At 70.0% G+C, this 57671-nt stretch carries 45 protein-coding genes and 1 tRNA gene (1 of these 46 running past the window's edge); 34 read left to right on the top strand and 12 right to left on the bottom strand.

Translation table 11 applies throughout. From position 1 onward, the window contains the following. Window positions 1-39: 39 nt before the first annotated feature. The 3 genes from ACFVKT_RS39520 to ACFVKT_RS39530 all read right to left on the bottom strand — a co-directional run bounded on the left by ACFVKT_RS39520 (window position 40) and on the right by ACFVKT_RS39530 (window position 1715). Window positions 40-267 carry a DUF3107 domain-containing protein gene (locus ACFVKT_RS39520; protein ID WP_028801993.1) on the bottom strand — a complete coding sequence of 76 codons (228 nt, stop codon included), beginning with the start codon at window positions 265-267 and terminating at the stop codon, window positions 40-42. Window positions 268-557: 290 nt separating this feature from the next. Then, complete coding sequence (locus ACFVKT_RS39525) at window positions 558-1199, bottom strand: TetR/AcrR family transcriptional regulator (RefSeq protein WP_385741631.1); 642 nt, start codon at window positions 1197-1199, stop codon at window positions 558-560. 297 nt (window positions 1200-1496) lie between these two features. Next, window positions 1497-1715, bottom strand: a complete 219-nt coding sequence (locus tag ACFVKT_RS39530; RefSeq protein ID WP_385741634.1) for a hypothetical protein — start codon at window positions 1713-1715, stop codon at window positions 1497-1499. Between the two features lie 310 nt (window positions 1716-2025). On the opposite strand from ACFVKT_RS39530, the gene ACFVKT_RS39535 reads away from it, so the two are divergent. The 12 genes from ACFVKT_RS39535 to moeZ all read left to right on the top strand — a co-directional run bounded on the left by ACFVKT_RS39535 (window position 2026) and on the right by moeZ (window position 17414). Beyond that, entirely contained in the window at window positions 2026-3066 is a 1041-nt protein-coding gene (locus tag ACFVKT_RS39535; protein ID WP_385741637.1) for an alpha/beta fold hydrolase, read from the top strand. Between the two features lie 6 nt (window positions 3067-3072). Next, window positions 3073-4470, top strand: coding sequence for a DUF3152 domain-containing protein (locus tag ACFVKT_RS39540; RefSeq protein WP_385741640.1), 1398 nt, complete (start codon window positions 3073-3075; stop codon window positions 4468-4470). Window positions 4471-4526: 56 nt separating this feature from the next. Next, complete coding sequence (locus tag ACFVKT_RS39545) at window positions 4527-4619, top strand: Ms4533A family Cys-rich leader peptide (protein WP_385741643.1); 93 nt, start codon at window positions 4527-4529, stop codon at window positions 4617-4619. 283 nt (window positions 4620-4902) lie between these two features. Beyond that, complete coding sequence (locus ACFVKT_RS39550) at window positions 4903-6624, top strand: ABC transporter substrate-binding protein (RefSeq protein WP_385741646.1); 1722 nt, start codon at window positions 4903-4905, stop codon at window positions 6622-6624. Window positions 6625-6628: 4 nt separating this feature from the next. Then, window positions 6629-7621 (top strand): ABC transporter permease, encoded by a 993-nt coding sequence (locus ACFVKT_RS39555; protein ID WP_385741649.1) that lies wholly within the window; start codon window positions 6629-6631, stop codon window positions 7619-7621. 59 nt (window positions 7622-7680) lie between these two features. Next, a complete protein-coding gene (locus ACFVKT_RS39560) occupies window positions 7681-8685 on the top strand; it encodes an ABC transporter permease (protein WP_385741744.1) in 1005 nt (334 codons plus the stop codon). Window positions 8686-8762: 77 nt separating this feature from the next. Continuing rightward, window positions 8763-10358 (top strand): dipeptide ABC transporter ATP-binding protein, encoded by a 1596-nt coding sequence (locus ACFVKT_RS39565; protein WP_385741652.1) that lies wholly within the window; start codon window positions 8763-8765, stop codon window positions 10356-10358. Window positions 10359-10548: 190 nt separating this feature from the next. Further along, window positions 10549-12405, top strand: a complete 1857-nt coding sequence (locus ACFVKT_RS39570; RefSeq protein WP_385741655.1) for a DUF3492 domain-containing protein — start codon at window positions 10549-10551, stop codon at window positions 12403-12405. Window positions 12406-12503: 98 nt separating this feature from the next. Next, a complete protein-coding gene (locus ACFVKT_RS39575; RefSeq protein WP_385741747.1) occupies window positions 12504-13898 on the top strand; it encodes a hypothetical protein in 1395 nt (464 codons plus the stop codon). Window positions 13899-14475: 577 nt separating this feature from the next. Next, entirely contained in the window at window positions 14476-15435 is a 960-nt protein-coding gene (locus ACFVKT_RS39580) for an NAD-dependent epimerase/dehydratase family protein (RefSeq protein WP_385741658.1), read from the top strand. Continuing rightward, window positions 15423-16172 carry a spherulation-specific family 4 protein gene (locus ACFVKT_RS39585; protein ID WP_385741661.1) on the top strand — a complete coding sequence of 250 codons (750 nt, stop codon included), beginning with the start codon at window positions 15423-15425 and terminating at the stop codon, window positions 16170-16172. Before ACFVKT_RS39580 ends, ACFVKT_RS39585 begins: the two co-directional genes overlap by 13 nt. A gap of 63 nt (window positions 16173-16235) precedes the next feature. Further along, window positions 16236-17414 carry an adenylyltransferase/sulfurtransferase MoeZ gene (gene moeZ, locus ACFVKT_RS39590; RefSeq protein ID WP_385741664.1) on the top strand — a complete coding sequence of 393 codons (1179 nt, stop codon included), beginning with the start codon at window positions 16236-16238 and terminating at the stop codon, window positions 17412-17414. 98 nt (window positions 17415-17512) lie between these two features. Here the strand turns inward: moeZ and ACFVKT_RS39595 are convergent, their stop codons facing one another. From ACFVKT_RS39595 to ACFVKT_RS39605, 3 genes are all read right to left on the bottom strand, one after another. Beyond that, window positions 17513-19069, bottom strand: coding sequence for an alpha/beta hydrolase (locus tag ACFVKT_RS39595; protein WP_385741667.1), 1557 nt, complete (start codon window positions 19067-19069; stop codon window positions 17513-17515). Between the two features lie 114 nt (window positions 19070-19183). Continuing rightward, complete coding sequence (locus ACFVKT_RS39600) at window positions 19184-20728, bottom strand: alpha/beta hydrolase (RefSeq protein WP_385741670.1); 1545 nt, start codon at window positions 20726-20728, stop codon at window positions 19184-19186. A gap of 134 nt (window positions 20729-20862) precedes the next feature. After that, window positions 20863-23727 (bottom strand): lysylphosphatidylglycerol synthase domain-containing protein, encoded by a 2865-nt coding sequence (locus ACFVKT_RS39605; RefSeq protein ID WP_385741672.1) that lies wholly within the window; start codon window positions 23725-23727, stop codon window positions 20863-20865. Between the two features lie 186 nt (window positions 23728-23913). On the opposite strand from ACFVKT_RS39605, the gene ACFVKT_RS39610 reads away from it, so the two are divergent. The 6 genes from ACFVKT_RS39610 to ACFVKT_RS39635 all read left to right on the top strand — a co-directional run bounded on the left by ACFVKT_RS39610 (window position 23914) and on the right by ACFVKT_RS39635 (window position 35256). Further along, window positions 23914-24279, top strand: a complete 366-nt coding sequence (locus ACFVKT_RS39610) for an MGMT family protein (protein ID WP_385741675.1) — start codon at window positions 23914-23916, stop codon at window positions 24277-24279. Between the two features lie 306 nt (window positions 24280-24585). Next, entirely contained in the window at window positions 24586-28182 is a 3597-nt protein-coding gene (locus ACFVKT_RS39615) for an ATP-dependent helicase (RefSeq protein WP_385741677.1), read from the top strand. A 160-nt stretch (window positions 28183-28342) separates the two neighbouring features. Then, a complete protein-coding gene (locus ACFVKT_RS39620; RefSeq protein ID WP_385741680.1) occupies window positions 28343-31825 on the top strand; it encodes a UvrD-helicase domain-containing protein in 3483 nt (1160 codons plus the stop codon). A 10-nt stretch (window positions 31826-31835) separates the two neighbouring features. Next, entirely contained in the window at window positions 31836-33248 is a 1413-nt protein-coding gene (locus ACFVKT_RS39625) for a dipeptidase (RefSeq protein WP_385741683.1), read from the top strand. Window positions 33249-33357: 109 nt separating this feature from the next. Then, window positions 33358-34305, top strand: coding sequence for an NAD(+) diphosphatase (nudC, locus tag ACFVKT_RS39630; protein ID WP_385741686.1), 948 nt, complete (start codon window positions 33358-33360; stop codon window positions 34303-34305). Window positions 34306-34419: 114 nt separating this feature from the next. Then, window positions 34420-35256 carry a M55 family metallopeptidase gene (locus ACFVKT_RS39635; RefSeq protein ID WP_385741689.1) on the top strand — a complete coding sequence of 279 codons (837 nt, stop codon included), beginning with the start codon at window positions 34420-34422 and terminating at the stop codon, window positions 35254-35256. Window positions 35257-35322: 66 nt separating this feature from the next. Here the strand turns inward: ACFVKT_RS39635 and ACFVKT_RS39640 are convergent, their stop codons facing one another. Next, window positions 35323-35580 carry a glutaredoxin domain-containing protein gene (locus ACFVKT_RS39640; RefSeq protein ID WP_385741692.1) on the bottom strand — a complete coding sequence of 86 codons (258 nt, stop codon included), beginning with the start codon at window positions 35578-35580 and terminating at the stop codon, window positions 35323-35325. Window positions 35581-35772: 192 nt separating this feature from the next. Here ACFVKT_RS39640 and ACFVKT_RS39645 point away from each other — a divergent pair, with 192 nt between their 5' ends. The 5 genes from ACFVKT_RS39645 to ACFVKT_RS39665 all read left to right on the top strand — a co-directional run bounded on the left by ACFVKT_RS39645 (window position 35773) and on the right by ACFVKT_RS39665 (window position 39679). Then, on the top strand, window positions 35773-37968 hold the full coding sequence (locus ACFVKT_RS39645) for an ATP-dependent DNA helicase UvrD2 (RefSeq protein ID WP_385741695.1): 2196 nt from the start codon (window positions 35773-35775) through the stop codon (window positions 37966-37968). Between the two features lie 164 nt (window positions 37969-38132). Next, window positions 38133-38456: a hypothetical protein gene (locus tag ACFVKT_RS39650; RefSeq protein WP_385741698.1), complete on the top strand. Its 324-nt coding sequence runs from the start codon at window positions 38133-38135 to the stop codon at window positions 38454-38456. Window positions 38457-38629: 173 nt separating this feature from the next. Then, window positions 38630-38995, top strand: coding sequence for a WhiB family transcriptional regulator (locus ACFVKT_RS39655; RefSeq protein ID WP_385741701.1), 366 nt, complete (start codon window positions 38630-38632; stop codon window positions 38993-38995). Beyond that, window positions 38992-39315, top strand: a complete 324-nt coding sequence (locus ACFVKT_RS39660) for a hypothetical protein (RefSeq protein WP_385741704.1) — start codon at window positions 38992-38994, stop codon at window positions 39313-39315. The genes ACFVKT_RS39655 and ACFVKT_RS39660 overlap by 4 nt, the downstream gene beginning before the upstream one ends. A gap of 139 nt (window positions 39316-39454) precedes the next feature. Continuing rightward, complete coding sequence (locus tag ACFVKT_RS39665; RefSeq protein ID WP_385741707.1) at window positions 39455-39679, top strand: hypothetical protein; 225 nt, start codon at window positions 39455-39457, stop codon at window positions 39677-39679. Window positions 39680-39690: 11 nt separating this feature from the next. Here ACFVKT_RS39665 and ACFVKT_RS39670 read toward each other — a convergent pair whose 3' ends face one another. Together ACFVKT_RS39670 and ACFVKT_RS39675 are read right to left on the bottom strand one after the other, a co-directional pair. Beyond that, a complete protein-coding gene (locus ACFVKT_RS39670; RefSeq protein WP_385741710.1) occupies window positions 39691-41052 on the bottom strand; it encodes an ABC1 kinase family protein in 1362 nt (453 codons plus the stop codon). Next, a complete protein-coding gene (locus ACFVKT_RS39675) occupies window positions 41045-42226 on the bottom strand; it encodes a TOMM precursor leader peptide-binding protein (RefSeq protein WP_385741712.1) in 1182 nt (393 codons plus the stop codon). The genes ACFVKT_RS39670 and ACFVKT_RS39675 overlap by 8 nt, the downstream gene beginning before the upstream one ends. A gap of 218 nt (window positions 42227-42444) precedes the next feature. Here ACFVKT_RS39675 and ACFVKT_RS39680 point away from each other — a divergent pair, with 218 nt between their 5' ends. The 4 genes from ACFVKT_RS39680 (at window position 42445) to ACFVKT_RS39695 (ending at window position 46371) form a co-directional block, all read left to right on the top strand. Further along, window positions 42445-43041 (top strand): M48 family metallopeptidase, encoded by a 597-nt coding sequence (locus tag ACFVKT_RS39680; protein WP_385741715.1) that lies wholly within the window; start codon window positions 42445-42447, stop codon window positions 43039-43041. Between the two features lie 147 nt (window positions 43042-43188). Then, window positions 43189-44907 (top strand): TerD family protein, encoded by a 1719-nt coding sequence (locus tag ACFVKT_RS39685; protein ID WP_385741718.1) that lies wholly within the window; start codon window positions 43189-43191, stop codon window positions 44905-44907. An 11-nt stretch (window positions 44908-44918) separates the two neighbouring features. After that, window positions 44919-45599: an AIM24 family protein gene (locus tag ACFVKT_RS39690; RefSeq protein WP_266832316.1), complete on the top strand. Its 681-nt coding sequence runs from the start codon at window positions 44919-44921 to the stop codon at window positions 45597-45599. Between the two features lie 16 nt (window positions 45600-45615). Beyond that, a complete protein-coding gene (locus tag ACFVKT_RS39695; RefSeq protein ID WP_385741721.1) occupies window positions 45616-46371 on the top strand; it encodes an AIM24 family protein in 756 nt (251 codons plus the stop codon). A 58-nt stretch (window positions 46372-46429) separates the two neighbouring features. Here the strand turns inward: ACFVKT_RS39695 and ACFVKT_RS39700 are convergent, their stop codons facing one another. Next, the gene (locus ACFVKT_RS39700) at window positions 46430-46951 is read right to left on the bottom strand and encodes an NUDIX hydrolase (RefSeq protein WP_385741724.1); all 522 of its coding nucleotides are present in this window, start codon (window positions 46949-46951) and stop codon (window positions 46430-46432) included. Beyond that, window positions 46948-48411: a zinc-dependent metalloprotease gene (locus ACFVKT_RS39705; RefSeq protein ID WP_385741727.1), complete on the bottom strand. Its 1464-nt coding sequence runs from the start codon at window positions 48409-48411 to the stop codon at window positions 46948-46950. Before ACFVKT_RS39705 ends, ACFVKT_RS39700 begins: the two co-directional genes overlap by 4 nt. 194 nt (window positions 48412-48605) lie before the next feature. Between ACFVKT_RS39705 and ACFVKT_RS39710 the strand changes: the two genes are divergently transcribed. The 4 genes from ACFVKT_RS39710 (at window position 48606) to ACFVKT_RS39725 (ending at window position 52265) form a co-directional block, all read left to right on the top strand. Further along, window positions 48606-49718, top strand: coding sequence for an SDR family oxidoreductase (locus ACFVKT_RS39710; RefSeq protein ID WP_385741730.1), 1113 nt, complete (start codon window positions 48606-48608; stop codon window positions 49716-49718). Between the two features lie 333 nt (window positions 49719-50051). Then, window positions 50052-50513: a molybdenum cofactor biosynthesis protein MoaE gene (locus ACFVKT_RS39715; RefSeq protein ID WP_385741732.1), complete on the top strand. Its 462-nt coding sequence runs from the start codon at window positions 50052-50054 to the stop codon at window positions 50511-50513. Window positions 50514-50678: 165 nt separating this feature from the next. Next, entirely contained in the window at window positions 50679-51065 is a 387-nt protein-coding gene (locus tag ACFVKT_RS39720; protein WP_385741753.1) for a hypothetical protein, read from the top strand. A gap of 105 nt (window positions 51066-51170) precedes the next feature. Then, on the top strand, window positions 51171-52265 hold the full coding sequence (locus tag ACFVKT_RS39725) for a PDZ domain-containing protein (RefSeq protein WP_385741735.1): 1095 nt from the start codon (window positions 51171-51173) through the stop codon (window positions 52263-52265). 9 nt (window positions 52266-52274) lie between these two features. Here the strand turns inward: ACFVKT_RS39725 and ACFVKT_RS39730 are convergent, their stop codons facing one another. Beyond that, on the bottom strand, window positions 52275-52817 hold the full coding sequence (locus ACFVKT_RS39730) for a PPA1309 family protein (RefSeq protein WP_385741738.1): 543 nt from the start codon (window positions 52815-52817) through the stop codon (window positions 52275-52277). Window positions 52818-52981: 164 nt separating this feature from the next. Here ACFVKT_RS39730 and ACFVKT_RS39735 point away from each other — a divergent pair, with 164 nt between their 5' ends. The 3 genes from ACFVKT_RS39735 to ACFVKT_RS39745 all read left to right on the top strand — a co-directional run. Then, complete coding sequence (locus ACFVKT_RS39735) at window positions 52982-55918, top strand: UPF0182 family protein (protein WP_385741750.1); 2937 nt, start codon at window positions 52982-52984, stop codon at window positions 55916-55918. 43 nt (window positions 55919-55961) lie between these two features. Beyond that, a tRNA-Met gene (locus ACFVKT_RS39740) sits at window positions 55962-56035 on the top strand. A 241-nt stretch (window positions 56036-56276) separates the two neighbouring features. Further along, window positions 56277-57671, top strand: the 5' portion of a protein-coding gene (locus tag ACFVKT_RS39745; RefSeq protein WP_385741741.1) for a tetratricopeptide repeat protein. 420 nt of this gene lie beyond the right edge of the window; the window shows 1395 of its 1815 coding nt (coding positions 1-1395); the start codon lies at window positions 56277-56279; its stop codon lies beyond the right edge, outside the window.

Genomic DNA, 57671 nt, shown 5'->3' on the forward strand with positions numbered 1-57671 from the left:
GGCACTGCCACCGGGCCCCTCCTCGTCCGCTCGCCAGTACTACAGCGCGCTGAATCCCACCTTGCGCTGGGTGGGCTCGCCGAGCTCCACGTACGCGAGGCGGTCGGCCGGAACCAGGACCTTGCGGCCGTGGTCGTCCACGAGGCTCAGCAGCTGTGACTTGCCGGCCAGCGCTTCGGACACCGCGCGCTCGACCTCTTCCGGGGTCTGACCGCTCTCCAGAACGATCTCGCGGGGCGCGTGCTGCACGCCGATCTTGACCTCCACGGCTTTGTCCCTCCGACGGTCAGTGATGTGCGCGTGTGTCCGCGCCGTACGCAGCACACATTAGCCCGGTGAGGGGATGCGCATGCTCCGCCCAAGAACGCCAGGAGCGAACAGTGGGCGGGAACAAATGAACTGCCGGCACCGACCGGCGCGAACGGGCCGGTGGCCGACCGTTCGCACGCGTCAGCCGTCCGGTGGCTGATCCGTTCGCACGCATCAGTCGGTTGGTGGTCGGCCCGTTCGCACGCGTCAGCCGGTCAGTGGCCGATCCACTGCCACGCGTCAGCCGGTCAGTGGTGGTCCGTGCCGTGCAGTGGGAATCCGGCGATGCCCCGCCAGGCCAGTGAGGCCAGCAGCTGGACCGCGTGCTCGCGCGGGACGCTGCGGTCGCTGTGCAGCCAGGACCTGGCCACCACCTGCGCCAGGCCGCCGAGGCCCGAGGCGAGGAGCATCGACTCGTCACGCGACAGGCCGGTGTCCTCCGCGATGACCTCGCAGATCGCCTCGGCGCACTGGTGCGTGACCTTGTCCACGCGCTCGCGGACCGCGGGCTCGTTCGTCAGGTCGGACTCGAAGACCAGCCGGAAGGCGCCGCCGTCGTCCTCGACGTACGCGAAGTAGGCGTCCATCGTCGCGTGTACACGCAGCTTGTTGTCCGTGGTGGACGCGAGTGCGGTCCGTACGGACTGGAGCAGGGACTCGCAGTGCTGGTCCAGCAGGGCGAGGTACAGGTCGAGCTTGCCCGGGAAGTGCTGGTACAGGACCGGCTTGCTGACGCCCGCGCGCTCGGCGATGTCGTCCATGGCGGCCGAGTGGTACCCCTGCGCAACGAATACTTCCTGGGCGGCGCCGAGGAGCTGGTTGCGTCGGGCACGGCGCGGCAGGCGAGTGCCCCGCGGGCGTGCCGCCTCTGTCTGCTCGATGGCTGTCACGCCGCCTCCCAAAATTGTCCACATGCGGTGAGCGCCGCGCCGCCATCGTACTTTTCGGTAACCGTGGTGTGCGCGGTGCGAGCGCACAATTTCACGTACCGGACGCCGGGCAACAACGGCACATACGGTGCCGAACGGGTGTGAGGCGGGCGCATCGAGTTCTCGGTGCCCTGATGGACGGGCTGATCAGCGGCTCGTTTCCGGGACGGCCGTGTCAAGGACGGCCATGTCGAGGACGGCCGTGCCAAGGACAGACGTCGCGACAGCTCCCGCGGCGGCCGGGTCACCGGTGGGCCGTCACCGGTAGTCGTCCTCGTCGAGGCTTACGACTCTGGCCTGCTCGGCGAGATCCCCTTCGTCCGCGTTGGCCGGGTCCCCGACCGGCGCCACACCGTCCTGCTGCTGTTCCAGGTCGGTGCGCTGTTCGGCCGCGTCGGCCTCGGGGGCTTCCGGGTCGAGCTCCTCGGGCTCGTCCTCGTTCGCGAATGTCTCGGGGTCTGTGGGGTCGACTGTCATGATTCCTCTTCCCGAGCGGTGCGCCTGTTTCCTGAGCGGTGCGCGGGTTCCCGGGCAGTGCGCGTGATTCCCGGGCGGTGCGCGTGCGCTCCTGTACGAGATTCGCTCCTGTACGAGATACGAGTGCCCTCGTCTGAGCCTAGGAGACACTCGATCGGGGCGCGATGCGATCCGATCGCCATGCGCCCGCGGTCTGTGAAGGGTGAATGATGGTGATCCGTGACGCCGAATGCGGGTGACTTGTGACGCCGCACGGATCTGTGACGGCGAACACACGAACCACTGCGTGATCGTCTCGTAACATTGCCGCATGTCTTCGACCGAGCTGCCCTCCGTGCTGGCCACCACTGTCACACCGAAGGTCGGTGCCGTCAGGGTCGCGGAGGGTGAGCGGCTGAGGTCGGTCGGCCTGCCCGGGATCACGCTGACGGTGCGGTCGAGGCCGCCTGCGCGTGCGGGGCTGCCGCCCGCGTTGTACGTCCATGGCCTCGGCGGTTCCTCGCAGAACTGGTCGGGGCTGATGCCGTTGCTCGACGACCTCGTGGACAGCGAGGCCCTCGATCTGCCGGGCTTCGGGGACTCGCCGCCGCCGGACGACGGGAACTACTCGGTCACCGGGCACGCGCGCGCGGTCATCCGCTACCTCGACTCCTCAGGGCGCGGACCCGTGCACCTCTTCGGGAACTCACTCGGCGGCGCGATCACCACCCGCGTCGCGGCCGTCCGCCCCGATCTCGTCCGCACCCTGACGCTGGTCGCGCCCGCGCTGCCGGAGCTCCGGGCGCAGCGCACCGCGTGGCCGACCGTGATGATCGCGCTGCCCGGGGTGGCGGGGCTGTTCACCAAGCTCACCAAGGACTGGAGTGCCGAGCAGCGCGTACGCGGGGTGCTGGCGCTCTGTTACGGGGATCCCGGCATGGTGACGCCCGAGGGGTTCCGCGAGGCGGTCGAGGAGATGGAGCGGCGGCTCGCGCTCCCCTACTTCTGGGACGCCATGGCGCGGTCGGCGCGCGGCATCGTGAACGCGTACACGCTGGGGGGCCAGCACGGGCTGTGGCGCCAGGCCGAGCGGGTCCTCGCGCCGACGCTCCTCGTCTACGGCGGCCGTGACCAGCTCGTCTCCTACCGCATGGCCCAGCGAGCGGCCCGCGCCTTCCGGGACTCCCGGCTGCTGACGCTGCCGGACGCGGGGCACGTCCCGATGATGGAGTACCCGGAGACGGTGGCCACCGCCTTCCGTGAACTCCTCACGGACACCGGCGAGTTGACTCCTCCTCCCGGTCCACCGGGGTCGTCGGCTTCGTCGGGGCCATCGGGTCCGTCGTCGTCCGCCGCCGGTGCGGGGAGCTGAGGGGCCGTGGGACGTCATAGCCGTCGTGGGCGCTCCGACGAGAGGGCCGACAAGGCCGGCAACGCCGAAAGAGCCGACCGCGCCGACAGTGTGGGCAGGGCGTCCGTGGAGGACGCGCACGGCGTGCTTCGCTTCCCGGACGGGACTCCGGCGCACGGTGTGCCCCGTTTTCCGGATGGGACGCCCGCGCACGGTACGCCCCGCTTCCCCGACGGGACGCCCGCGAACGGTTTCCCCCAGGTGCGCGGAGGTCATCCCGAGGCGCGTGAACCGGGCGGTGGCTGGGGGCAGTTGAGGTCCGGCGCTCCCCAGGGTGTGGCGGCAGGCGTTCCGCAGGGTGGTGAGTCCGGGTATCCGGGCGGTGAGTCCGGGTATTACGGGCCGCGGATACCGCCACAGCGTCACATGCCCGGGCCGAGTGTCCGGCAGGCCTATCTCGACGCCTTCGGCGGCGAACCCGGCGCTGACGACGACCTCTTCGGGTCCCGTACCGGCGCCCCGCACCGCGGCGACCTCTACGGCTCCGTCACCGACTGGGACATGGACGCCGAGGCGAAGCCGCTGCCGGGGTTCGGGGTGCCTGGGAAGGACAAGGCCGGCAAGGGGCGGACGTTCACCGGGATCGCGGCGGCCGCTGTCACCACCGTGCTCGCCGTCGTCGTGGCCGGCCAGGTGGCGAGCGGGCGGGAGGGCGCCGGGAGCGAGGGCAGCGGGGTGCGCGCGCAGTCCACCAGCGGTGGCGACCGCGGAGTCCTCGACGTCTCGGCGGCACCGGCCCCCGCGGTGACACAGAGCGTGGCGCCACTTACGTACGACCAGAAGATGGCGAAGAAGTACGCGCTCGGCGCGACGCTCGACGGATCGGGGGAGTTCGACGCGGTCCTCGGGCTTGCCAAGGCGCCCGGCAAGGGGCAGAAGTTCACCTATCGCGTCGACGTGGAACAGGGGCTCGGTCTGGACGCCTCGCTCTTCGCGCAGGCCGTGCAGAAAACCCTGAACGACGACCGGAGCTGGGCCCACAACGGCGGCCGTACCTTTGAGCGGATTTCCTCCGGGAAGCCCGACTTCGTGATTACGCTGGCGAGTCCGGGCACCACTGCCGAATGGTGCGCCATGTCCGGGCTCGACACGACCGAGGACAATGTGTCCTGCGACTCGGCGTCGACCGAGCGAGTCATGATCAACGCGTACCGCTGGGCGCAGGGCTCCGAGACCTACGGTGACCAAATGCAGGCATACCGGCAGATGCTGATCAACCACGAGATCGGGCACCGGCTCGGCTACAGCCACGTCACCTGCGACAAGGACGGCGAACTCGCCCCCGTGATGCAGCAGCAGACCAAATTCCTCGACCACGACGGGATCCACTGCAAGGCCAACCCCTGGCCCTATCCCGGGAGTTGATCGAGGTCACAGGGTTCACATTGACATGCGGCGAAAGTTCGTTCATATTTTTGCGCATGTCGCCTCGTCACGTCACCGCTCGCGCCGCCATTGAGCTGGCGCTCATCGGCGTGACCGCGCTCTGCGTGGCCGACATTCTCTGTCGCTGACGCCCGCCTCTGTCGCGCGCGTCGGTGCTCTTTTCCGTCTCCGGGATCCCCGCTCTTTCCTTCTCCGGGATCCCAGGAGGACCTTCTCCGGGGATCCCGGAATCGGACCGGTAAATCATCGATGACACCGGTGAACGGGTGTCCCCGAAATTAGACGGGTGTCTCCGGAACCAGACGGGTGTCCCCGAAATTCGGCGCGCCGCAGTGGCGATTTCCGCGGCTTTTCCTGCCCGCGGCGACGCCGTCGCGCGGCATTCTCCGAATTCCTGAGGGGTCTGTTCCCATGCGTCAACCGTCCGTCATAGCGCGCCGAGTGGCCGCCGTATCCGTCAGCCTCGCCGTGGCAGCGGGTGCCGCCGCCTGCGGGCCTGAGGACAACGATGCCAACGCGAGCAGCGGCGGCGACGCCAAGCCGCAGAAGGGCGGCACGCTCACCGTCCTGAACTCCAACCCGCAGGACGACTTCGACCCCGCGCGGCTCTACACCTCCGGCGGTGGCAATGTGCCGTCCCTCGTCTTCCGTACGCTCACCACGCGCAACCGCGAGGACGGGGCCGCCGGCGCCCAGGTCGTCCCCGACCTCGCCACGGACACCGGCCGCCCGAGCGAGAACGCGACCGTGTGGACGTACACCCTGAAGAAGGGCCTCAAGTACGAGGACGGCACGGCGATCACGTCCGCCGACATCAAGTACGGCATCGAGCGTTCCTTCGCCGCCGAACTCTCCGGTGGCGCGCCCTACTTGAGGGACTGGCTGATCGGCGGTGCCGACTACCAGGGGCCGTACAAGGACAAGAAGGGCCTCGACTCGATCGAGACGCCGGACGATCTGACCATCGTCTTCCATCTCAACAAGCCCGAGGGCGAGTTCCCGTATCTCGCCACGCAGACGCAGTTCGCGCCGGTTCCGCAGGCCAAGGACACCGGCACGAAGTACGAGGAGCACCCGGTCTCCTCGGGCCCGTACAAGGTCGTCTCGAACGAGAACGACGGCGAGCACCTGGTCCTGGAGCGCAACACCTACTGGTCCGCCTCCACCGACGCCGAGCGCAAGGCCTATCCGGACAAGATCGACGTGCAGTCGGGGATCGACTCGTCCGTCATCAACCAGCGGCTGTCCTCCTCCCAGGGCGCGGACGCCGCAGCCGTCACCACGGACACCAACCTCGGCCCGGCCGAACTCGCCAAGGTCACCGGCGACAAGGAACTCGCCGCGCGCGTCGGCACCGGGCACTTCGGCTACACCAACTACATCGCCTTCAACCCGAAGGTGAAGCCGTTCGACGACCCGAAGGTGCGGGAGGCGATCTCGTACGCCATCGACCGTACGTCGGTGATCAACGCGGCGGGCGGTTCGTCACTGGCCGAGCCCGCGACCACGTACCTGCCGGACCAGAAGTCCTTCGGCTACACGCCGTACGACCACTTCCCGGCCGGCGCCTCGGGCAACCCGGACAAGGCCAAGGAGCTGCTGAAGGAGGCCGGTTACGAGAACGGGCTCACGGTCACGCTCACGCACTCCAACGCCCAGGACTTCGAGACCAGCCCGGAGATTGCGACCGCCATCCAGGACGCGCTGAAGAAGGCCGGGATCACCGTCAAGCTCGACGGTCTCGAGGACAACGACTACAGCGACAAGATCCACGACGTGAAGACCGAGCCCGGCTTCTTCCTCGCCCACTGGGGTGCCGACTGGCCCTCCGGCGGTCCCTTCCTCGCCCCGATCTTCGACGGCCGGCAGATCGTCCAGGACGGCGCCAACTTCAACACCGGCTTCCTCAACGACAAGTCGGTCAACGACGAGATCGACGCGATCAACAAGCTGACCGATCTCGACGAGGCCGCCAAGCGCTGGGGCGCACTCGACAAGAAGATCGGCGAGCAGGCGCTGACCGTGCCGCTGTTCCACCCGGTCTACAAGCGGCTGTACGGCAAGGACATCAAGAACGTCGTGATCAGCGACTGGACCGGTGTGCTGGACATCTCCCAGGTCGCGGTGAAGTAGCGCGATGAGTGAGGCCCTTGTGGCCTCGACGGCCACCGGGACGGACATATCCGTCCCGGTGGCCTCCGGGGCTCGTCAGTTCTGGCGGCGGCTGCGATCGCAGCGTGCCGCTCTTGTCGCGGCGGGTGTCGTCGCGCTGCTCGTCCTGGTCGCGCTCGCCGCGCCGCTGCTCACGGCCATCGAGGGCCAGGACCCGACCACCTACCACCCTGCTCTGGTCGACTCCGCCCGTGGCGGCGTCCCCGTCGGATCGCTCGGCGGCATCAGCGGTGACCACTGGCTCGGCGTCGAACCGCAGACCGGCCGCGACCTCTTCGCACGGCTCGTGTACGGCGCCCGCGTCTCCCTCGGTGTCGCTTTCGCGGCGACTGTGGTGCAGGTCTTGATCGGCGTCGTGGTCGGTGTCGCGGCCGGCCTCGGCAGTCAATGGGTTGACCAACTGCTGAGCCGCCTCACGGACATCATCGTCGCGATGCCGCTGATGATCATGTCTCTCGCGCTGCTCGCGATCGTACCCAGCAGCTTCCCGCGGCCCTTGCTTGTCGCGCTCGTCATCGGCCTGATCAACTGGGGCGGGACCGCGAAGATCGTGCGCGCCAATACTTTGACGCTCAAGGAGCTCGACTACGTGGCGGCCGCCCGGCTCAGCGGCTGGGGCTCCTGGCGCGTCGCCCGTCGTGAGCTGCTGCCCGCGCTGGCCGCGCCCGTCATCACGTATGCGGCCATCCTCGTCCCCATCAACATCACCGTCGAGGCGGCGCTCAGCTTCCTCGGTGTCGGCGTGAAGCCGCCGACACCGTCCTGGGGGCAGATGCTGACCGCGGCGGACGTCTGGTACCAGGCGGCGCCGCAGTATCTGCTGCTGCCGGCGGGGTCGTTGTTCGTGACCGTGCTCGCTCTGACGGTGCTCGGTGACGGGGTGCGCACCGCCCTCGACCCGCGCGCGGCCTCGCGGCTGCGGGTGGGCACGGGGCGCAGGCGGGAGGCCAAGGCGTGAGCGGCTTCAGTGGGTTCGGGGGCCTCGGCGGCCTTCTCGGTCGTGCCAAGGGGTTGTCCCTGGGAGGCAGCGGTTTTCTGGGGTTCGCCGTACGACGTCTGGTCGGGGCGGTCGTCACCCTGCTCGCCATCTCCGTGATCATCTACCTCGTCTTCTACGTCGCCCCCGGCAACGTCGCCCAGATCACCTGCGGTCCGCGCTGCTCGCCGGCCCAGGTGCAGCAGGTCGCCGAGCAGTTGAAGCTCGACGACCCGCTCTACCTGCGCTACTGGCACTTCCTCCAGGGCATCTTCGTCGGCCACGACTACTCGACGGGTACGTCGGTGGAGCACTGCGACGCGCCCTGCCTCGGGCTCTCGTACCAGGGTGACGAACAGGTCACCCAGCTGATCTGGGCGAAGCTGCCCGTCACCTTCTCGCTGGTGATCGGCGCGACCGTGCTGTGGCTGATCCTCGGCGTCGGCACCGGTGTGCTGTCCGCCTGGCGGCGCGGCCGGATCACCGAGCGCGTGCTGACCGGCGTGACGCTCGCCGGCACGGCCACGCCGGTCTTCGTCATCGGCCTGGTGCTGATGATCGTCGTGTGCGGGCAGTTGCAGTGGCTGCCCTTCCCGCAGTACGTGCCCTTCACCGACGACCCCGAGCAGTGGGCGTGGAACCTGCTGCTGCCCTGGCTGGCCCTCGCTCTCATCGAGGCCGCCAAGTACGCCCGCCTGACCCGGGCTTCGATGCTGGAGACGCTCGCCGAGGACCATGTGCGCACCTTCCGCGCGTACGGCGTGGGAGAGCGCTCGATCATCGGGCGGCACGCCCTGCGGGGCGCCCTCGCGCCGGTCATCGCGCTGACGGCCAACGACTTCGGGTCGGCGATCGGCGGCGCCGTGCTCACCGAGACGATGTTCGGACTGCCCGGCCTCGGGCGCGAACTCGTCCACGCGGTGAACGTCGTCGACCTGCCGGTGGTCGTCGGCGTGGTTCTGGTAACCGGCTTCTTCGTGGTCCTGGCCACCGCCGTCGCGGACGTGCTGTTCGCGGTGGCCGACCGACGGGTGGTGCTGTCGTGAGTCCTGATGTCAGTTCTGGTGGCAGTCCTGGTGGCGGTTCTGGGGGCAGTCACGGTGGCAGTTCTGGTGACAGCCTTGTGGAAGTCAGCGGCCTTACCGTCGAGTTCGGGGACCTGCGTGCCGTCGACGGCCTCTCCTTCCGGCTGGAGAAGGGCACGGCACTCGGCCTCGTCGGCGAGTCGGGCTCCGGCAAGTCCACGGTCGCGTCCGCCCTGTTGGCGCTGCACCGGGGTACCGGGGCGCGCGTCGGGGGCGCGGTGCGCGTGGCCGGAGTGGACGTACAGGCCGCTTCCGACGACGAACTGCGGCGGCTGCGCGGTGGCAAGGCCGCCATGGTCTTCCAGGATCCGCTGTCGTCCCTCGACCCGTACTACGCGATCGGCGACCAGATCGCCGAGGTGTACCGGGTGCACGTGAAGGCGTCCCGGCGTGCCGCACGCGCGCGTGCCGTCGAGGTGCTCGACCGGGTCGGCATCGCGGACGCCGCGCGCAGGGCGCGTTCCCGGCCGCACGAGTTCAGCGGCGGGATGCGCCAACGCGCGCTCATCGCGATGGCGTTGGCGTGCGAGCCGGAGCTGCTGATCGCCGACGAGCCGACCACCGCCCTCGACGTGACCGTGCAGGCCCAGATCCTCGACCTCCTGCACACGCTGCGGGAGGAGACGGGCATGGGCTTGCTGCTGGTCACACACGATGTGGGCGTCGCGGCCGAGAGCGTCGACGAGGTGCTGGTGATGCGGCACGGTCGCGCCGTCGAGCACGGGGCGGTCGGCGCGGTGCTGGGGGCGCCGCGGGAGGCGTACACACGGGAACTGCTGAGCGCGGTGCCGAGCGTGGACGCGGTACGGGTGCCGACGCTGGAGGGGCCCGGCTCTGACGATGAAGTGGTCCTCGAAGCGGTCGGGCTACGGCGTGAATTCGGCCGGGGGAAGCGGCGGTTCGCGGCCGTGGACGACGTATCGCTCACGGTCCGGCGGGGGGAGACCCTCGGCGTCGTGGGGGAGAGCGGCAGCGGCAAGACGACGCTGGGGCGGATGCTGGTCGGGCTCCTGGAGCCGACGGCCGGCTCGGTCCGGTACCAGGGGCGTGAACAGACCGGGGTGAGTTCCGCCGTGCAAATGGTCTTCCAGGATCCGGTCTCCTCGCTCAATCCCCGGCGCAGTGTGGGGGAGTCCATTGCCGACCCCCTGCGCGCGCGTGGCGAACGCGACGAGGGGCGCATCCGGGGGCGCGTACGGGAGTTGCTGGAGCGCGTGGGGCTCGAAGGGGCGCACTACGACCGCTATCCGCACGAGTTCAGCGGCGGACAGCGCCAGCGCGTCGGCATCGCGCGGGCACTCGCGGCCGAACCGCACGCCATCGTGTGCGACGAACCGGTTTCGGCGCTCGACGTCACCACCCAGGCCCAGGTGGTCGCCCTGCTCGCCGAACTGCAACGGGAACTCGGGCTCGCTCTCGTTTTCGTGGCGCACGACCTCGCCGTCGTACGTCAGGTCAGCGACCGGGTGGCCGTGATGCGGCGCGGGCGAATCGTCGAATACGGACCCGCCGACGAGGTGTACGAATCCCCGCGTGACCCGTACACGAAGCAGCTGCTGGCCGCCGTACCGGTGCTGGATCCGGCGATCGCGGCACAGCGCCGAACTGTCCGCCGGGCACTGGCCGTGGTCTAGCGAAACGTAACTGCTTGATCCTGTAGCGCGCAGGAACGCGACCTGCGCGGGAAAGTTACGACCGTTCACCCCTTTTGGTGGCGCGATGGACAACCGTCCGTCGCGCCACCGCCATATCCGCATACGTTCGTCCCGCTGCGAGCCGCCGGGTCAACGGCGGCTCCCCATAAGGGAGATCGGGGGTGCACACGTGCGCATCGGACTGCTTACGGAGGGTGGCTATCCGTATGTGAGCGGTGACGCCAGGCTCTGGTGCGACCGGCTCGTACGCGGGCTCGGGCAGCACGAGTTCGACATCTACGCGCTCAGTCGTAGCGAGCGCCAGGAGGACGAGGGCTGGATCCAACTGCCGCCGCAGGTCAGCCGCGTACGGACGGCCCCGCTGTGGATGGCTGAGGACGACGGTGTGGTGTACGGGCGGCGGGCGCGACGACGGTTCGCCGAGGCGTACGGGGAGTTGGCCGCGGCGGTGTGCGAGGGGGCGGGGGCGGGTGTTGCCGACGGGTCTTCTGGTGCCACGGGGTCTTCTGGTGGCGCTTCCGGCGGCGCGGGGTCTTCTGGTGGTGCGGGGGTTCTTGGCAGTGGCGCGGGGGCTTCTGGTGGCGCGGTGATTTCCGGCGGCACAGGGTCTTCCGGCGGCGTGGGGGCTTTTGCCGGGCCTGAGGCGGACCGTTTCGGCAGCGCGCTGTACGAGCTCGCCGAACTCGCCCGCGACGAGGGCGGTCTGATCGGGGCGCTTCGCTCCGAGGGTGCCGTGCGTGCGCTGGAGCGTGCGTGTCGCGCACCCGGCGCACTCCGGGCCGCGCGCGCCGCACGTGTGCCCGATCTGCTCGCGGTAGCCGCCCAGTTCGAGCGGGCGCTGCGGCCCCTGTCACTCGACTGGTACGAGGGCGACGGGCTCGACTCCGTCGATCTGTGCCACGCGACCGCCGGCGGCACGGCGGCGCTTCCCGGCCTCCTCGCGCGGCATTTCTCCGGCGTACCCCTGCTCGTCACGGAGTACGGCGTGCAGTTGCGGGCGCACTACCTCGCGTCCGCCTCCGTCGGTGACGCTCCCGCCGTGCGCTCCCTGCTCGCCGCGTTCCACGGCAGGCTCACCGGCGAGGTGTACCGCGCGGCCTCTCTCATCACGCCCGGCAACACGCACGCCCGCCGCTGGCAGGAGCGCTGCGGCGCCGACCGCACCAAACTGCGCACCGTATACCCCGGCATGGAGGCCTCCCGCTTCGCGGAGGTCGGGGAGAACACGGAGGCCGGCGGGTACGCGGACCCCGACACGCTGGTGTGGGTCGGCCGCATCGAACCCGCCAAGGACCTGATCTCGCTTCTCCACTCCTTCGCGGAGATCCGCAAAGAGGAGCCGAAGACGCGGCTGCGGATCGTCGGGGCGCCCGCCGACGGAGCGGACGGCGCGACCTACCTGGCCCACTGCCAGGCGCTGGCCGCCCAGCTCTTCCCCGACGAGGCGGAGGGCGTCCACGCCGTCGGCGACAACCCCGTGTCCTTCGAGGAGATCGGCGGACCGGAGGTCCCCAGCCTCCCGGAGGCCTACGCCTCCGGAGCCGTGATCGTCCTGTCCAGCGTGGTGGAAGGCTTCCCGATCAGCCTCGTGGAAGCCATGTTCTGCGGTCGCGCCACCGTCTCCACGGATGTGGGCGCGGTCGTCGAGGTCATCGGCGGTACGGGGCTTGTGGTGCCGCCGCGCAATCCGCGGGCGCTCGCCGAGGCGTGCGTGGCGCTGCTGCGCGACCCCGAGCGCCGTGAGCGCCTCGGTGCGGCCGCCCGCGCACGCGCCCTCGAACTGTTCACCGTCGAGCAGAACATCACAGCATTTCACGGCATCTACCTGGAGATCGTCTCGCACTCCCCGGTACGACGCGTGGTCGTCGACGAGGCGGGGGAGCCGCTCCCCTTCGGCGTCCCCGCGGAGGCCCACGTGCCCGGTCGCTGGACCGAGGCCCGCCTGATGCCCACGGGCCGACCGCGCTGGGTGGCGGGCGCTCCGGTGCGCGCGACGGTTCCCGTCCCCGCAGGGGAGGGCGCGTGAAGAACGAACTCGGAGAACTGGACCGGCCGGCGCGGCCGAGCAGCCCCGGCGCCTGGGACGCGCGGTCGGAGGAGTGGCTTGTGACGGGGGTTGGCGAGATGGACGTACGGGTTGAGAGCGAGTCGGCATCGGCATCGGCGGCGACCGCGGAAGGAGTGCAGGGCGCGGGCGAGGGTGCGGATGGCGCGGACGTGGGCGCGAGGGGAGGCCGCGTGGGTGCGGATCGCGCGGACGTGGGCGCCGTCGCCGTCGCGGGCGCGAAAGGGGTGCGCGAGGGCGCGGGTGGCGTGAGCGAGCCTGTTGAGGAGGCTCGCGACGTGCTGGATGAAGCTCGCGACGTGCTTGAGGAGCCTCGTGATGCGATCGACGACGTTCGTGAGGCGTTTGGCGCGGCGCGCGACGGTGTAGGTGGCGCCGCACGCAAAGCCGGCAGCCGACGCGGTGCCGTGGACCCGGTGAAAGCCCTGATGCACCGGCACCGGGAGCTCTGCGAACGGGCCGTGGACCCACTGGAGATCGCGGCGGGCCTCGAGGCGCACGGGGTGACCGACCGGACCGCCGCGCGGTTCCGGCACCGGGACGTGTTCTCGCTCGCCGAGGAGTTGTACGCACGCGTGCCCCGTGACGGGGAGCACACACAGCGCTCCGCGCCCCCTGGGCGCCCGGGGGCGCGCGCCGACTGGGCCGTGCTCGCCCTGCTGCCGGGTGCCCTGTGCGCGGCGGCCGTGATCGGGCTGCGACTCACCGAGGGGCAGCCTCGCCTGGTGGTCGCCGCGGTCGGCGCCCTCGCCGTGGCGCTCGGCCTGCGCGTCGCCCTCCGCCGCGGCCCCCTGAGCGTCACGCACCACACGCCGAGCGGCACCCGTGCGTGGACATGCTGGCTGATCGCGTACGCCCTCCTCGGCGACGGGCTGCTGAGCGCCGGTGTCGAAGGTGGCCCCGACGGCCCGTGGCCCCTGGCCACCGCATCCGTCCTTGCCCTCGCCCTGGCCTGCGCTCCGGCCGCCTGGTGCGCCCACCTCTTCGCCGTACGCGCCCGCCGCAGGCTGACCGCCAGCCGGGGCCTGGAAGAGTTCGCGGCCTCCGTACAGCCCCTGCTTCTCGGGGTGTTCGCGCTCTTCCTCTGCGCCCTCGGCGGGCTGCTCGCACTGTGCGGGGCGGCGCTCGACGAGCCCGTCGGATACGCCGGAGCCGGTGCCCTCGGCGCACTGCTCCTGCTCGCCCGGCTGCTCGCGGCCCGCGGCTTCACCCACGCCCCGGCCGTCGTACTCGCCGCCGCGGGCGCCGCCGAGGCGATCGCCCTGGCCAGCGCCTTCGCCGGCCGCCTCCCCGGCTGCGCGTTCCTGGCCGTCCCCGTCGACACCGTCGTCGCCTGGGGGCCGGGAGCCGTCCCCGCTCTGGTGTGCGGCGCGGCCACCCTCGTCCTCCTCATCCACTCCACCCGGACGCTGACCCGAGCCTCGGCCCACGCCCTGCCCTGCGGGTCGGCATGAACAGCCGACGAGGCGGCGGGGAGCGCTGTGCTCCGAGGACTGGCTCACGGGCAGCCCTGAGAACTGGTTCAGGGGCAGATCGGAGGCCTGGCTCACGGTCAGCCTCGAAGGCCGGCGCACGGGTAGACCGCCAGTCCGGCTCGCGCGTAGTCCTGAGGGCAGGCTCAGGGGCGCATCTGAAGTCCGGTTCGCGTGCACACCTTGACTCCGTTTCGCGTGCAGACCTCGACTCCGGTTCGTGCGCGGCCCTCGACTCCGGCTCCTGCGGGGCCCTGAAGGGCGGCGCACGGTCAGCCTCGAAGGCCGGCGCACAGGCAGCCCTGAAGGCCGGCTCACGCGCAGACCTCAAGTCCGGCTCACCGCAATCGCTGCCGTGTGCCGCGACCCGAAACCTGGCTCACGGCGTCCTTCAGCGCCGTGAGCTCCGCCCGGCGGCCGGGGCTCGTCCCCCGTTCCGGGCCCAACGCTCCCGCGGGGCCGACACCGCGGGCCCTCTCCCTGACCCACGGCAACACCCCGAAGGAGAACGCCAGATGATCACCTCCCGAACCGGAGAATCCGCCCCGGGAGCTGCCCGATGAGGGTCCTGCTGATCGGAGCCAACGGATACCTCGGCCGCTTCGTCGCCGACAGACTGCTCGCCGACCCGGCCGTGCAGCTCACCGCGCTCGGCCGGGGCGACGACGCCGACGTACGGTTCGACCTCGCCTCCGGCAGCCCCGGCGCGCTCACCCGCTTCCTGGACGCGGTGCACCCCGGAGTCGTCATCAACTGCGCCGGCGCCACCCGCGGCGGCGCACGCGAACTCACCCGGCACAACACCGTCGCCGTCGCCACCGTCTGCGAGGCCCTGCGCCGCAGCGGCTGCGGTGCGCGACTCGTGCAGCTCGGCTGCGGCGCCGAGTACGGACCCAGTCAGCCCGGCTCCTCCACGGCCGAGGACGCCGTGCCGCGCCCGGGTGGCCCGTACGGCGTGAGCAAGCTCGCCGCCACCGAACTCGTCCTCGGGTCCGGCCTGGACGCCGTCGTCCTGCGGGTCTTCTCGCCTGCCGGGCCCAGCACCCCGGCAGGCTCCCCGCTCGGCCGCCTCGCGGAGGCCCTGCGCCGCGCCATGCAGTCCGGCGACGGCGAACTCAAGCTCGGCGGACTCGGCGTTCAGCGCGACTTCATCGACGTCCGCGACGTCGCCCGAGCCGTCCACGCCGCCTCGCTCTCCGCCGCCCAGGGCGTCATCAACATCGGCTCGGGCCGCGCCGTGCGCCTTCGCGACGCCGCCGCCGTCCTCGCCCGCGTCGCCGGCTACGGCGGCGCGCTGCACGAACTCGACGGACCTCCCAGCTCCATCAGGTCGTCCATCGGCCACCCCCGCACCGAACCGGACCACGCGGCCCCGGCCGCATACCCCTATCCGGACGGCTGTGGCAGCTGGCAGCAGGCCGACGTGCGCACCGCACGCGACCGGCTCGGCTGGCGGCCCCGGATCAACCTCGAAGAATCCCTCGCAGACATCTGGATGGAGGCGGCATGCCGTATCTGACCAGCACCGCAACGGGCACCGCGAGCACCGACTTAGGCCTCGGCTTCGGCATCCCCGGCTATGCGCACCCCCTCGTCGCTCCCGTGGAATGGAGCGAACTCACCCGCCCCGGCACCCCCTTGCACTGGGTCGTCCTGAACGTGGCCGACGGTCCCGGCAGCCGCCCCGACCCGCACTGCCTGGAGGCCGCCGGACGGTTGCGGAACGCGGGCGTCCGGGTGCTCGGGAGCCTGGACACCGCATTCGGCGCTCGCACCTTCGGCGAGCTGGTCTCCGACGCGCACCGGTATCTCGACTGGTACCGGGTCGACGGATTCCTGCTCGACCGCTGCCCCACCGAGCGCACCGCGCTCCCCGAGGTCCGCCGCACGGTAACCACGCTCCGCGCGCTCCTCGACGGGGCGCACATCGTGCTGGGCCACGGCAGCCACCCGTACCCCGGATATGCCGAGAACGCCGACCAGTTGGTGACCTTCGCCGGCCCCTGGAGCGACTACCGCTGGTCGCAGGTCGCCGAGTGGACCGCCGACTATCCGCCCGAGCGCTTCTGCCACTTCGTGCACGGCGTACCGCGCGGCCATCTCGACGAGGCGCTGCGCATCGCCCGCTGGCAGGGCGCCTCGACGATCTACTTCACCGACCGCACGGACCGGGGCGGCCGCGTCGACCCCTGGGAGAACCTGCCCGGCTACTGGGACGAGATCGTCTCGCGGATCGGAACGGGTGTCTCGGAATGAAGAAGGGCGTGGCAGTGTTACGGGGAGAACAACTGTAGTGATTGACCGACCAACGGAGTCCCCGTGTCGCTGCCACCCCTGGTCGAGCCCGCCGGCGAGCTCACCGTAGACGAGGTCCGCAGGTACTCCCGCCACCTGATCATCCCCGACGTGGGCATGGACGGGCAGAAGCGGCTGAAGAACGCCAAGGTGCTCTGCGTGGGCGCCGGCGGCCTCGGATCGCCGGCGCTGATGTACCTGGCCGCCGCGGGCGTGGGCACGCTCGGCATCGTGGAGTTCGACGAGGTCGACGAGTCGAACCTGCAGCGCCAGATCATCCACAGCCAGGCGGACATCGGCCGCTCCAAGGCCCAGTCCGCCCGCGACTCCGTCCTCGGCATCAACCCGTACGTGAACGTGGTTCTTCACGAAGAGCGGCTCGAAGCCGAGAACGTGATGGACATCTTCAGCCAGTACGACCTGATCGTCGACGGCACGGACAACTTCGCGACCCGCTACCTCGTCAACGACGCGGCCGTGCTCCTCAACAAGCCGTACGTGTGGGGCTCGATCTACCGCTTCGACGGTCAGGCCTCCGTCTTCTGGTCCGAGCACGGCCCCTGCTACCGCTGCCTCTACCCGGAGCCCCCGCCCCCCGGCATGGTCCCCTCCTGCGCCGAGGGCGGCGTCCTGGGTGTGCTGTGCGCGTCCATCGGCTCCATCCAGGTCAACGAGGCGATCAAGCTCCTCGCGGGCATCGGCGAGCCGCTGGTCGGCCGCCTGATGATCTACGACGCTCTGGAGATGCAGTACCGCCAGGTCAAGGTCCGCAAGGACCCGGACTGCGCGGTCTGCGGTGAGAACCCGACCGTCACCGAGCTCATCGACTACGAGGCCTTCTGCGGTGTCGTGTCCGAGGAGGCCCAGGAGGCGGCCGCCGGCTCGACGATCACTCCCAAGCAGCTCAAGGAGTGGATCGACGACGGCGAGAACATCGAGATCATCGACGTCCGCGAGATCAACGAGTACGAGATCGTCTCGATCCCCGGCGCCAAGCTGATCCCGAAGAACGAGTTCCTCATGGGCACCGCCCTGGAGACCCTTCCGCAGGACAAGAAGATCGTCCTGCACTGCAAGACGGGTGTCCGCAGTGCGGAAGTCCTCGCCGTGCTGAAGTCCGCGGGCTTCGCGGACGCGGTGCACGTCGGCGGCGGCGTGATCGGCTGGGTCAACCAGATCGAGCCGGACAAGCCCGTGTACTGACCGGTGTACTGGCCGATGCATTGGCCGGTGTACTGAGCAGTTGCTCTTCCGATGGCGGGGGTTCGAGGCACCGACGGTGCCTCGAACCCCCGCCATCGTCATGAACAGACCTTGCCGTCCTTCGGCACCGTCCCGTTCAGCAGATAGCCGTTCACCGTGGAGTCGACGCAGTCGCTCCCGCTCCCGTACGCCCCATGTCCCTCGCCCTTCCAGGTGAGCTCCACGCCGACATCCTTGCCCAACTCGTCGGCCATCTTGCGGGCGCCCTCGTACGGCGTCGCCGGGTCCCCGGTGTTGCCCACGACCAGGACGGGCTCGGCTCCCGGCGCGCTGACCTCCGGGGTGTCGTACTGTCCGGCCACCGGCCAGTCGTGGCACCAGCCCGCCGTGTCCCAGCCCAGGAAGTCGCCGAAGACGGGCGAGATCTTCTCGAACTCGGCCAGCTGCTTCTTCGTCTCCTCGGGAGTCGGCCGCTGCTTGTCGTCCAAGCACGATATGACCCGTTGTGAATGCGTCGTCGTGCCGTAGTTCCCCGAGGGGTCACGGTCGTTGTAGCCGTCGGCGAGCGCCAGCAGCTCCGAACCGTCCCCGTCCTCGGCCGCGTTCAGAGCGCTGGTCAGTGTCGGCCAGCTCTGCTCGCTGTAGAGCGGCAGGACGATCCCGGTCAGGGCCAGCGTCTGGGTGAGATCGCGTCCGGAAGACGAGGTCGGCAGCGGACTCGCGTCGATCCGGTCCAGCAGGTCCTTGATCTTCTGGGAGCCCTGCTCGGGGTCCTGGCCCGTCGACGTGAGGTAGTTGTCCAGGGCGCGCTGGAAGCCCAGGGCCTGGTTCTTGGCGTGGCCCACGGTGTCGGCGCTCGGGTCGACGACGGCGTCCAGCACCAGGCGTCCCACGTTCTTCGGGAACAGGTGCGCGTACACACCGCCGAGTTCGGTGCCGTAGGAGATACCGAAGTAGTGCATCTTCCGGTCGCCGAGGACCTGACGCATCAGGTCCATGTCGCGGGCCGTGTCGGTCGTCGAGACGTGTGAGAGCAGCTTGCCGGCGGCCTTCTCGCAGCCCTTGCCGAAGTCAGTGGCGTCCTTGAGGTACGCCGCCTCCTCAGTCGCGTCGTCCGGTGTGGCGTCCACCGACTCGGCGGCCTGGATCTCCTTGTCGCTGCGGCAGCGCACGCCCTCACTGGCGCCGACCCCGCGCGGGTCCCAGCTCACCAGGTCGTACCGGTCGTGGAGCTGGCCGACAGCACTCTCGTACGCGGGCATCGTGGAGACACCCGAGCCGCCGGGACCACCGAAGTTGAACAGGAGCGAGCCGATGCGGTCGCTCTGGTCGCCGCTCGCCTTCGAGCGGATCAGCGCGAGGCCGATCGTCTCTCCGTCCGGCTTCGCGTAGTCCAGCGGCACCTTGAGCGTCGCGCACTGCCAGTCGCCGCCCGGCGCGGGGGAGTCCGAACTCGACTTGCAGCGGCCCCAGTCGAGCTTCTGTGAGGTGAGTGAAGCGGGCAGCCCGGACGAGGTGGCGGAAGAAGGCGCGGCGGCCGACGGGCTGTCGCTGTTCTTCCCCTCGTCCTCGCCGTCACCGGATGAGCCCCCGCTGCAGCCGGCCACCAGCAACACGGCGGCGGCCGCGGCCGTCCACCGGATGAATCGCGTCATGAGCTTCCCCCTCGCCATGATCCGCCGGAAGTCGCGGATCACATGCAGGCAATATTAGGTGCCCACGGACTGTGACTGCCTTGCCCTGTGGATAACCCTTTGACCTGCGGCTTTCTAGGAGCAGACGGTCCCGGCGGGCGGTACGGTCCCGTCCAGCAGATAGCCGTTCACCGCGTCCTGCACGCACTTGTTCCCGCTGTCGTACGCGCCGTGCCCCTGGCCCTTGTACGTCAGCTCGACACCGACGCCCTTGCCCAGCGCGTCCACCATCTTCTTCGCCCCCTCGTACGGCGTCGCCGGGTCGCCGGTGTTTCCGACGACGAGGATGGGCGCCGCACCGGAAGCGCTCACGTCGGGGTGGTCGGCGGCACCCGCCACCGCCCAGTCGGTGCAGCTGACCATGCCCCAGGCCAGATAGTCGCCGAACAACGGTGAGGCGGCCCGGAACTCCGGAAGCTTCGACTCCACATAGTCGGAGGTGTAGCGCGGCTTGTCGTCCGCGCAGTTGATGGAGATGTTCGCCGCCGTGATGTTGCTGTACTGCCCGTTCTGGTTGCGCCCGTTCATCGAGTCCGACAGCAGCATCAGCACCTTGCCGTCGCCGTCGTACGCCTGCTCCAGGCCTTCGGTCAGGTACTCCCAGAAGTCCTTGGAGTACAGGGCCTGCGCGATGCCGTTGGTCGCGGCGGTCTGGGTGAGCTGACGCGGGAAGACGCCGGGGATCGGGTTGCTGTCGAGGTCCGCGAGGAGCTTCGCGATGCGGTCCTTGACGTCCTGCGCGGTGTCGCCGATCGGGCAGTCCTCGGTCTTCGAGGTGCAGTCCTCGGCGAAGTTGTCGAGCGCGAGCTGGAAGCCCTTCGCCTGCCCCAGCGAGCCCTGCTCCGAGTTCTGTGTGGGGTCGACGACCGCGTCGAACACCGCCCGCCCCACGTTCTTGGGGAACAAGTGCGCGTAGACGCCGCCGAGTTCGGTGCCGTACGAGATGCCGAAGTAGTGCAGCTTGTCGTCGCCGAGAACCTGGCGCATCAGGTCCATGTCCCGGGCCGCGTCGGTGGTGCGCAGGTGCGGGAGGGTCTTGCCGGAGTTCTTCTCGCAGGCCGCGTTGAAGCCCTTCGTGTTCTCCAGCAGCTTCTCCTGCTCGGCGGTGTCGTCCGGCGTGGCGTCCTGCTGGAAGTACTCGTCGAGCTGGTCGTCGCTCTCGCAATTCACACCGGCGCTGCGGCCGACCCCGCGCGGGTCGAAGCTCACCAGGTCGTAGCGGGTGCGCAGCTTCGCGTAGTCCTCACCGAAGGCGGGCAACGTGGTGACGCCGGAGCCGCCGGGCCCCCCGAAGTTGAAGACGAGCGAGCCGACGCGCTTGCTCTGGTCGCCGCTCGTCGTAGCCCGGATCAGCGCGAGCCCGATCGTGTCGCCCTTGGGCTCGGCCCAGTCGAGCGGCGCCTTCAGGGTGGCGCACTGCCACTGCGTACCGCCCGGAAGAGGCGAGGGAGCGTCCCCGCCGCCCTCGGACTCGGACGGCGCCGGGCAGTCCTTCCAGCTCAGCTTCTGGGCCGTCAGATCCTCGTCCTTGGAGTCGTCGCCACAGCCCGTCATCAGGGCGGACAACAGGACGGCGGTGACGGTCAGGGCAGCGGCGCGCAGCTGGGGAGGATTCGGCATGTTCCCCATCCTGCGGTCGTGCGGGGCGGGGCGCTCGGGGCGCGAGCCGTGTGGGTGAGGAGGCGCTCTGGCGCGTACGAGACGGCCCCTATGGTCCGCGGTGTCCCGTACGAGACGGCCCAGCGTGCCCGGTGCTAGAGCGCGCCCTTGCGCGTCAGGTGGTTGAAGAACAGCCACCCCGGCAGCACCGGAATCCACAGGGTCAGGAGCCGGTACAGGAGTACGGCGGGTGCCGCGACCTCCTTCGGGAGGCCGACGGCGATCAGGCCGACCGTGAGGGTCGCCTCGACCGCGCCGACACCACCGGGGGTCGGCGCCGCCGAGCCGAGCGCATTGCCGGCGAGGAAGACGACGGCGACGCTGGCGAGGCTGAGGGTGTGCGTCTCCTCGTGGCCGAACGCGCGGATCGACGCGTCCAGGCACATCACGAAGCAGGCGGTCAGCAACAGCATGCCGCCGATGCCGGTGATCAGCTTCTGCGGCCGCTGCAGCACGTCGAGCATGCGCGGCACGACACCCGCGAACAGCGACCTCACGCGCGTGGAGACGAATTTGCGCAGGAACGGCACCGACGTCACCACGAGAACCAGTACGGCGACGGTGAGCAGACCGGCGATGACCGTGCGAGACGGCGACAAGGAAGGCGTCTTCTCGGTGCCGGTCAGATAACCGAAGGAGAGCAGCATCAGGATGTGGCAGCCGAGTCCGAACAACTGCGACGCGCCGACGCTGGCCACCGCGAGCCCCGGCCGCACCCCGGCGCGTTGCAGGAAGCGCGTGTTCAGGGCCACGCCGCCGACCGCGGCGGGGGCCACGATCTTCACGAACGAGCCCGCCACCTGCGCCGCCACGGTCCGCAGGAACGGAACACGCTCGGGCACGAAGCCGAGCAGACTCATCGCCGCCGCGAAGTAGCTCAGCGCCGAGAACAGCACAGCCGCGGCGACCCAGCCCCATTCGGCGCTGTCGAAGAGGGTGCCGAACTCGATATGGGTGAGCTGCGTCAGCAGGAAGTACGCGCCGATCGCGCCGGCGATGAAACTGAGCAGAGTACGCGGCCGGACACGCTCCAGGCGGACGGGTTCGACCGGTGCCTGCGGCCTGATCAGCAGCACCTGGTGGCGGATCTGGGTCAGCAGATCCTCCTCGCGCGCCTCGTCCAAGGCGTCGTCGATCGCCCGCTTCTCGGCCCGCTGCTCCGCTCGTACGGCCTTCTTGTCCGGCTTTTCCAGTACGGGCGCGGTGTCTTCCTTGGCTTCCTCGGCGCGGGCGAGCCTGTCCTGCCGTGAGGCCTCCAGCACAGCATCGCGCTCGCGTTGGGCGCGCTCCCGGGCGAGTTTGCGCAGCGTCGCGCGCGTGGCCCGTGAAAGTGCGATGGGCTGGAGCATGGGCAGACAGTTGGCGACCTTGTCAGGGCCGAGTACGCCGACCGCCGAGGCCACCGCCCGCTCGGCGCCCACGCGAAGCCCCAGTGTGGTGACGAGCTGAGCGATGTCCACGCGCAGCAACAGGTCGCCGGCGGCGATCTCGCCGCCGCGCAGATCGGTGAGGATCACCGTGCCGGAACGATCCACCAGAATCGCGTCTCCCGCGAGCCTGCGATGCGCGATGCGCCGGGACTGCAACGCCTGCACCTGATGCCAGGTGTCGCGCAGGAGGTCGTCGGTGATGAACTCGTCGGGCAGCGAGTCGAGGGTGCGGCCACCGGTGTGCTCGTAGACGAGCATCACGGCGTCCGGGCCGAGTTCGGAGGTCGCGATCAGCTTGGGCGCGTTGGCCCCCGCCGCGATGGCCGCGTACGCAAGGAGGGCCTCCTGTTCGAGGGCCTGGCGCAGGGACTGGAGGCTGCGGCGGGTGGTGATGCCGCGCAGGGTGAGCCGTCGCCACACACGGTAGAAGAAGCCCTGCGCCTGCTGCTCGCGGTCGACCACCGTCACGTCCAGTGGTGGACCGTCCTCCAGGGTGACGAAGTAGCGTCGGCCGCGGTCGCCGTTCTCCGTGGCGACCTCGTGCGCCTCCTCGCGGGCCGCCGTCACCGGGTGGAAGCCGACGTGTCGCAGGCCCGCCATCAGCGTCCGCCCGGTTGGCCGCACGTTCGGCGAGCCGACCGCGTACAGCGTCCCGTAGGCGACGGTCCAGCCGATCAGCACCGTCAGGATGATCGAGAACGGTGTCGTATAGCCGGTGACCAGCATCGAGAAGGCGTCGAGGAGCAGCACCACCCACAGCACCGCGCGCCAGCGGGGCCGGCGGGACATGCCGACGGCCGTCATGTACGCGATGACCGGCGCGAGATAGCCGTGCACCGGGTCGGTGAGGGCGTGGATGTCGCCCGGTGAGGGCTGGGTGAGCGCTTCCTGGATGGAGTTCGGGGCGGCTTTTGCGACCCACAGGTCGGTGGCGAGTGTCACTCCGTGCGCGAGGACCGCGGCGAGGACTCCGTCGGCGATGCGCAGCCCGTCCCGTTTGATCAGCCGCTCGATCGCGAACGCGACCGGCACCAGGAGGATCGCGATGCTCGACGCCAGACCCGCGATCTTGATCAGTAGATCGGGTGCCTGGCCCGTGCCCTTGTTGATGTCCTGTTCGAGCCCCGATGTGGTTCCGTGCGCGAACGCGGCGATGGCGAGCAGCAGGACGATCGCCAGGATCCCGACCAGGAGGCGCATCAGATCGGACGGACGGTGCACGCGCGCGGGGAGCAGCGGTTCGTCGCCCTCGACCTCGTCGTTGTGGACTTCGTCCACGCAGTCGGCGTCCCGCTCCAGCTGCTTCTTCTCGCCGTCGTACGTCTTTTTGAAAGTCCTGGGGGCGAGATCGTCGTCCGTATCGGCGAGGGGCTCTGCGTGCGACTTGGTACTGGGCGCTTCGTCAGTCCTGGAGGTGGGCTCGGTGGTCTCCTCGCCCGTCTCCTTCTCGTCGGCCTCGCCGGAGTCCGGGCGCGACGAAGCCGCGGAGGTGCCCTCCGCGTTTTCGGGGTGCACGCCCTGCTGCCTCATGGACTCTTCTTGATCTCGTATCACCGGTCACCGCCCGCACGATGGTGGCATGCCACACCGACACACGGGGGCATCAGGGTGCAAATGCGGGGGCGCACAGTCTGCCCCAAGCGCCGCCTCGGAGCGAGGAATACGCACAGTCTTCACCACGTCACATTGTCGGTGGGGTGGTGCAGGATGGGGCGGATGAGCGAGGAGAGCCTTCCGGCGGACGACCTGCCGGAGTACGCGGAGCGGGTCCTTGAGGTCGCCGAGCTGATCCCGCGCGGGCGCGTGATGACGTACGGGGACGTCGCCGAGTGGCTGGAGGAGGGCGGGCCGCGCCAGGTGGGCCGCGTGATGGCCCTCTACGGGGGAGCGGTTCCGTGGTGGCGTGTCATACGCGCGGACGGTGTGCTGCTCCCGGGCCACGAACTCGATGCGCTGGCCCACTACCGCGTCGAGGGGACTCCCCTGAAGGAGGCGAGCAGGGCGTCCGAGGGGCATCTGCCACGCGTCGACATGAGACGGGCGCGATGGGACGGCGGCGAACGCGCGGAGAGTCACACCTGACAGCTTCCGGTATCGGACGGGCGAAGGGGGGACCTGTGGCCCGTACGGGGGAAGCGAGGCACATCCGTGACATGCCGTACGTTCGAGGAACGGGGGACGCACGGGGCCTGCGGGAAGAAGGGGAAGCCCTCCTTCCATGGTGCTCACCGGCGTAGCGTCGTCGGCGCGGATCCCTCGCACCCCGCGGCCACCGCCCCGAACGCGCGGCAGTCCACCCACCCGTCGCCCGATCACCACCCCCGTAACGACGGCGCTCGGCGCCGACAGTGACGATCCCCAGCACAACCACCAGGACCGGCGAACCACGTGAGCTCCTCTTCCTCCACCAGGCGCCTGTCGCACCCCAATGTGCGACAGGGGACCCGCGGCGCGTACCGACTGGTACGTACCCCGCCGGTCCGAGTGGATCCCCCTCGTCTGGACGCAGGACAGCGCTCGGTGGTTGACCACAAGGGCGGCCCACTGCTCGTTCTCGCAGGTCCGGGCACTGGAAAGACGACCACGCTGGTCGAGTCCGTGGCCGCCCGGATCGCACGGGGCGGCGATCCGGAACGGATCCTGGTGCTCACCTTCAGCAGGAAGGCGGCCGTTGAGCTGCGCGACCGCATGGCGCTGCGCATAGGCGCCGCCCGCGCCCCCCAGGCGACCACTTTCCACTCCTTCTGCTACGCCCTTGTCCGCGCCCACCAGGACAGCGACCTGTTCGTGGAACCTCTCCGGCTGCTGTCGGGTCCCGAACAGGACGTGGCGGTGCGCGAGCTGCTCGCGGGCCAGCCCGACCTGGAGCGCCTCGGTCTCGCGCATGTGCGCTGGCCGGACGATCTGCGTGCCTGCCTGACCACACGAGGCTTCGCAGACGAGGTCCGCGCGGTCCTGGCCCGCAGCCGTGAGCTGGGCCTGAGCCCCGATGCCCTGGACACCTTCGCCGCCCGCATCGGCCGGCCCGACTGGGGCGCCGCCGCGGCCTTCCTCGCCGAGTACCTCGACGTTCTCGACATGCAAGGAGTGCTCGACTACGCCGAACTCGTCCACCGTGCGGTGCTGCTCGCCGGACGCCATGGTGTCGCCGAACGACTGGCCGCGCGGTACGACGCCGTCTACGTGGACGAGTACCAGGACACCGACCCGGCGCAGGTACGACTGCTGCGGGCCCTGGCGGGCGGGGGCCGCACCCTCGTCGCTTTCGGCGACCCCGACCAGTCGATCTACACCTTCCGGGGCGCCGACGTGAACGGCATCCTGGACTTCCCCGACGCCTTCCCGCGCGTGGACGGCCGTCCGGCGCCGGTCGAGGTTCTCCGGACGTCCCGCCGCTCGGGCGCCGCCCTGCTGACCGCCACCCGCCTCCTCACCCAGCGCATGCCGCTGACCCGCCTTCCGGCGGAGAAGGTCCGGGCCCACCGCGCGCTGTCCCCGGTGCGGGACGGTGGCCGGATCGAGGTCTACACGTACCCGACGTCCGGCACGGAGCTGGACAACATCGCTGACATCGTCCGCCGCGCCCACTTGGAGGACGGCGTCCCCTGGAGTGAGATGGCCGTCCTGGTGCGAGCCGGCTCTCGCACGATCCCGACGATCCGACGTGCGCTCACCGCGGCCGGGGTGCCGCTCGACATCGACGGCGACGATCTGCCGCTGCGGCACGAACCGGCGGTCGCGCCGCTGCTTACGGCGCTGCGGGCGGTGGCGCGGGCGGAGCTGGGCGCGGACACCGGCTCCGGCTCCGGCTTCGACTCCGGCGCCGACATCGACGTATCCCAGAGGGACGTATCCGAGGGGGACGCTGCGGGGGACGTGCCTGTGCAGGGAGACGCATCCGCTGAGGACGCGGCTGCAGACGTGCCTCCGGAGGAAGACGCGTCCGCCGAGGAAGCCGAGAGCGCCGACTCAGTCGAGCCTCATGAGCCGGCCGTATCGGCTGACTCGGAGCCGGAGCCGGAGCCGGAGCCGGAGCCGGAGCGGGAGACGGAGGCAGAGGGGGAGACGGAGGCAGAGGGGGAGACGGAGCAGGAGACAGAGCCGGCGACCCCCTGGCTCGACACCGAAACCGCCCTCACCCTCCTCGCCTCGCCCCTCGCGAGCATGGACACCGCCGACCTCCGGCGCCTGGGCCGGGCACTGCGCGAGGAGGAGCGTGCCGCCGGCAACCACGTACCGCCGCCCTCCGATGAACTGCTCGCCCGCGCGTTGGCCGAGCCGGAGCGGCTCGTCGCGCACGATCCGGCCTACGCCCGCGGAGCCCAGCGACTCGGTGCGCTGCTGCGGAAGGCACGGGAGCGCCTCGCGGGCGGCGGGACGGCCGAGGAGGCGCTCTGGGACCTGTGGGAGGGCACGCCGTGGCCGCAGCGTCTGGAGCGGGCTGCCCGGCGCGGTGGCGCGGCCGGGCGCAACGCCGACCGCGATCTCGACGCCGTGTGCGCGCTGTTCGCGACCGCGACCCGCGCCGAGGAGCGCACCGGGGGCCGTGGCGCCCTCAACTTCCTGGAGGAGATCGAGGCCCAGGACATCGCCGCCGACACGCTCACCCGCAGGGCCGTACGCCCCGACGCCGTGCGTCTGATGACCGCGCACCGTTCCAAGGGCCTGGAGTGGCGTCTCGTCGTCGTGGCGGGCGTCCAGGAGGGGTTGTGGCCGGATCTGCGCCGCCGTGGGTCCCTGCTGGAGGCCGACCGCATCGGACGCGACGGCCTGGCGGAACCCCTCACGCCCGGAGCGCTCCTCTCCGAAGAGCGCCGTTTGTTCTATGTGGCCGCCACGCGCGCGCGTGAACGCCTCGTCGTCACCGCGGTGAAGGCCCCCGCCGACGACGGCGACCAGCCCTCCCGCTTCCTCACCGAACTCGGCGTCGAGCCCAAGGACGTCACCGGCCGCCCCCGGCGCCCGCTGTCCGTCGCCGCGCTGGTCGCCGAACTGCGCGCCACCACGGTCGATCCACGCGTCTCGGACACCCTCAGACAGGCCGCCGCCCGCCGCCTGGCCAAGCTCGCCGCGCTCGGCGACGAGGACGGCCGGCCTCTGGTGCCGTCCGCGCACCCCTACCGCTGGTGGGGCCTGTACGAGCCGACCGAGAGCAAGATCCCGCTGCGCAACCGCGACCAGCCCGTCGTGCTCTCCGGAAGCGCTCTCGACCAGCTCGCCAACACCTGCGCCCTGCAATGGTTCCTGGGGCGCGAGGTGAAGGCCGACGCGCCCGCGACCGTCGCCCAGGGCTTCGGCAACGTGGTGCACGTCCTCGCCGACGAGGTCGCCTCCGGACGCACCCCGGCCGACCTGACCGTCCTCATGGAGCGCCTCGACTCCGTGTGGAACGCGCTGGCCTTCGACGCGCCCTGGAAGTCCGCGCAGGAGAAGGAGCACGCGCGCGTGGCGCTCGAACGCTTCCTGAAGTGGCACGTGATGGACCGCACCGGACGTACGCCGGTCGCCAGTGAGCACGACTTCGACGTGACTCTTGAAGCGGGCGACTACGAAGTACGCATCCGCGGCTCCATGGACCGCGTCGAGGCGGACGCCCAAGGCCGCGCCTATGTGGTCGACTTCAAGACCGGCAAACAGGCGCCGAGCGCCGCCGAGGTGGCGCACCACCCGCAGCTCGCCGTCTACCAGCTCGCCATCAGCGAGGGCGCCGTCGACGACGCCTTCGACGGCGTACGGCCCGAGCCCGGCGGCGCCGAACTCGTCCAGCTCCGCCAGGGCGCCACCAAGAAGAACGGCGGCGAGACGCTGCCCAAGGTGCAGGCCCAGGAGCCCCTGGACGGCGAATGGGTCGGCGACCTGCTCGCCACCGCCGCGGGCAAGGTCCTCGACGAGCGGTTCTCACCCACGACCGGTCAGCACTGCACGCACTGCGCCTTCCGGGCGTCGTGCAGCGCGCGGCCCGAGGGCCGGCACGTGGTCGAGTGAGTATGTGCGGTGCTGTGACGCGCGCGTGCTGGGTGGTGCGTGCGCGGTCGAGTGGTGCGACGTGCGTGACGTATCGCACCACCTGCGCTGACCAGCGCATCCTTCGGCCCCGCGGTCGATGTGGCCCGCGCTGTCAGTGCGCGCCGCTAGCCTCTCTGACGTGCCAGCCCGTATCACCGACCCCGAGCAGCTCAAAGCGCTCTTGGGCATCCCGTTCACGCCGGAGCAGACGGCCTGCATCACCGCACCGCCCGCCCCGCAGGTGATCGTGGCCGGAGCCGGTTCGGGCAAGACCACGGTGATGGCGGCACGCGTGGTGTGGCTGGTCGGCACCGGCCAGGTTGCCCCCGAGCAGGTCCTCGGTCTGACGTTCACCAACAAGGCGGCCGGTGAACTCGCCGAGCGCGTCCGCAAGGCGCTGATCAAGGCGGGCGTCACCGACCCGGACGCGATCGACCCGGACAACCCTCCCGGCGAGCCGGTCATCTCCACGTACCACGCCTTCGCGGGCCGCCTGCTGACCGACCACGGCCTGCGCATCGGGCTCGAACCGACATCCCGCCTGCTGGCCGACGCCACCCGCTTCCAGCTCGCCGCACGCGTGCTCCGCGAGGCACCGGGACCGTACCCGGCACTCACCCGCTCCTTCCCGGACCTTGTCGGCGACCTCCTCACGCTCGACTCCGAACTCGCCGAACACCTGGTCCGCCCCGAGGACCTGCGCAGGTACGACGCCGAACTGCTGCGATCCCTGGAGGGCGCCGAACTCACCAACGCCGACCTCCGCAAGGTCCCCGACGCGGCGGCGGCCCGTCGCGAACTGGCCGAGCTGGTGGGCCGCTACCGGGCGGCCAAGCGCGAGCGCGATCTCCTCGACTTCGGCGACCAGATCGCCCTGTCGGCCACCCTGGCCCGCACCCGCCCCGAGGTCGGGACCATCCTGCGCGACGAGTTCCGCGTGGTCCTGCTGGACGAGTACCAGGACACATCCGTGGCCCAGCGCGTCCTGCTCGCCGGTCTCTTCGGCGGCGGCACCGGTCACCCGGTGACCGCGGTCGGCGACCCCTGCCAGGCGATCTACGGCTGGCGTGGCGCCTCCGTCGCCAACCTCGACGACTTCCCCGAGCACTTCGCACACCCCGACGGCCGCCTCGCGACACGCCAGGCACTCAGCGAGAACCGCCGCAGCGGCGGCCGCCTCCTGCACCTCGCCAACGGCCTCGCCGAGCCCCTGCGTGCCATGCACGCGGGCGTGGAGGCGCTCCGTCCCGCACCCGGAGCCGAGCGCGACGGCCTGGTCCGTTGCGCGCTGCTGGGGACCCACGCCGAGGAGATCGACTGGCTCGCCGACTCGATCGCCCATCTCGTACGTACCGGAAAGGCGCCCGGCGAGATCGCCGTGCTGTGCCGTACGGCCACCGACTTCGCCGAGATCCAGGGCGCGCTCGTCGCCCGCGACATCCCCGTGGAGGTGGTGGGCCTCTCCGGGCTGCTGCACCTCCCGGAGGTCGCCGACCTCGTCGCCGTCTGCGAGGTCCTCCAGGACCCCGGCGCCAACGCCTCCCTCGTACGCCTGCTCACCGGCCCGCGCTGGCGCATCGGCCCGCGCGACCTGGCCCTCCTGGGGAGGCGCGCCCGCCATCTCGTGACCCACGCGCGCGTGGGCGCCGACGACGACCCGGACCGCCGGCTCGCCGCGGCCGTCGAGGGGGTCGACCCGGCCGAGGTGATATCGCTGGCGGACGCGCTCGACACGTTCCTGGAGATGCCCATCGAGGCTGCGGGGGACGACGACGGACTGCCCTTCTCGCCGGACGCGCGCGTGCGTTTCGCGCGGCTCGCCGCCGAGCTGCGCGATCTGCGCCGCTCGCTCGCCGACCCCCTGATGGACGTCCTGCACCGGGTGCTCGCCGTCACCGGCCTGGAGGTCGAACTCTCCGCGTCCCCGCACGCGCTGGCCGCCCGGCGACGCGAGACGCTGTCGAACTTCCTGGACGTCGCCGCGTCCTTCGCCGCAGGCGACGGAGAGGCGACCCTGCTGGCCTTCCTGGGCTTCCTGCGGACCGCCGCGCAGTACGAGAAAGGCCTCGACAACGCTCTCCCTGGTGGCGAGAACACCGTCAAGGTGCTCACCGCGCACAAGTCCAAGGGCCTGGAATGGGATGTCGTCGTGGTCCCCGGCCTGGTCACCGGTACCTTCCCCAGCACCCAGGGCCGCGAGAAATGGACCGCCCAGGGCAAGGTCCTGCCGCACGAGCTGCGCGGAGACGCCGACACGCTGCCCGACATCGAAGCCTGGGACGCCAGGGGCCTCAAGGCCTTCCACGAGGCCATGAAGGACCACCAGCACACCGAGGAACTCCGCCTCGGCTACGTCACCTTCACCCGCCCCCGATCACTCCTGATCGGCTCCGGCCACTGGTGGGGCCCCTCCCAGAAGAAGCCGCGGGGCCCCTCGGACTTCCTGCACGCCCTGTACGAGCACTGCGCGGCCGGACACGGAGACATCGAGGTCTGGGCGGACGAACCCGCCGAGGACGACGAGAACCCCGCCCTCCACGAGGCGTCCGCCGACCACGCCTGGCCGCTCCCGCTCGACGACGCGGCGCTCGCCCGCCGCCGCGAGGCCGCGGAGACCGTACTCGCCCACCTGGAGCGGGTCGCGTCCCACGAGGAGGGTCATCCAGGGGCCGCAGCACACGACTCGTCCTCGTACGAGGACCCTGAGTGGCCGCCTCCGCCCGAGGACGACGAACCGCCGGACTTCCCTGAGGACGAAGGCTCCGACTGGGACTCCTTGACGGCGGACCGCCCCAAGGTTCCGCACCAGGCCCAGGCCCCCGAGGCTCGCCCTCACCCCGAGCACCCGGTACCCCTCACGCCCGAGGAATCCCGCACGCTCGCCTCCTGGGACCGTGACCTGGACGCCCTCACCGGAGAGCTCCTGCGCGCCCGTGCCGGCGTCACGGACGTACCCCTGCCGTCGTCGCTCACCGCGTCGCAGGTGCTGCGCCTGGCGGCAGACCCGGACGGCTTCGCGCAGGAGCTGGCGCGCCCCATGCCGCGCCCTCCGCAGCCCGCGGCGCGCCGCGGAACCCGCTTCCACGCGTGGCTGGAGTCACGCTTCGAGGAACTGCGGCTGCCCATGCTGGAGCCGGAGGAGCTGCCCGGCAGCGAGGCCGAGATCGCCGACGAGCGCGACCTGGAGGCTCTCAAGGACGCCTTCGAACGCACTCCGTACGCACACCGCACTCCCTACCGCGTCGAGGTTCCCTTCCAGCTCGCCATCGCCGGCCGCGTCGTACGCGGCCGTATCGACGCGGTCTACAGGGAGGCCGACGACAACGGTGCGGTGCGTAGGGAGGGCGCCGACGGCACCACGTACGAGATCGTGGACTGGAAGACCAGCCGCGGTCGCACCGCGGACCCCCTCCAGCTCGCGCTCTACCGCCTGGCCTGGGCGGAGCAGCAGGGCGTGCCTCTGGAGGCGGTCAAGGCGGCGTTCCTGTACGTCCGCAGCGGAGAGGTCGTACGACCGGACGGCCTTCCCGACCGGGCCGCACTGGAGCGGCTGCTCATGGAGGGTCCACAGGAAGAGGCATCCGGGGAACCACCGGACGAACACGCCTCTGTGGGCGGATAGGCTCGTGGTCATGAGCAAGCCCGTTGACAACGCCGTCAGCACCGTGCGTACGTACATCCAGAACCACCGCGCCGCCTTCCTCGACGACCTCGCCGAGTGGCTGCGCATCCCCTCGGTGTCGGCTCAGCCCGACCACGCCGCGGATGTACGGCGCAGCGCCGACTGGCTTGCCGCCAAGCTTCGGGAGACCGGCTTTCCCACCGTCGAGGTCTGGGCGACCGACGGCGCCCCGGCCGTCTTCGCCGAATGGCCCTCCGAGGAGCCGGAAGCCCCTGTGGTCCTGGTCTACGGCCACCACGACGTGCAGCCCGCCGCCCTCGAGGACGGCTGGGACACCGAGCCCTTCGAGCCGGTGATCCGCGGAAACCGCCTCCACGCGCGCGGGGCGGCCGATGACAAGGGCCAGGTGTTCTTCCACACACTCGGCGTCCGCGCCCACCTCGCCGCCACCGGGCGCACCGCTCCCGCCGTACACCTCAAGCTCCTCATCGAGGGTGAGGAAGAATCCGGTTCCCCGCACTTCCGTGACCTCGTCGAGGCGCAGGCCGAGCGGCTCGCGGCCGACGCCGTGATCGTCTCCGACACCGGTATGTGGTCCGAGGACACCCCCACGGTGTGCACCGGCATGCGCGGCCTCGCCGAGTGCGAGATCGAGCTGTACGGGCCCGACCAGGACATCCACTCCGGATCCTTCGGCGGCGCCGTGCCCAACCCGGCCACCGCCGTCGCCCGCCTCGTCGCCGCCCTGCACGACGAGCACGCGCGCGTGGCTGTGCCGGGCTTCTACGAAGGCATCGTCGAGCTGACCGACCGCGAGCGGCAGCTCTTCGCCGAGCTGCCGTTCGACGAGGCCGAGTGGCTGCGTACGGCCAAGTCGACGGCGTCCTACGGAGAGGCCGGACACACCACCCTGGAGCGTGTCTGGGCCCGTCCGACCGCCGAGGTCAACGGCATAGGCGGCGGCTACCAGGGCCCCGGCAGCAAGACGATCATCCCGTCCTCGGCGATGGTCAAGCTCTCCTTCCGGCTGGTCGCCGGACAGGACCCCGACCACATCGAGAAGGCCGTACGCGCGTGGGTCGCCGAACAGGTCCCCGCGGGCATCCGGCACGAGATCACGTTCGGAGCGGCCACCCGCCCCTGCCTGACGCCCCTGGACCACCCCGCGCTGCAGTCCGTCGTACGCGCCATGAGCCGCGCCTTCGAGCAGCCCGTCCGCTTCACCCGTGAGGGCGGCTCGGGACCCGCCGCCGACCTTCAGGAAGTCCTCGGTGCCCCGGTGCTCTTCCTGGGCATCTCCGTTCCGTCCGACGGCTGGCACGCCCCCAACGAGAAGGTCGAACTGGACCTCCTCCTGAAGGGCGTCGAAACCACCGCCTACCTGTGGGGCGACCTGGCCGAGAGCGGGCGCGAGGCACACTGAGAAGGCATCCCCGAAGAAGGCGATCAACGCCCTGAACAGCCCCCTCCACACCCGCCCTGCTGAACCGCCCGTCGAAATATCCGTTACACCGGGGGAGTTGGAAGCACCCGTGACCACCTGGACCAATCACAGCGCCGACCGTCCCATCTCGCTCACCGCCCCGAGCGGCATCGACCGGGCCGCCCACCACCGGCTCGACGAGGCCTGGCTCGCCGCGGCGTGGAGCCACCCCACCACCCGCGCCTTCGTGGTCTCCGGCGGCCAGGTCCTGATCGACGAGAGGGCGGACGGCACCACCGAACTGGTGATGACCCCCTCCTTCGAGGCGCCGCTCACCGAGGCACACCGCTACTTCCTGGGCACCGACGACGACGGTGTGAGCTATTTCGCACTCCAGAAGGACGCGCTTCCCGGCCGCATCGATCAGTCGGCGCGCTCGGCAGGCCTGCGCGAGGCGGGACTCCTGCTGTCTCCCCGCGACGCGGGCCTCATGGTGCACGCGGTCGCCCTGGAGAACTGGCAGCGGCTCCACCGCTTCTGCTCGCGCTGCGGTGAACGCACCGTCATCGCGGCAGCCGGCCACATCCGCCGCTGCCCGGCCTGCGGCGCCGAGCACTACCCGCGCACCGACCCGGCCGTGATCATGGCTGTCACGGACGACGAGGACCGCATCCTGCTCGGCCGTCAGGTGCACTGGCCCGAGGGCCGCTTCTCGACACTCGCGGGCTTCGTCGAGCCCGGTGAGTCCATCGAGCAGTCGGTGCGCCGAGAGGTCTTCGAAGAGGCCGGTATCACGGTCGGCGAGGTCGAGTACGTCGCCAGCCAGCCCTGGCCGTTCCCCTCCAGCCTCATGCTGGGCTTCATGGCCCGCGCCCGGTCGTCCGAGATCAACGTCGACGGCGAGGAGATCGAAGAGGCCCGCTGGTTCTCCCGCGAAGACCTGCGGGCCGCCTTCGAGTCCGGGGAGGTACTGCCTCCCTATGGGATCTCGATTGCGGCCCGACTGATCGAGCTCTGGTACGGCAAGCCCCTGCCGACCCGGGGATCAGCCACCTGACATCCACCGGACGGTCGGCTGCCCGGCGTTGGGTGCACGTCCGTACTCCGCCATGATGACGGTGTTGTGATCATCGGGTTCTCGGTGGTCGGGGGGCAGAGCGGAGGCAGTGGCGTGCAGGTGTACATCAGCGCTGACATGGAGGGCGTCACCGGATTGGTGGGCGCCCAGGACGTGCAGGTCGGCGGGCAGGACTACCAGCACGGTCGGGCCATGATGACCGAGGACGTGAACGCGGCCGTGCGTGGTGCGCTCGTGGCTGGTGCCACGAGGGTTCTGGTGAACGACGCACACAGCTCTATGCGGAACCTGCTTTCGGATCAGGTCCACCCTGAGGCGGAGCTGGTCAGGGGCAGGCCCAAGCGGATGGGGATGCTCGAAGGCCTTGACGGTGACTTCGACGCGGTCCTGTGTGTCGGCTACCACTCACGTGCCGGTGCCCTGGGCGTGCTCAGCCACAGCTACATGGGCCACGAGATCGAGGACATGTGGTTGGACGGCCGGCCCATGGGGGAGATCGGATTCGCGCATGCCACGGCCGCCGCGCTGGGGGTGCCCGTGGTGATGCTTTCCGGCGATGACGCAGCCTGCGATGAGGCAACAGCGTGGGACGCCCGGGTCGTCACAGCTCCGGTCAAGTACGCCAGGGATCGCTTCAGCGCCCGGCTGAGGCCTGCAATCGAAGCGCGTGAGGCGATCGAGGAAGCCGCCACCGAAGGAGTGCGTCGTGCCGGCACTCGCCCACGGCCGCCCCGCACGGAAGCCGCAGCGACCTTGGCGGTGCGTTGGCAGTCGGCCACCGTTGCCAGCCAACTCGAAGCGATTCCCGGAGTCAGCCTGCGCGACTCGCGCACCGTCGAGGTGGCCGGGTCCGTTCCGCAGCTTTACCGGCTCTTCGGTGTCTTCATGCGAGTAGCGGCGTCACTGACGGACCAGCAGCCGTACTGCTGAGCGGCCGGACGGAGACGAGACCCGCGCCCGTGGTCCTCGGGCGGGGCCTCGTGCGCGTACTGCGGGTCAGGCGCCGAGCGCCTGCTTCACCTGGGCAAGGCTCGGGTTCGTCATGACGACCTCAGCCCCACCGCTGGCGGGAATTACCAGAAGAGTCGGAACCGTCTGGTTTCCGCCGTTCGCCTTCTCCACGAACGCCGCCGACTGCGGGTCCTGCTCGATGTTGATCTCCTCGTACGTGATGCCCTCGCGGTCCATCTGGCTCTTCAGCCGACGGCAGTAGCCGCACCACGTGGTGCTGTACATCGTCACAGTGCCCGGCATGTCGATTGCGCTCCTTTACGGCGGCGGGATGCGTGGTCGCGTCAGAGGAACGTTCGCGACACGGCCGCCATTCCCGCCGGGATACCTCGGGTACCCCGGCGGGACGCAACGCCTGCGGCATTAGTACGACTGCGGGTGCCCCCTGTGGACAACTCGGCTCACCCGTCCCCGGCGACCTGGCAGCATGGCGGGGTGACAGCAGCAACGCACTCCACACTCTTCCCGCAGGTTCCGGACACGGCCGACGCGGTGCTCGACGGGCTGGACCCCGAGCAGCGCGAGGTCGCCACCGCCCTGCACGGACCGGTGTGCGTGCTGGCGGGCGCCGGCACGGGCAAGACACGGGCAATCACCCACCGCATCGCCTACGGGGTGCGCGCGGGCATTCTCCAGCCCTCCACCGTGCTGGCCGTCACGTTCACCAACCGTGCCGCAGGTGAGATGCGAGGCCGGCTCAGGCAGCTCGGCGCAGGCGGCGTCCAGGCCCGGACGTTCCACTCGGCCGCGCTGCGCCAGCTCCAGTACTTCTGGCCGAAAGCGGTCGGCGGCACCCTGCCCCGGCTTGTCGACCGCAAGATCCAGCTCGTCGCCGACGCGGCGGCCGCCTGCCGCATCCGCCTCGACCGGGGCGAACTGCGAGACGTCACCGCCGAGATCGAGTGGTCCAAGGTCACCCAGACCATCCCCGCCGACTACGCGGCCGCCGCCGCCAAAGCCGGTCGCGAAGCCCCCCGCAACCCGGCCGAGATCGCCCAGCTCTACAGGACCTACGAAGACCTCAAGCGCGACCGAGGGGTCATCGACTTCGAGGACGTCCTGCTGCTGACGGTCGCCGTCCTTCAGGACCGCCACGACATCGCCGAACAGGTCCGCGCCCAGTACCAGCACTTCGTGGTCGACGAGTACCAGGACGTCAGCCCCCTCCAGCAGCGCCTGCTGGACCTGTGGCTCGGCGAGCGCGACAGCCTCTGTGTCGTCGGGGACGCCAGCCAGACGATCTATTCGTTCACCGGTGCAACTCCTGACCACCTTCTCGACTTCCGTACCCGCCACCCCGGAGCCACCGTCGTCAAGCTCGTTCGCGACTACCGCTCCTCGCCCCAGGTGGTCCACCTCGCCAACGGCCTGCTCGCCCAGGCCCGTGGCCGGGCCGCCGAACACCGCCTGGAGCTGATCTCCCAGCGGTCCCCGGGTCCCGAGCCCGTCTACGCCGAGTACCCGGACGAGCCCGCCGAGGCCGAGGGTGCCGCCCGTCGCATCCGCGACCTCATCGCGTCCGGCGTTCCCGCGGGCGAGATCGCGATTCTCTTCCGTACGAACTCGCAGTCCGAGCTCTTTGAACAGGCGCTCGCCGACGCCGGTGTGCCCTACCAGTTGCGCGGCGCCGAGCGGTTCTTCGACCGCCCCGAAGTGCGCAAGGCCGGCACCGCCCTGCGCGCCGCGGCCCGGTTCGGAGGCAACGACTCGCTCCTCGACGACGTCATCGACCTGCCCTCACAGGTCCGTGCGGTGCTGTCGGGCGAAGGGTGGACCAACCAGCCCCCTGCCGGCTCCGGTGCGGTCAGAGAGCGCTGGGAATCGCTGGCCGCCCTCGTCCACCTCGCCCACGACTTCGCCGCGGCCAAGGAAGGCGCCACCCTCGGGGATCTGGTGGCAGAGCTCGACGAGCGCGCGAGCGCTCAGCACGCTCCGACCGTCCAGGGCGTCACCCTCGCCTCCCTGCACTCCGCCAAGGGACTGGAGTGGGACGTCGTGTTCCTGGTCGCCGTCGCCGAGGGCATGATGCCGATCACCTACGCAAAGACCGACGAACAGATCGAGGAGGAACGCCGCCTCCTCTACGTCGGCGTAACCCGCGCAAGAGAACACCTCTGTGTCTCCTGGGCGCTGTCCCGCTCACCCGGCGGCAGACCCAGCCGACGGCCCAGCCGCTTCCTCGACGGGCTGCGCCCCGGCTCGGCCGCCGCGGCGGCCCGGAGCGGCGGCGGAGGCCCGGGAGGTATCGAGCGAGGTATCGGGAGCAGCGGTGGCACAGTCGTGCGGCGGTCGGTCCGGACCCCTGCCCGCTGCCGGGTCTGCGGCCGCACCCTGACCGACGCCGGTGAGATGAAACTGATGCGCTGCGAGGACTGTCCCTCCGACATGGACGAGGGCCTCTACGAGCGGTTGCGGGAGTGGCGGGCGGTGCAGGCGCAGCGCATTGGGCAGCCCGCGTTCTGCGTCTTCACCGACAAGACGCTGATGGCCATCGCGGAGACCGTGCCCGACGACGCGGGCGAGCTTGCTCGGATCCCTGGCGTCGGAGTCCGCAAGCTGAACCGCTTCGGCACCGATGTTCTGGCCATCTGCGCAGGTCAAGATGTTGGAGAGGGCGGCGAGAGCGACTGATACGAACTCGTCGAAAAAATAGTTTGCGCATGCCCCAGCAATCCCCATAGGTTCTTAACACGGAACGGCGGCCTTCTCCGAGGCCCTGGTTCCGTGCTGTACTTAATAACCGTCGGACCGGCTCACCCCCGGTCCCCCTAGACGCCGAGAGGAGGCGATTCCACGTGATCAGCATCAGCGAGAGCTTCAACAGCACCGTCAAAATGACCGATCTCTCGGTCGCCTCCACCTGCCTGCTCGGCGTCTCGAACCTGGGCACCGGTCTGTCCGGCAATCCTGCCGTCCGTCCGGCGTCCTCCGTGTCTCTCGCGGGTCTTCCCATCCGTGAGCGCAATGAGCGACCGATCCAGGCACTGGAAGCAGCAGTAGTGGCAGAGGCGCGTGCCTATGCCTTTGCGGCAGCCGGTGCCGGATTCCTGAAGCAGACGAAGCAGCACCACACGATGTGGGCCTTCCGTGGGCCTGAACCCTGGAGTGATCCAGCCTGATTCTGATCAGGCCGGCGCCTTCAGGGCCGCGGAACCCCACCCGGGATCCGCGGCCCTTCTGTTTGTCCCCAACCGGGGACGGCGGAGCGAAGGGGCCTCGGGAAATGAAAAGAACCCGGTACCAGCCGCCAACCGGCCAACCGGCCGGCACGACCAGACGAGGAAGACGAACCGTGCAACTCGAAGCGCACGCCCCGTCCGTACCGCCTTCCGAAACGATCTCGCCCGGCCTCACGGAGGACTCCACCTTGATCCCGCTCACTGCGCTCACCGCGCTCGACGACGCCATCGAGAACCTCGGCGTACCCGTCCCCTGCCGTTCCTACGACCCGGAGGTCTTCTTCGCCGAGTCGCCGGCCGATGTCGAGTACGCCAAGTCGCTCTGCCGCACCTGCCCGCTGGTCGAGGCCTGCCTCGCCGGAGCCAAGGAGCGGCGTGAGCCCTGGGGCGTCTGGGGTGGCGAGCTCTTCGTCCAGGGTGTCGTCGTGGCCCGCAAGCGGCCGCGTGGCCGCCCGCGCAAGAACCCGGTCGCGGCATGAACATCCGAGGAACGATCGACCGCCCCCTGACGAACGACCCCAAGAAACAGGCCCCGATGAAGCCGTCCACCAGCGAGCCCGCCGGCTCCGCGATCCCAGACTTCACCATCACCGACGCGAGGGACTCGCGTCAGAACAGGACCCGAGAGATGCAACTCATTCCAGAAGCCCTGGCTCGTGCGCATATGCACGAGCGACTGCACGAGGCCGAGCGGGAACGCCGGGCTTTGCGCCTGGCCACCGCCCGCCGGATGCAGCGTCGTGCCGAGCGCGCCTCGATGCGTGCCCGGCGTGCGCTGGCCATGGCGGTCATGCAGTAGCCGACGGCAGTCGCAGGCATAGCAGCAGGAAGTAACTCCTCGCGGGGGTCGGTCCGTCCGGACCGGCCCCCGCAGTGCGTCCGGCCCCCCTGGTGCGTTGCGTCCGGCGAACCGTCGGTCACGGCGATATCGTCGCCGGGTGACGAGTCTTCCCGGGGACAGTGACAGCACCGGCTCAGCGCAGCGGCCCGACGTTGCCGAGGCCGAGCACATCGTGTGCGCTCGCTGCGGCACCTCGGCCGATGGTCCCCGGCTGACGTGGACCTGTTCCGTGGAGAACGGCAGCCGTCACTACTTCTGCGACGGCTGCGCGCGTACGCATCTGAGGGCGATCGAGGGGCGGCTGGACTCCGCTTGGTGGTGAGCCGTGCCTCGTCAGGCTTCGGCAGCCCGCTCGCTCTCGGCCAACTCCTCCTCCGGCAGGAAACCGGGCAGCCACTCCTCCAGTTCATCGCGTAGGCGGACCGTCGCGCCCAGTTGGCACAGGACACCGATGGTGCTGAGGGTCACGCGGTGTATCAGGAGATACGACGGCGGCAGGTTGAGCTGCTTGCCCAGCTGGTGGGCGGGGGAGCGGGGGTCGCCCACGCGGGCGGCCTGGCTGCGCATCCAGCCTCGGGTGAAGGTGAACTCGTCCGCCCGGGCCGGTTCGATGATCGGCACGAGATAGTCCAGGACCGCGTCGGGTTCGAGATCGATGGACTCCTTGACGAAGCCCTCCTCGCAGAGCAGCTCGTAGACCGCCTCGGCCTCTCCGTCGAGCGTCATGCGGAGGGACTCGCCGATCGTTGAGGGCAGGCCGCCGGGGAGGCGGTCCACCGTGCCGAAATCCAGGACGCCCAGACGCCAGCCGCTCTTCTCGTCCGGCAGAAGACGGAAGTTGCCCGGGTGCGGATCGGCGTGCAGCAGTCCGGTGCGGGCCGGGCCCGAGAAGAGGAAGCGGGCCAGCAGCTGGCCAGCGCGGTCCCGCTGTTCCTGGGTGCCGTTGGCGATCACCTCCGACATGGGTATGCCGTCGATCCATTCGGTCACCAGAATCTGGTCGCACTGGTGGACCACTGCCGGTACCAGGACATCCGGGTCGCCCGCGAACTCTGCAGCATGGGTCTCCTGGGCCTGCGCCTCCAGTCCGTAGTCGAGCTCCTCGGACACCCGGTCGCGCAGCTCCGCGATGAGCGGCTTGATGTCCATTCCCGGGATCAGGGGACCCAGGAGCCTTGCGAACCGGCTGAGCTGGGTCAGATCGGACAGCAGGGCCTCGCCCGCTCCGGGGTACTGCACCTTCACCGCGACCTCTCGGCCGTCATGCCAGACCGCGTGGTGCACCTGGCCGATGGAGGCCGCCGCGGACGGTTTGTCCTCGAACTCGAGGAACAGCTCGGACCACTCCTTACCGAGCCGCTCCTCCAGTACGGAGTGCACGGTGCGGGTCGGCATCGGAGGCGCCGCCTCCTGGAGCTTCGTCAGCGCCGCGCGATAGGGTCCCGCGACCTCTTCGGGCAGCGCCGACTCGAAGACGGACAGTGCCTGCCCGAACTTCATCGCACCGCCCTTGAGCTCACCGAGCACCTTGAACAACTGCTCGGCCGTGCGCTGCTGCAACTCGCGGCCGACGATCTCCGCCGACTTCCCGCCGATCCGTTTGCCGAGCCCCCAGGTAGCCCGCCCGGCGAAGCCGAGTGGCAGCGCGGCGAGTTTGGCCGTACGGGTGACTGCCTTCCGAGGAAGATCAGACATGCGCCCTCCAATTACCGGACAGCCGAGCCGCGTACGGCTGTTGCTCCGCCATTGTCTCGTGCGGCTCCCCGTCTTCCGAGGTGCGCTCCCCCTTCTTACCTTTCTCCGCTGCGCCGCACAGACATGCGGGGTGTGGCCAGACCGGCCTCGCGTTCCAGTCGAACCCCGGTACGGACGCCTCCCAGCGTGCCCCGGCACTGGAAGGCAGCTCCCCGTCGAGATAGGCCAGCGCATGACCCGCGGCCATTCCGGCGACCCCGGCCGCCAGGGCGAGGTCGCACGCCGGGACCTGGCGCTGCTGCCCGGAACGCCACTGCGCGACCAGGCGTGGCCAGGTCGGATCACGGTCGGCGCGCCCCTGGTCCAGACAGCCGGCGCAGCCCGTGTCGCCCGGCAGCACCAGGGGGCCGACGACCCCTGTGCCCTCCACGACGCCCGCGTACAGATGTGGTGTTCCCGAGGTGATCAACGGCTCGGCGGCCACCGGATCGGGCGCGTGGACGGCGAGACCGTCTCGTGGCGTGAGGATCACCAGCGACAGTCCGATTTCCTCCGCGTCCGCGGGGGTCCGTGGGGGGCGATCCGGTGACGCTCGGCGTACCGCCCGCCGGGCGGCTTCCTCCCGGCGTTCGCCGATGGACTCGGCGGGCAGCCCGCCCGGCGCGACGTCCCACGGTTCGACGGAGCCGCTGTCGCGGACATCGACCTCGCCCACGCCCGCGCCGGCGAGCAGTGAGGCCAGGATCACTCCCACCCGGCCGGCACCCCGCACCTGTACGCGCAGTGAGCGGCGGGCGGCCAGCCGTTTCATACCCTCGCCCGGTTCGGGAGCGACGAGGGAGAGGGACGCGAGGTCGGGGCGCAGCCGGTCGAGGACCGCCTTCTTCTTACGCAGGGTGTCCGCCGCCGGGCCGCCTCCGGTGCTGTCGTCCAGCAAGCCGGATCGGGCGAGCCGGTCCAGCAGCCCGTCGACATGCCCGTCGGGAAAACCCATCCTGCGCCCTTCCTCGCGGAGGAGCGGCAGCCCGCGTGTCCCGTTGAGGAGGTCGAGGAAGCTGCCTGTCGCCGTGTCGACCGGGCCAAGGATTATCGCGTGCGCGGGCGCCATCCCGAACTGGACGGTGTTGAGATCTCGCCAGCCGCGCCGCAGCGCGGGCTTCACGATCGGATGCATGACCTACCCCCGTACTCCGTGGATCGTCCCCGTGTGCCGGCCGGTGTGGGTCCCGCTTCGCCGACCGAATGCCAGCATGCCCTTCGCGGTCCGAGGGTGCCGAAAGTTATCCACAGGCAGCGGTATACGTCGTACAAATCGAGCGCACAGGGTGCGGATCGGCATCGAACCGTCTCGGGGACGGGACTTCCCCCATGTGCAGCGGGTAACGTCGAGGCGTGCCCGCCGACCCACTGCACCGCGCCGGAAACCCACAGCGCAGTACGACGAGCCCGCCGCCGAGCGGCTCGGGGGCGAGCGCGATCGAGGTCCGCAGGAGCGCGCGAAGGCGCAGAACGGTCTCCGCGTACCGCGAGGGCGATCGCACCATTGTGCTCATCCCCGCCCGGATGTCCGAGGCGGAAGAACAGCGCTGGGTGACCGTCATGCTCGACAAACTGGCCGCCCAGGAGAAGAAGAGGGTGCCCTGTGACGCCGAGCTGACCGAGCGCGCCGCGCGTCTGTCGGGTCAGTACTTCGACGGGCGGGCGCGGCCCACCTCGGTTCGCTGGGTCACCAACCAGAACACGCGCTGGGGGTCATGCACACCGGCCGAGGGCAGCATCCGCCTGTCGCACCGGTTGCAGGGCATGCCCGAGTACGTCGTCGACTACGTACTCGTCCATGAACTCGCACACCTGCTCGTGCCCGGTCATGGGCCCCGCTTCTGGCGGCTCCTGGAGGCGTATCCGCGTACGGAGCGTGCTCGCGGCTACCTCGAAGGGGTGGTGGCCGCCGATCGGCTGCCCCATCCGCCCGCCACGCGCGAGGATTGAGGGGCCGGCCCACACGCGCCGAAGCCGGCCCGTCCGCACCGAAGGGGCCGTTGTGTACCGGGTCTGTACCGGCTCCCTCCACTGTCAGAGTTTGCCGTTAGCCTGGCGCGACGCACTTGCATTCGGGATGGGGGACGGTCGTTACGCATGGCCAGGGAATTCCAACGCGGCCACAAGGCCAAGATCAGTGACCTCACCGCGGGCACCGATCTGTACGTAGGTGTGCAGATTGCCGGCCCCGGGCTGACCTTCGACATCAGTTGCTTCGGTCTGGACGCCGACGAACGGCTCTCGGACGATCAGTACTTCGTCTTCTTCAACCAGCCGAAGTCCCCTGAGGAGTCCATTCAGCTCCTCGGCGCCCAGGCGGGTGACACCGAGTCCTTCCGGGTCACGCTCGACCGGATCCCGGCGAAGATCCAGAAACTGTCGTTCACCGCGACCCTCGACGGCGCCGGGCAGATGTCCCAGATCGCCCCCGGATATCTCCGGATCGTCGCGGGTGGCGAGGAGGTGGCCCGGTACCCGTTCAGCGGCGCCGAGTTCTCCACGGAACGTGCAGTGATGCTGGGCGACTTCTACTTGAAGGATGTCTGGCGGTTCGCAGCCGTGGGACAGGGCTTCGACGGCGGCCTCGACGCGCTGCTGAAGAACTTCGGCGGCGAGGTCGCCGAGGAGGAGCCCGCCGCGCAGCCGCCGCAGGCCGCCGCCGCACCGTCCTTCGCGCCACCGGCCCAGGCCACCGCACCCCCCGCGTTCGGCGCGCCGAGCACACCGGCACCCGTGCCGCAGCCCGCCGCACAGGGCTTTGCGCCGCCCTCGGGAACCACACCGCCGCCTGCCCCGGCGCCCGCACCCTCGGTGCACGCGGCACCGACCATCGTCGCGCCGCTGCACACTCCGCCGGGCGGAAATGTGCCGCCGCCGGGTCCCGCACCGTATGTGCAGCCGCCGGGGCAGCCCGGTCCGCCGCCGGGTTACGGCCAGCAGCCTCCCGGCCAGTCGGCTCCGCCACCTCCCGGCTACGGTCAGCAGGCCCCGCCCGCACCCCCGGGCTACGGCCAGCAGGCTCCCACCGCACCCCCCGGCTACGGTCAGCAGCCGCCGTACGGCCAGGTCCCGGGGCAGATTCCGGCGCAGATTCCCGGGCAGCCGGGTGCGCCCTCCCCGTACGGGATTCCCCAGGGAGCCCCACAGGGCGGTGCCGGGGTGTCCGCCGCGTTGCAGGCCTTCAAGGAGACGCCCACCGGGCAGCGCTGGACCCAGCAGAACAAGAAGATGGTCCGTGTCGACCTCGGCGCGGGCGGTGACCAGGCCGTCCTGGCGCGCCAGGGCAGCATGGTGCTCTACCAGGGCAAGGTCGACTTCAGCTACAAGGGAGCCGGCTTCGCCGGGCGGATCGTGGGCAACGCGACCGGCCAGGAGATGCAGCTGATGCGCTGTTCGGGCCGCGGTCAGGTGTTCCTCGCCGAGAACGGCTCCCATGTGCACCCCATCGAACTCCAGGGCGACGGAATCTGTGTGTCCGCCGAAAGCGTCCTCGCCTTCGACGAGACGCTTCAGTACGAGGTCCGCAGGATCGAGGGGCACGGCATCCCCGGGGGTGCGCTGTTCACGATGCAGTTCCAGGGGACCGGCACGATCGTCGTGAAGACCCACGGTGCACCCGTCGTCCTGCCCGTCACGCCCACGACCTTCGCCGACTGCAACGCGGTCGTCGCCTGGTCCGCGGCCTCCCAGGTGATCGTCTCCAGCCAGGTACGGATGCGCCGGAACGCCTATCCGGGCGACACCGGGGAGAGCGTGAACCTGCAGTTCCGCGGCGCGCCCGGCAATTTCATCGTCGTCCAGCCGTACGAGGTCTGAGGGAGCCCGTCATGAACCAGCCACTCTCGGGCTTCGCCCCGGCACCCGTGACCGCCCGCATGGAGAACCACGGCAACCACATGCTGAAGGTCGCTATGCAGACCGGAAACGACCTCCTCGCGCGCGTGGGGTCGATGGTCGCCTACGAAGGGTTCGTGCAGTACGAGCCCAACCCGCCCGCCGTACGCCAGATCGCCCGCGACTGGGCCACCGGCGAGGGCGCGCCTTTGATGAAGGCCTCCGGTGACGGCCTGCTCTACCTCGCCGACTACGGGGCGAACGTCGTCGTCATCAACCTCAACGGGGACGCGATCTCTGTCAACGCGACGAACCTGCTCGCCTTCGACGCCCACCTCACCTGGGGCGTCGAGCGCGTGAAGGGACTCGCCAAGTTCGCCGGACAGGGCCTGTGGAACACGAAGATCTCCGGGCAGGGCTGGGTCGCGCTGACCTCCCGGGGCAAGCCGATCGTCGTCGACTGCGGCGGCGGTGAGGACGAGACGTACGTCGACCCGGACGCGCTCGTCGCCTGGTCCCCGAACCTCAAGGTGAAGGGCAAGCGCAGCTTCAAGGCGCAGTCGCTGATCGGACGCGGCAGCGGCGAGGCCTTCCAGATGGCGTTCTCCGGGCAGGGCATCGTCGTCGTCCAGCCCAGCGAGGACAGCACCGACCGTCTCCGAGTCCGGGGCTGAGGGGGAGCAGGACATCATGCAGAGCCCGCTTTTCGGCTACAACGAACAGCAGACCCAGGAGCGCTACAGCCTGCAGAACTCGCAGATGCTGCGCGTCGTCCTGGAGGGCCACGACGACATCCTCGCGCGCAAGGGCACCATGGTCGCGTACCAGGGGCTCGTCGAGTTCGACGCCGAGTACCAGAGCAGCAACCAGCAGCGGTCACGCGCGTACACCGGCGAGGGTCTCGACCTGATGCGCTGCCACGGGCAGGGGACCGTCTATCTGGCGAACCTCGCCCAGCACGTGCACGTGGTCGACGTGGACCAGGACGGCCTCACCGTCGACAGCAGCTACGTACTGGCAATGGACTCCTCGCTGCACCACGAGGTCATCGCCGTGGACAGCCAGTACGGCATCTCCGGCTCAGGCAAGTACCAGCTCAACATCACGGGGCGCGGCAAGGTCGCGCTGATGACCTCCGGGATGCCGCTGCTGATGCAGGTCACGCCCGACAAGTACGTCAACTGCGACGCCGACGCGATCGTGGCGTGGTCCACGAGCCTGCGGGTGCAGATGCAAGCCCAGACGCACTCCTCTGGAGTGTTCCGGCGCCGTGGCAACACGGGCGAGGGCTGGGAGCTCAGCTTCCTGGGGCAGGGCTACGCGCTCGTCCAGCCCAGCGAGCTGCTGCCGCCGCAGAACGCCGTGATCGGCCAGGGGGTGCGGGCCCAGTACGGCATGGGGCAGCAGGGGGCGCACGCGCAGAACCAGGGCAACGCCTGGAGCTGAGCGTCCAGAAGGCAGACGTTGTAAGGGGCGACCGCAATGGCGGTCGCCCCTTACCCGTTCACAGTCGGGGGCGGATCGCTTCCAGGAGTCGTACGACCGACTCGTCGGCCACGCCGGCGACCTCCTCGTACTCGAACCAGCGCAGGTCGAGCGACTCGTCGCTGATCTCCTGCACGGCTCCCGGCGGGGCCACGACCGCGTACTGGACGTCGAAATGGCTGTGGCACGGCGGCGGGATCGGATGACGGTGGAGCCGCACCGGACCGCCGGGGAGCAGTTCGAGAGCTGCGATGCCCGACTCCTCCGTCGCCTCGCGCAGAGCCGCAGCCTCCAGAGTGGTGTCCTGCGGCTCGCAGTGACCACCCATCTGGAGCCACATGCGTAGCTTCTTGTGGAGGGTCAGCAGTACGCGGCCGTGCTCGGGATCGATCACGAGGGCGCTCGCCGTGATGTGCCCTGCGGTGCAGGCCTTCCACATGCCGTCCGGATGCGCCGCCAGATGGTCCAGGTACGCCTGGCGCAGCTCTTCCTGGTCCTCGTAGCTCTTGAATACGAGGACCGCGTCGTCGTACAGGCTCACTCGGCGTCGTCGCCCTTGGCGTCGCCCTTGTCGTCGTCCTTCTTCAGGTTCGGCTTCTCGCCGGAGCCGGAGCCGGAGCCGGAGCCGGAGCCGTCAGCCGCCTCGCCGAGCATCTTGTCGATCTCGGAGAAGTCCAGCTGCTCGCGGTGCACGAAGCCGTCCGGGTCGTCCAGGTCGGAGGCGGTGGGAAGCATGTCCGGGTGGGCCCACAGGCCGTCACGCCCGTCGACGCCGCGAGCGTCGGTGAGCGAGGCCCACAGGCGGGAGGCGTCCCGCAGACGGCGCGGGCGCAGCTCCAGGCCGATCAGCGTGGCGAAGGTCTGCTCGGCGGGACCGCCCGAGGCACGACGGCGGCGCAGCGTCTCCCGCAGCGCGTCAGCGGACGTCAGACGCGGCTTGGCGGCCGCGTGCACGACCGCGTCCACCCAGCCCTCGACCAGCGCGAGAGCCGTCTCCAGACGGGCCAGCGCGGCCTTCTGCTCCGGAGTGTCCTCCGGCTGGAACATGCCCTGCTGGAGCGCGTTCTGCAGCTCCTCCGGGTTCTGCGGGTCGAACTGGCCGACCACGTCCTCCAGCTTGGCCGTGTCGACCTTGATCCCGCGCGCGTAGCCCTCGACAGCGCCGAACAGGTGAGAGCGCAGCCACGGCACGTGCGAGAAGAGGCGCTGATGGGCGGCCTCGCGCAGGGCGATGTAGAGCCGCACCTCCTCCTGGGGGACGCCCAGGTCCTTGCCGAACGACTCGATGTTCAGCGGCAGCAGCGCGGCCTTGCCGGCCGGGCCGAGCGGCAGGCCGATGTCACTCGAACCGACGACCTCGCCCGCGAGCACGCCCACGGCCTGCCCGATCTGCGTACCGAACATGGCGCCGCCCATCGAGCGCATCATGCCGATGAGCGGGCCCGCCATGGCCTGCATCTCCTCCGGCAGGACCTCGCCCATGGCCGCGCCGACGCGCTCGGCGACCGGGTCGACGAGCTCCTTCCACACCGGCAGGGTCGCCTCGACCCACTCCGCGCGGCTCCAGGCCACGGCGGAGCCCGCGCCGGACGGCAGCGAGGTCGCGTCGTCCAGCCACAGGTCGGCCAGGCGCACGGCCTCCTGGACCGCGGTGCGCTCGGCGGGGCCGACGCTCGCGTCCTTGGTGCCGTCAGAGGTGCCCTGGGAGACCGTCTGGCGGGCGATCTGCTTGGCCATGTCCCAATTCACCGGGCCGCCCTCGTACGAGAGCATCTGGCCCAGCTGCTGGAACGCGGCGCCCAGGTCATTGGGGTTCAAGGAACCGAACATGGCTGCGAGCGGATTGTCGGCGCCGGGGCCGCCGGCTCCGGGGAATCCCCCGAAACCGAACGGGTTGGCCGGTCCCTGACCACCGCCGCTCTCCTGGTCCTTCTTCTTGCCCTCGTCGCCGTTCTCCGGCTCCTCCGGCGGAAGGCCGAATCCGAATGGGGTGTCACTCACGGGATTCCTCGGCTGGTAAGGCCGCCGGTTCGTTCCCCGACGGCGGCTTGCCCGACAACACCACCCAGCGTAGACACCTCAGCCCGATCGGGCCTCGGTGCTTCGCCGACTCTCCGCCTGCGGCAGGATGGATGCCACCTGGTACGCACGCGTCACGCGCGTCCGTTACTGAAGACAACCGCTGGAGACGCCCGGTGAGTTCCCCAGATCCACAGGTTCGCGCAGCGCGAAACCACTCAACCAGCCCGGCAGCGCGCGGGCCCGTCGTCGCGGTCACCGGCGCCGCGTCCGGTGTGGGTGCGCTGCTCACCGAGCGGCTCGCCGCCAGCGAGGGGATCAAGCAGGTCATCGCCATCGACGAGCGGCGCGGGGAGTGCGCGGCCGCCCAGTGGCACATCCTGGACGTCCGCGACCCGGTGATCGCCGAGAAGCTGCGCGGAGCGGACGTCGTCGTGCACCTCGCTCTCGACCTCGATCTGGAGTCGGACGCGGCGGCCCGGACGGCGTACAACGTGCGGGGGACGCAGACCGTGCTCACGGCTGCTGCCGCGGCCGGGGTGCACAGGGTGGTGCTGTGCACCTCCGCGATGGTCTACGGGGCGCTGCCCGACAACGAACTGCCCCTCTCCGAAGACGCCGAACTGCGGGCGACCGCCGAGGCCACGGGCGTGGGTGACCTCCTGGAGATCGAGCGGCTCGCGCGACGGGCGCCGCGCGCGCATCCAGGACTCAATGTCACCGTCGTACGACCCGCTGTGCTGGTCGGCGGTACCGACACCGCTCTGACCAGGTACTTCGAGTCGCCTCGGCTGCTTGTGGTGGCGGGGTCGCGGCCCGCTTGGCAGTTCTGTCACGTCGAGGACCTGTGCAGTGCTCTGGAGTACGCCGTCGTGGAGAAGGTGGAGGGGGAGCTGGCCGTCGGGTGTGACGGGTGGCTGGAGCAGGAGGAGGTCGAGGAGCTGAGCGGGATCCGGCGGATGGAGCTGCCGTCGGCGGTCGCTCTGGGCGCGGCTGCTCGGCTGCACCGGATCGGGCTCACCCCCTCGCCTGCCGGCGATCTGGCTTACACGATGTATCCGTGGGTGGTGAGTGGGAGCCGGCTGCATGACGCCGGGTGGCGGCCTCGGTGGAGCAACGAGGAGGTCCTCGCGGAGCTGCTGGAGGAGGTCGCCGGGCGGCACACCGTGGTGGGGCGGCGGCTTGGGCGCAAGGATGCGACTGCGGCGGGGGCCGCGGGGGCGACGGTGGCGTTGTTGGGGGCGGCCGCGGTGGTGCGGCGGGCGCGGAAGGCTCGGCGGCGGATCTGAGGTCTGGGCCTGGGGTGGGCCCACGCGTGGTCATGGCACCCTCTGGCCGTGCCGGCGTAGCGGCGGGTTTTCGCCCCCTCCGCCCCTTCCCGTCCCGTTTCCGGGGGCTGCCGCCCCCAGGCCGCCGCTTCGGCCTGGACGGCCTCGTCCTCAAACGCCGGACGGGCTGAGAGATCTCCAGCGCCGGACGCGCTGAAAGATCTCCGGTGCCGGACGGGCTGAAGGAACTCCAGCACCGGACGGGCTGAAAGATCTCCAGCGCTGGACGGGCTGAAAGATCTCCAGCGCCGGACGGTATTCCTCGGTGTCGGTGGGGTGCGGCACGATGGGCGTATGGCACCTACCTATGACCATCCCGGTGAGCAGGGCGCGCAGGATCCTATTCGGCTGCTTGCGATTCGTGAGGAACCGTTGTCCCTGGACGAGGTTTTCCGGGCCGTGGGGGATGACGCCGCCGGGGGGACCGCGTTGTTCGTGGGGACGGTGCGGAATCATGACGGGGGCGCCGACGTCGATGAGCTGGGCTATTCGTGTCACCCGAGTGCCGAGGCGGAGATGCGGCGGGTCGCCGAGAAGGTGGTCGCCGAGTACCCGGTGCGTGCGCTGGCCGCCGTCCACCGGATCGGGGACCTGGGCGTCGGGGATCTCGCTGTCGTCGTCGCCGTGTCGTGCCCGCACCGGGGCGAGGCCTTCGAGGCGTGCCGCAAGCTCATTGACGACCTGAAGCACGAAGTGCCGATCTGGAAGCACCAGAAGTTCTCGGACGGCACGGAGGAGTGGGTGGGGGCCTGCTGAGGGTTCACCGAAGTCGTTGGCCCGAGTTCGCCGGCCGAGTTCGTTCACCGGCGTGTCATCCGCCCTCCGGTTGCGTAACCGACCCCCGGGCATGAGCGTTGACAGTGCTGATGGTTAATCTGCTGATCAGTCAGTTGCGGTCGCTCATGGGGTTGGGAGGTCGGCATGGCGGCGCTCGCCTGGTTGCTGATTCCGCTTTTGGCTGCGATCGGTGCCGGACTTTGGGGTAGTTGGGCCAGCCGGAACCGCAAGACCGCGGGAGACGGCATCGAGCTCGACGGTTACGCACGCTTCCGCGCGGCCATGGAGAGGCCCGAGGCCGTGGGCAGGTACGAGGTTGTGGAGAGGCCCGGCATCACCAAAACGTCGGTGGCTGTCACCAAGACGTCGGTGGCTGTCACCAAGACGTCCGCGGCTGCCACCAAGACGTCCGCGGCTGTCGGCAAGGCGTCGATGGCTGTCACCAAGACGCCGGTGGTTGTCGTCAAGACGCCCGTCGCTGTCGCCAAGACGTCCGTGGCCCTGGAGAAGTCTTCCTCCGACGTCGTCTGACGCTGCGCTCCGGGCCGCGGGCTCCGGGGTCCGCAGGTCGATGCGGGGGCCCCGTACGGACGGCCCCGACGGTGCGTTGACAGTGCCGTCCCGTAATGTCGTGGCATGCCACGCCGCACCGCGACGATGCTCGCCTCCACCCTGATCCTGATCGCGCTCCTGTGCGCGGGAGTGTTCATCAAAGTGCCGTACTCGGAGATGTCGCCGGGCCCGACCGTGAACACCTTGGGCGATCACGACGGCGAGCCCGTGCTGCAGATCACCGGACACAAGACCTACCCGGCCACCGGGAATCTCAATATGACGACCGTCCGGGTCACCAGCGCCGACTACAACATGAACCTCGTCGAAGCGGTCTACGGCTGGCTGGCGCACGACAACAAGGTGGTCCCGCACGACACGCTCTACCCCGACGGCAAGACGGAGGAGCAGTCGACGCAGGAGAACGCCGAGGAGTTCAGCCAGTCCCAGGAGAGTGCCAAGGTCGCGGCCCTCGAGGAGCTGAACATCCCGGTGCAGTCCTGGGTGATCGTCTCCACGGTCGTCAAGGACTCCCCGGCCGAGGGCAGGCTGCACGCCGGAGACGTGATCAAGGCTGTCGACGGTACGGCGGTGAAGGTGCCCGACGACGTCGCGAAACTGGTCACCAAGCACAAGCCGGGCGAGAAGGTCGTCTTCACGATCGTGCCCGCCAAGGCTCAGGCCGCCGCCGAGAAGGAGAACAAGACGGCGACCGAGACCGAGGACATCACGCTCACCACCAAGGAGTCCGACGACGACGGTGAGTCCCGTGCCATCGTCGGCATCTCGGCCGGGACCGACCACACCTTCCCGTTCACCATCGACATCAAGCTCGCCGATGTCGGCGGACCGAGCGCGGGGCTGATGTTCGCGCTCGGCATCGTGGACAAGCTCACCCCGGGCAACCTCACCGGCGGCAAGTTCGTCGCCGGCACCGGCACCATCGACGACGCCGGCAAGGTCGGCCCGATCGGCGGCATCGAGATGAAGACGGTCGGCGCACGGGAGAAGGGCGCCCAGTACTTCCTGACGCCCGCGGACAACTGCGCGGACGCCGCCAAGGACACCCCCAAGGGGCTCACGCTCGTCAAGGTGAAAACCATCGACGACGCGATGAGCGCCCTCAAGGACATCAGCTCCGGCAAGACGGCCGACCTGACGGAGTGCACGACCAAGTAGTCCGAAGGACTACTCCGCGAAGGTCGCCGACAGCGCCTCCGCCAGTCCCGGCACCAGTCCCGAACCCGTGAGCACCTCCGTCGGGGCGTCCTTCTCCCGCAGGCGCAGCGCGGAGTCGCGGGTGCCGTCGCGCAGCACGCCGACCGTCATGCGTACCTCCTGACGGTCCGGGTGCTCAGCGACCCACTTCGTGAGCTTCTTGTCGCTGAGGCCCTCCGGGACGGACGCCTCGGCGGACGGCGGCAGCATCAGCCGCTCCACGGTGAGCGCACAGCCGACCACGGCGTCCGGCCAGGCGATGGTGCCGAGGAACTCGTCCAGCGGCTTGTCGGCAGGGATCTCGTCCTGCTCGATGGGGGTGAGACCGGTGGTTTCCTGCTCGTCCTGCAGACCGAGCTGGGCCGCGAGGCCGGGTTCCTGGGTCCGCAGCCGAGCGGTGTCTACGAGGGCGAAGAGGCGAGCGGGCTGGTCCCAGCCGAGGCCGGAGGCGTACTCGTCGATCTCGAGTACGGCCCGGGTGAGCGGGCTCGCTGCCATGGGAGTGTTGGACATGGTCACAATCCTGCCTCGTTAGTACCCGGAAACGGGAACCGAGTAAAGCGTGAGTAAGTTGCATAGATGAGGCCCCACGATCACGGAGCCTGACGAATGGTCCACGATCACGGGGACCTGACGGACCAACAGCGAACTTCGAGGTGCGCACCTTGGCTTTCCAGATGCCGGACCGCGGCGGAGGCCCGACGGGGCCACGGATCAGAGTGGGCCGACCGTCCCGGCGTGTCCGGACCCTGCTCATGACACTGGGCGTGCTGGCCGCACTGGCCATGGCCTTCGTCATGTTCGCGGGGTTCTGGACGGACTGGCTCTGGTACCGATCGGTCCATTACTCGTCCGTCTTCACGACCACACTGTGGACGAAAATCGGGCTGTTCTTTGTCTTCGGTCTCCTCATGGCGGCCTCGGTCGGTGTGAACATCTGGCTGGCGCACCGGCTGCGCCCGCCGCTGAGTGCCATGTCGATGGAGCAGCAGAGCCTCGACCGGTACCGGATGGGGATCGCGCCGTACAAGAGGTGGTTGCTCCTCGGGATCACGTCCCTGGTGGGTCTCATCGCCGGCGCGTCCGCCTCGGGCCAGTGGCGTACGTGGCTGATGTGGGTGAACGGAGTTCCCTTCAACCAGAAGGACCCCCAGTTCGGCCTCGACATCTCCTTCTACACCTTCAACCTGCCCTGGTACCGCTTCCTGCTCGGCTTCGGCTTCGCCGCCACGGTGCTCTCGCTGATCGCGGCCGCGCTCACGCACTATCTGTACGGGGGGCTGCGCGTCACCAGCCCCGGGGCGCGTGCCACGGCCGCCGCCACCGGTCATCTCTCGGTGCTGCTGGGCCTCTTCGTCGCGCTGAAGGCGGTTGCCTACTGGCTCGACCGGTACGGACTCGCGGTGAAGTCCAGTGACTTCAAGGCGACCGACAACTGGACGGGCCTCAGGTACGTCGACGCCAACGCGTATCTGCCGGCCAAGACGATCCTTTTCTGCATCGCCGTCATCTGCGCGCTGCTGTTCTTCGCCACCCTGTGGCGGCGCACCTGGCAGCTGCCCGTCATCGGCTTCGGTCTGATGGTGCTCTCCGCGATCCTCATCGGCGGCCTGTACCCGGCGATCGTCCAGAAGTTCCAGGTCCAGCCGAACGAACAGGCCAAGGAAGCGCCGTACGTCGCGAAGAACCTCAAGGCGACCCGGGAGGCCTACGGGATCCAGGACACAGAGGTCACGGACTACGCGGGCACGAGCGAGACCAAGGACACGACCAAGCTGCGCGAGGACGCCGACACCACGGCGAGCATCCGCCTGCTGGACCCGAACATCGTCTCGCCGGCGTTCCAGCAGTTGCAGCAGATGAAGAACTACTACGCGTTCCCGACCAACCTGGATGTCGACCGGTACACGGTGGACGGCACGGACCAGGACACGGTCATCGGGCTGCGCGAGCTGAACCTCGCAGGCATTCCGAAGAACAACTGGATCAACGACCACTTCCGTTACACACACGGATACGGCGTGGTCGCCGCCAAGGGCACCACGGCGACCTCCGGCGGCCAGCCCGTCTTCACCGAGTCCGACCTGCCGTCGCAGGGTGACCTCGGCACGTACGAGCAGCGGGTCTACTACGGCGAGAAGACCACGCAGTACTCGATCGTCGGCGGTCCCCAGAAGGAGATCGACTACTCCGACGACGACGGCGAGAAGACCACCAGCTACACGGGCAAGAGCGGGGTCAACCTCTCGAACCCGATCAACCGGGCCGCGTACGCGGTGGCGTTCAGTGAGCCGCAGATCCTCTACTCGGGCGCGATCGGCGATGGTTCGCGGATTCTCTACAACCGCACGCCCAAGGACCGTGTCGAGGCGGTGGCCCCCTGGCTGACCATCGACGGCGACGCCTACCCGGCCGTGGTCGACGGGAAGATCCAGTGGATCGTCGACGCGTACACGACCACCAACGGGTATCCGTACGCCTCCCGCACCACCCTGGGCGACACGACGGCGGACTCGCTGACCGCGACCAACAACCAGCGCGCGGTGGTCGCCCAGCAGAACCAGGTCAACTACATCCGCAACTCGGTGAAGGCGACCGTCGACGCTTACACCGGAGAGGTCAAGCTCTACCAGTGGGACACCGAGGATCCGGTCCTGAAGACCTGGATGAAGGCGTTCCCGAACACGGTGGAGCCCAGGTCCGACATCTCGGCCTCGCTGATGGCCCATCTCCGGTACCCGCAGGACCTCTTCAAGGTCCAGCGTGAGCTGCTGACCCGCTACCACGTGAAGGACGCGGACACCTTCCTCAGCGGCAGTGAGGTGTGGCAGGTGCCGGACGACCCGACCAACAAGTCGGGCGACGCGGTCCCGCCGTACTACCTGAGCATGGAGATGCCCGGAGAGACGGAGCAGGCGTTCTCGCTGACGACGACGCTCACGCCGAACGGCCGGGACAACCTGAGCGCCTTCATGTCGGTCAACGCCGAGGCGGGCACCCCTGATTACGGCAAGATCAGAATTCTGAAACTGCCGACCAGCGAACCGGTCGACGGGCCCAAACAGGTCCAGAGCCAGTTCAACTCCCAGCCGACCATCGCCGAGTCCATCAGACTTCTGCAGGGCGGTGACTCCGAAGTCGAGTACGGCAACCTGCTGACGGTGCCACTCGACGGAGGACTGCTCTATGTGGAGCCCGTCTACGTACGCGGCGGTGGACTCAAGTTCCCGCTGCTCCGCAAGGTGTTGGTCAGCTACGGAGGCAAGACCGCCTTCGAGAACACCCTCGACGTAGCGCTCAACAAGGTCCTGGGGACAGAGGGTTCGACCACCGAGCCACCACCACCGGACGAAACCACCGAGCCACCGCCGACTTCGAACAACCCGACGGTCCAACAGGCGCTCAACGACGCCCAGAAGGCCTTCGACGCCGGACAGGAAGCTCTCCAGAAGGGCGACTGGGAGGCGTACGGCGTGGCTCAGAAGGATCTTGAGGATGCGCTGAAGCGGGCCGAGGAAGCGCAGGCCAAGGCCGACGAGACCAGCGGTGGCAGCGGCAGCAGTCCGAGTCCGAGCAGCAGCCCGAGCAGTAGCGCGAGTCCTGGCGGCGACTGAGGCAGGGGCCACCCCGCGCCGTGGTACGGTTGCAACACAACGGCGCGGGGTGGAGCAGCTCGGTAGCTCGCTGGGCTCATAACCCAGAGGTCGCAGGTTCAAATCCTGTCCCCGCTACTGAAAATCGAAGGCCCGGATCCTGATCAAGGATCCGGGCCTTCGACGTATGTGGCTACGTCTGCGGTGACGCGCGAGGCTTCCGTGGTGACCTGGCGACTCCGGCGAAGTGCTGCTCCAAACGGGGGCAGTTGGAAAATCTGTGTTTGACTTGTCTCTCTGTGGGCATGTCGACAAAACGCTGAAGTGACCTCACTGGCTGCGGTATACCAGGTGTACCCAGGTTGCAGGTGGTGCGACGATGGACGTTATGGGGGACAAGGCAACTCTGTTGGATACAGGGCGTTTTGTGCAGCCTTCCGACCGGGACGAAACCGGCGAGGCTGTCGAGGAAGCACGCCAACGGCTCGCCGCGGAAGGCGGCGATGTCGAGGCGATGAGTGTCCTCGGAGCGATGCTGCTGCGCCGCGGTGATCTCGACGGAGCCGAGCCGCAGCTGCGCGCTGCCACGGCAGCCGGTGACCGCGCGGCCGCCAACAACCTGGGTGTCCTCCTGCACCAGCGCGGGTACGCCGAAGACGCCGCCGGCTGGTGGCGGATCGCCGCCGTCGCGGGCTCCGCGGCCGCCGCGCACGCCCTCGGCCGTCACCACCGCGAGCGCGGTGACGAGCCCGCCGCCGAGTACTGGCTGCGTCAGTCCGCCGAGCAGGGGCACGCGCTGGGCGCGTACGCGCTCGCGGATCTGCTGGAGCACCGCGCCGACGTGGGCGCGGAGCAGTGGATGCGGGCCGCCGCCGAGCGCGGGCACCGCGAGGCCGCGTACCGGCTGGCGCGGGCCCTCGACCGCAAGGTCGTGGACTCGGGCCGGGCCAGGGCCGACAACGGCGTCATCGGCGCCGGCGGTGAAGAGGCCGAGCAGTGGTACCGGCAGGCCGCCGCGCGCGGGCACCGGCGGGCCGCGCTGCATCTCGGCGCGATCCTGGAGAAGCGCGGCCAGCTCAAGGAGGCGGGGCGCTGGTATCTGACGTCCGCCAAGGACGGCGAGGCGCGGGCCGCCTGCGCGCTCGGCTTCCTGCTGCGGGACGCGGGCGACCCCGACAGTGCCGCCGTGTGGTGGCTGCGGGCCGCCCAGGACGGCGACGGGAACGCCGCCAACGCCCTGGGCGCGCTGCACGCCGAGCGCGGCGAGACGCAGACCGCCGAGCGGTGGTACCGCGCCGCGATGGACGCAGGCGATGTGAACGGCGCGTACAACCTCGGGCTGCTCTGCGCCGAACAGGGGCGGACCGCGCAGGCCGAGCAGTGGTACCGGCGTGCCGCCTACGCCGGTCATCGCGAGGCGGCGAACGCGCTCGCCATCCTGCTGCTCCAGGTCGGCGACGCGGCCGGGGCCCAGCCGTGGTTCTCCAAGGCCGCGGAGGCCGGGAGCGTGGACGCCGCGTTCAATCTGGGGATCCTGCATGCCGGGCGGGGGACTGCGGACGACGACGAGGCGGCGCTGCGCTGGTACGAGCGGGCCGCTGCCGCCGGGCACACCGAGGCGGCGCTTCAGGTGGCCATCGCGCGGCTGCGGGAGGGCGACGAGCGGGAGGCCGAGCGGCATCTGAGGGGTGCGGCGGGTGGCGGCAGTGCGGAGGCGGCGTACCGGCTTGCCGCCGTGCTCGATGCTCGGCGGCCGCCGCTGCCCGCGCATGAG

Origin of the sequence: Streptomyces sp. NPDC127595, from assembly GCF_042671685.1 — a bacterium.
Classification (GTDB): Bacteria; Actinomycetota; Actinomycetes; order Streptomycetales; family Streptomycetaceae; genus Streptomyces.

Bases quoted from the DNA above. Each gene is read 5' to 3' on its own strand.
- ACFVKT_RS39585 (WP_385741661.1), top strand. From the start codon at position 15,423: ATGCCGTATCTGACCAGCACCGCAACGGGCACCGCGAGCACCGACTTA.
- ACFVKT_RS39545 (WP_385741643.1), top strand. From the start codon at position 4,527: ATGTCGCCTCGTCACGTCACCGCTCGCGCCGCCATTGAGCTGGCGCTC.
- ACFVKT_RS39530 (WP_385741634.1), bottom strand. From the start codon at position 1,715: ATGACAGTCGACCCCACAGACCCCGAGACATTCGCGAACGAGGACGAG.
- ACFVKT_RS39580 (WP_385741658.1), top strand. From the start codon at position 14,476: ATGAGGGTCCTGCTGATCGGAGCCAACGGATACCTCGGCCGCTTCGTC.
- ACFVKT_RS39685 (WP_385741718.1), top strand. From the start codon at position 43,189: ATGGCCAGGGAATTCCAACGCGGCCACAAGGCCAAGATCAGTGACCTC.
- ACFVKT_RS39550 (WP_385741646.1), top strand. From the start codon at position 4,903: ATGCGTCAACCGTCCGTCATAGCGCGCCGAGTGGCCGCCGTATCCGTC.
- ACFVKT_RS39715 (WP_385741732.1), top strand. From the start codon at position 50,052: ATGGCACCTACCTATGACCATCCCGGTGAGCAGGGCGCGCAGGATCCT.
- ACFVKT_RS39670 (WP_385741710.1), bottom strand. From the start codon at position 41,052: ATGTCTGATCTTCCTCGGAAGGCAGTCACCCGTACGGCCAAACTCGCC.
- ACFVKT_RS39625 (WP_385741683.1), top strand. From the start codon at position 31,836: ATGAGCAAGCCCGTTGACAACGCCGTCAGCACCGTGCGTACGTACATC.
- ACFVKT_RS39600 (WP_385741670.1), bottom strand. From the start codon at position 20,728: ATGCCGAATCCTCCCCAGCTGCGCGCCGCTGCCCTGACCGTCACCGCC.
- ACFVKT_RS39720 (WP_385741753.1), top strand. From the start codon at position 50,679: ATGGCGGCGCTCGCCTGGTTGCTGATTCCGCTTTTGGCTGCGATCGGT.
- ACFVKT_RS39535 (WP_385741637.1), top strand. From the start codon at position 2,026: ATGTCTTCGACCGAGCTGCCCTCCGTGCTGGCCACCACTGTCACACCG.
- ACFVKT_RS39675 (WP_385741712.1), bottom strand. From the start codon at position 42,226: ATGCATCCGATCGTGAAGCCCGCGCTGCGGCGCGGCTGGCGAGATCTC.
- ACFVKT_RS39735 (WP_385741750.1), top strand. From the start codon at position 52,982: ATGCCGGACCGCGGCGGAGGCCCGACGGGGCCACGGATCAGAGTGGGC.
- ACFVKT_RS39605 (WP_385741672.1), bottom strand. From the start codon at position 23,727: ATGAGGCAGCAGGGCGTGCACCCCGAAAACGCGGAGGGCACCTCCGCG.
- ACFVKT_RS39575 (WP_385741747.1), top strand. From the start codon at position 12,504: ATGGACGTACGGGTTGAGAGCGAGTCGGCATCGGCATCGGCGGCGACC.
- ACFVKT_RS39730 (WP_385741738.1), bottom strand. From the start codon at position 52,817: ATGTCCAACACTCCCATGGCAGCGAGCCCGCTCACCCGGGCCGTACTC.
- ACFVKT_RS39595 (WP_385741667.1), bottom strand. From the start codon at position 19,069: ATGACGCGATTCATCCGGTGGACGGCCGCGGCCGCCGCCGTGTTGCTG.
- ACFVKT_RS39610 (WP_385741675.1), top strand. From the start codon at position 23,914: ATGAGCGAGGAGAGCCTTCCGGCGGACGACCTGCCGGAGTACGCGGAG.
- ACFVKT_RS39725 (WP_385741735.1), top strand. From the start codon at position 51,171: ATGCCACGCCGCACCGCGACGATGCTCGCCTCCACCCTGATCCTGATC.
- ACFVKT_RS39640 (WP_385741692.1), bottom strand. From the start codon at position 35,580: ATGCCGGGCACTGTGACGATGTACAGCACCACGTGGTGCGGCTACTGC.
- ACFVKT_RS39690 (WP_266832316.1), top strand. From the start codon at position 44,919: ATGAACCAGCCACTCTCGGGCTTCGCCCCGGCACCCGTGACCGCCCGC.
- ACFVKT_RS39555 (WP_385741649.1), top strand. From the start codon at position 6,629: ATGAGTGAGGCCCTTGTGGCCTCGACGGCCACCGGGACGGACATATCC.
- ACFVKT_RS39660 (WP_385741704.1), top strand. From the start codon at position 38,992: ATGAACATCCGAGGAACGATCGACCGCCCCCTGACGAACGACCCCAAG.
- ACFVKT_RS39695 (WP_385741721.1), top strand. From the start codon at position 45,616: ATGCAGAGCCCGCTTTTCGGCTACAACGAACAGCAGACCCAGGAGCGC.